The sequence below is a fragment of the Paraburkholderia sp. BR14320 genome, assembly GCF_040948665.1.
GTDB classification, from domain to species: Bacteria; Pseudomonadota; Gammaproteobacteria; order Burkholderiales; family Burkholderiaceae; genus Paraburkholderia; species Paraburkholderia youngii.
On the sequence record NZ_JBFPKG010000021.1, the window covers coordinates 1 to 57,285 of the forward strand.

At 60.5% G+C, this 57,285-nt stretch carries 51 protein-coding genes and 2 pseudogenes (1 of these 53 only partly in view); 25 read left to right on the plus strand and 28 right to left on the minus strand.

The features are described 5' to 3' along the window. Positions 1 to 295 precede the first annotated feature (295 nt). The 7 genes and pseudogenes from AB3X89_RS19980 to AB3X89_RS20010 form a co-directional block, all read right to left on the minus strand. Positions 296 to 1,477, minus strand: coding sequence for a hypothetical protein (locus AB3X89_RS19980; protein ID WP_368584886.1), 1,182 nt, complete (start codon positions 1,475 to 1,477; stop codon positions 296 to 298). Between the two features lie 306 nt (positions 1,478 to 1,783). Beyond that, positions 1,784 to 2,152, minus strand: a pseudogene (locus AB3X89_RS19985) (TniQ family protein); the annotation flags it as partial. After that, entirely contained in the window at positions 2,149 to 3,543 is a 1,395-nt protein-coding gene (locus tag AB3X89_RS19990; protein WP_368584800.1) for a TniQ family protein, read from the minus strand. The gene AB3X89_RS19990 and the pseudogene AB3X89_RS19985, both read right to left, overlap by 4 nt. Then, positions 3,540 to 4,505, minus strand: coding sequence for a TniB family NTP-binding protein (locus AB3X89_RS19995; protein WP_368584801.1), 966 nt, complete (start codon positions 4,503 to 4,505; stop codon positions 3,540 to 3,542). The genes AB3X89_RS19990 and AB3X89_RS19995 overlap by 4 nt, the downstream gene beginning before the upstream one ends. Positions 4,506 to 4,514: 9 nt before the next feature. After that, entirely contained in the window at positions 4,515 to 6,488 is a 1,974-nt protein-coding gene (locus AB3X89_RS20000; protein ID WP_368584802.1) for a Mu transposase C-terminal domain-containing protein, read from the minus strand. After that, complete coding sequence (locus tag AB3X89_RS20005; protein WP_368584803.1) at positions 6,451 to 7,170, minus strand: TnsA endonuclease N-terminal domain-containing protein; 720 nt, start codon at positions 7,168 to 7,170, stop codon at positions 6,451 to 6,453. The genes AB3X89_RS20000 and AB3X89_RS20005 overlap by 38 nt, the downstream gene beginning before the upstream one ends. Positions 7,171 to 7,415: 245 nt before the next feature. Further along, complete coding sequence (locus AB3X89_RS20010) at positions 7,416 to 7,838, minus strand: helix-turn-helix domain-containing protein (protein ID WP_368584804.1); 423 nt, start codon at positions 7,836 to 7,838, stop codon at positions 7,416 to 7,418. A gap of 744 nt (positions 7,839 to 8,582) precedes the next feature. Between AB3X89_RS20010 and AB3X89_RS20015 the strand changes: the two genes are divergently transcribed. The 6 genes from AB3X89_RS20015 to AB3X89_RS20040 are packed head-to-tail and all read left to right on the plus strand — an operon-like array spanning position 8,583 to position 14,136. Further along, complete coding sequence (locus tag AB3X89_RS20015; RefSeq protein WP_368584805.1) at positions 8,583 to 9,506, plus strand: hypothetical protein; 924 nt, start codon at positions 8,583 to 8,585, stop codon at positions 9,504 to 9,506. Further along, a complete protein-coding gene (dbpB, locus tag AB3X89_RS20020) occupies positions 9,436 to 10,635 on the plus strand; it encodes a DGQHR domain-containing protein DpdB (protein ID WP_368584806.1) in 1,200 nt (399 codons plus the stop codon). The genes AB3X89_RS20015 and dbpB (AB3X89_RS20020) overlap by 71 nt, the downstream gene beginning before the upstream one ends. Then, a complete protein-coding gene (dpdA, locus tag AB3X89_RS20025; protein ID WP_368584807.1) occupies positions 10,632 to 11,927 on the plus strand; it encodes a tRNA-guanine transglycosylase DpdA in 1,296 nt (431 codons plus the stop codon). Before dbpB (AB3X89_RS20020) ends, dpdA begins: the two co-directional genes overlap by 4 nt. After that, positions 11,924 to 13,000 (plus strand): DGQHR domain-containing protein DpdB, encoded by a 1,077-nt coding sequence (dbpB, locus tag AB3X89_RS20030; RefSeq protein ID WP_368584808.1) that lies wholly within the window; start codon positions 11,924 to 11,926, stop codon positions 12,998 to 13,000. Before dpdA ends, dbpB (AB3X89_RS20030) begins: the two co-directional genes overlap by 4 nt. A 13-nt stretch (positions 13,001 to 13,013) precedes the next feature. Then, positions 13,014 to 13,718, plus strand: coding sequence for a 7-cyano-7-deazaguanine synthase QueC (queC, locus tag AB3X89_RS20035; RefSeq protein WP_368584809.1), 705 nt, complete (start codon positions 13,014 to 13,016; stop codon positions 13,716 to 13,718). Positions 13,719 to 13,770: 52 nt separating this feature from the next. After that, a complete protein-coding gene (locus AB3X89_RS20040) occupies positions 13,771 to 14,136 on the plus strand; it encodes a 6-carboxytetrahydropterin synthase (protein WP_368584810.1) in 366 nt (121 codons plus the stop codon). Between the two features lie 81 nt (positions 14,137 to 14,217). Here the strand turns inward: AB3X89_RS20040 and AB3X89_RS20045 are convergent, their stop codons facing one another. From AB3X89_RS20045 to dnaA, 7 genes are all read right to left on the minus strand, one after another. Continuing rightward, positions 14,218 to 15,006, minus strand: a complete 789-nt coding sequence (locus AB3X89_RS20045) for an HAD family hydrolase (protein ID WP_368584811.1) — start codon at positions 15,004 to 15,006, stop codon at positions 14,218 to 14,220. Then, positions 14,996 to 15,979: a hypothetical protein gene (locus AB3X89_RS20050; RefSeq protein ID WP_368584812.1), complete on the minus strand. Its 984-nt coding sequence runs from the start codon at positions 15,977 to 15,979 to the stop codon at positions 14,996 to 14,998. The genes AB3X89_RS20045 and AB3X89_RS20050 overlap by 11 nt, the downstream gene beginning before the upstream one ends. A 316-nt stretch (positions 15,980 to 16,295) precedes the next feature. Next, positions 16,296 to 17,159: an HNH endonuclease gene (locus tag AB3X89_RS20055; RefSeq protein ID WP_368584813.1), complete on the minus strand. Its 864-nt coding sequence runs from the start codon at positions 17,157 to 17,159 to the stop codon at positions 16,296 to 16,298. A gap of 27 nt (positions 17,160 to 17,186) precedes the next feature. After that, positions 17,187 to 18,761: a hypothetical protein gene (locus AB3X89_RS20060; RefSeq protein ID WP_368584814.1), complete on the minus strand. Its 1,575-nt coding sequence runs from the start codon at positions 18,759 to 18,761 to the stop codon at positions 17,187 to 17,189. Positions 18,762 to 19,015: 254 nt separating this feature from the next. Further along, the gene (gyrB, locus tag AB3X89_RS20065; protein WP_368584815.1) at positions 19,016 to 21,487 is read right to left on the minus strand and encodes a DNA topoisomerase (ATP-hydrolyzing) subunit B; all 2,472 of its coding nucleotides are present in this window, start codon (positions 21,485 to 21,487) and stop codon (positions 19,016 to 19,018) included. A gap of 114 nt (positions 21,488 to 21,601) precedes the next feature. Continuing rightward, positions 21,602 to 22,705, minus strand: a complete 1,104-nt coding sequence (gene dnaN, locus AB3X89_RS20070; protein ID WP_368584816.1) for a DNA polymerase III subunit beta — start codon at positions 22,703 to 22,705, stop codon at positions 21,602 to 21,604. Between the two features lie 496 nt (positions 22,706 to 23,201). Further along, the gene (gene dnaA, locus AB3X89_RS20075; protein WP_368584817.1) at positions 23,202 to 24,800 is read right to left on the minus strand and encodes a chromosomal replication initiator protein DnaA; all 1,599 of its coding nucleotides are present in this window, start codon (positions 24,798 to 24,800) and stop codon (positions 23,202 to 23,204) included. A 383-nt stretch (positions 24,801 to 25,183) separates the two neighbouring features. Here dnaA and rpmH point away from each other — a divergent pair, with 383 nt between their 5' ends. The 4 genes and pseudogenes from rpmH (at position 25,184) to yidC (ending at position 27,850) form a co-directional block, all read left to right on the plus strand. Then, on the plus strand, positions 25,184 to 25,318 hold the full coding sequence (gene rpmH, locus AB3X89_RS20080) for a 50S ribosomal protein L34 (protein WP_004198824.1): 135 nt from the start codon (positions 25,184 to 25,186) through the stop codon (positions 25,316 to 25,318). A gap of 10 nt (positions 25,319 to 25,328) precedes the next feature. Further along, positions 25,329 to 25,818, plus strand: a pseudogene (locus AB3X89_RS20085) (ribonuclease P protein component). A 112-nt stretch (positions 25,819 to 25,930) separates the two neighbouring features. After that, positions 25,931 to 26,161: a membrane protein insertion efficiency factor YidD gene (gene yidD / locus AB3X89_RS20090; protein ID WP_013091032.1), complete on the plus strand. Its 231-nt coding sequence runs from the start codon at positions 25,931 to 25,933 to the stop codon at positions 26,159 to 26,161. Positions 26,162 to 26,191: 30 nt separating this feature from the next. Further along, positions 26,192 to 27,850 (plus strand): membrane protein insertase YidC, encoded by a 1,659-nt coding sequence (gene yidC / locus AB3X89_RS20095; RefSeq protein ID WP_368584818.1) that lies wholly within the window; start codon positions 26,192 to 26,194, stop codon positions 27,848 to 27,850. A 140-nt stretch (positions 27,851 to 27,990) separates the two neighbouring features. On the opposite strand, the gene AB3X89_RS20100 is transcribed toward yidC, so the two are convergent. Next, complete coding sequence (locus tag AB3X89_RS20100; RefSeq protein WP_368584819.1) at positions 27,991 to 28,398, minus strand: XRE family transcriptional regulator; 408 nt, start codon at positions 28,396 to 28,398, stop codon at positions 27,991 to 27,993. A 346-nt stretch (positions 28,399 to 28,744) separates the two neighbouring features. Between AB3X89_RS20100 and mnmE the strand changes: the two genes are divergently transcribed. From mnmE to AB3X89_RS20115, 3 genes are all read left to right on the plus strand, one after another. Continuing rightward, complete coding sequence (gene mnmE / locus AB3X89_RS20105) at positions 28,745 to 30,139, plus strand: tRNA uridine-5-carboxymethylaminomethyl(34) synthesis GTPase MnmE (protein WP_368584820.1); 1,395 nt, start codon at positions 28,745 to 28,747, stop codon at positions 30,137 to 30,139. A gap of 187 nt (positions 30,140 to 30,326) precedes the next feature. Then, positions 30,327 to 31,517, plus strand: a complete 1,191-nt coding sequence (locus AB3X89_RS20110) for a tyrosine-type recombinase/integrase (RefSeq protein ID WP_368584821.1) — start codon at positions 30,327 to 30,329, stop codon at positions 31,515 to 31,517. Between the two features lie 245 nt (positions 31,518 to 31,762). Next, positions 31,763 to 31,924, plus strand: a complete 162-nt coding sequence (locus AB3X89_RS20115; RefSeq protein ID WP_176109870.1) for a hypothetical protein — start codon at positions 31,763 to 31,765, stop codon at positions 31,922 to 31,924. Positions 31,925 to 32,021: 97 nt separating this feature from the next. On the opposite strand, the gene AB3X89_RS20120 is transcribed toward AB3X89_RS20115, so the two are convergent. Beyond that, positions 32,022 to 32,351, minus strand: coding sequence for a hypothetical protein (locus tag AB3X89_RS20120; protein WP_013091026.1), 330 nt, complete (start codon positions 32,349 to 32,351; stop codon positions 32,022 to 32,024). 273 nt (positions 32,352 to 32,624) lie between these two features. Here AB3X89_RS20120 and AB3X89_RS20125 point away from each other — a divergent pair, with 273 nt between their 5' ends. Next, positions 32,625 to 33,740, plus strand: coding sequence for a diguanylate cyclase (locus AB3X89_RS20125; protein ID WP_368584822.1), 1,116 nt, complete (start codon positions 32,625 to 32,627; stop codon positions 33,738 to 33,740). Between the two features lie 31 nt (positions 33,741 to 33,771). Here AB3X89_RS20125 and AB3X89_RS20130 read toward each other — a convergent pair whose 3' ends face one another. Continuing rightward, positions 33,772 to 34,611 carry an SDR family NAD(P)-dependent oxidoreductase gene (locus tag AB3X89_RS20130; protein WP_368584823.1) on the minus strand — a complete coding sequence of 280 codons (840 nt, stop codon included), beginning with the start codon at positions 34,609 to 34,611 and terminating at the stop codon, positions 33,772 to 33,774. A 176-nt stretch (positions 34,612 to 34,787) separates the two neighbouring features. Here AB3X89_RS20130 and AB3X89_RS20135 point away from each other — a divergent pair, with 176 nt between their 5' ends. Both AB3X89_RS20135 and AB3X89_RS20140 read left to right on the plus strand, forming a co-directional pair. Then, the gene (locus tag AB3X89_RS20135; protein ID WP_368584824.1) at positions 34,788 to 35,723 is read left to right on the plus strand and encodes a GlxA family transcriptional regulator; all 936 of its coding nucleotides are present in this window, start codon (positions 34,788 to 34,790) and stop codon (positions 35,721 to 35,723) included. Positions 35,724 to 35,826: 103 nt separating this feature from the next. Next, positions 35,827 to 36,252, plus strand: a complete 426-nt coding sequence (locus tag AB3X89_RS20140) for an HIT family protein (protein WP_368584825.1) — start codon at positions 35,827 to 35,829, stop codon at positions 36,250 to 36,252. Between the two features lie 200 nt (positions 36,253 to 36,452). On the opposite strand, the gene AB3X89_RS20145 is transcribed toward AB3X89_RS20140, so the two are convergent. Beyond that, positions 36,453 to 36,632, minus strand: a complete 180-nt coding sequence (locus tag AB3X89_RS20145) for a hypothetical protein (protein ID WP_176109876.1) — start codon at positions 36,630 to 36,632, stop codon at positions 36,453 to 36,455. Positions 36,633 to 37,126: 494 nt separating this feature from the next. Here AB3X89_RS20145 and sap1 point away from each other — a divergent pair, with 494 nt between their 5' ends. Continuing rightward, the gene (gene sap1 / locus AB3X89_RS20150) at positions 37,127 to 37,465 is read left to right on the plus strand and encodes a surface attachment protein Sap1 (RefSeq protein WP_013091020.1); all 339 of its coding nucleotides are present in this window, start codon (positions 37,127 to 37,129) and stop codon (positions 37,463 to 37,465) included. A 254-nt stretch (positions 37,466 to 37,719) separates the two neighbouring features. Here sap1 and araH read toward each other — a convergent pair whose 3' ends face one another. The 4 genes from araH to AB3X89_RS20170 form a co-directional block, all read right to left on the minus strand. Continuing rightward, entirely contained in the window at positions 37,720 to 38,724 is a 1,005-nt protein-coding gene (araH, locus tag AB3X89_RS20155) for an L-arabinose ABC transporter permease AraH (protein ID WP_368584826.1), read from the minus strand. A gap of 73 nt (positions 38,725 to 38,797) precedes the next feature. Then, complete coding sequence (gene araG / locus AB3X89_RS20160) at positions 38,798 to 40,357, minus strand: L-arabinose ABC transporter ATP-binding protein AraG (RefSeq protein WP_368584827.1); 1,560 nt, start codon at positions 40,355 to 40,357, stop codon at positions 38,798 to 38,800. A gap of 93 nt (positions 40,358 to 40,450) precedes the next feature. Further along, a complete protein-coding gene (locus AB3X89_RS20165; protein ID WP_368584828.1) occupies positions 40,451 to 41,455 on the minus strand; it encodes an arabinose ABC transporter substrate-binding protein in 1,005 nt (334 codons plus the stop codon). 178 nt (positions 41,456 to 41,633) lie between these two features. After that, a complete protein-coding gene (locus tag AB3X89_RS20170) occupies positions 41,634 to 43,082 on the minus strand; it encodes an aldehyde dehydrogenase family protein (protein ID WP_368584829.1) in 1,449 nt (482 codons plus the stop codon). Between the two features lie 172 nt (positions 43,083 to 43,254). Here AB3X89_RS20170 and AB3X89_RS20175 point away from each other — a divergent pair, with 172 nt between their 5' ends. Together AB3X89_RS20175 and AB3X89_RS20180 are read left to right on the plus strand one after the other, a co-directional pair. Next, complete coding sequence (locus AB3X89_RS20175) at positions 43,255 to 44,232, plus strand: LysR family transcriptional regulator (RefSeq protein ID WP_368584831.1); 978 nt, start codon at positions 43,255 to 43,257, stop codon at positions 44,230 to 44,232. 142 nt (positions 44,233 to 44,374) lie between these two features. Beyond that, positions 44,375 to 44,929, plus strand: coding sequence for a YaeQ family protein (locus AB3X89_RS20180; RefSeq protein ID WP_368584882.1), 555 nt, complete (start codon positions 44,375 to 44,377; stop codon positions 44,927 to 44,929). A 43-nt stretch (positions 44,930 to 44,972) separates the two neighbouring features. Here the strand turns inward: AB3X89_RS20180 and AB3X89_RS20185 are convergent, their stop codons facing one another. Further along, entirely contained in the window at positions 44,973 to 45,398 is a 426-nt protein-coding gene (locus AB3X89_RS20185; protein WP_368584832.1) for a VOC family protein, read from the minus strand. Between the two features lie 435 nt (positions 45,399 to 45,833). Between AB3X89_RS20185 and ada the strand changes: the two genes are divergently transcribed. The 4 genes from ada (at position 45,834) to AB3X89_RS20205 (ending at position 50,484) form a co-directional block, all read left to right on the plus strand. Continuing rightward, positions 45,834 to 46,994, plus strand: coding sequence for a bifunctional DNA-binding transcriptional regulator/O6-methylguanine-DNA methyltransferase Ada (gene ada, locus AB3X89_RS20190; protein WP_368584883.1), 1,161 nt, complete (start codon positions 45,834 to 45,836; stop codon positions 46,992 to 46,994). Next, positions 46,991 to 47,911, plus strand: a complete 921-nt coding sequence (locus AB3X89_RS20195; RefSeq protein ID WP_368584833.1) for a DNA-3-methyladenine glycosylase — start codon at positions 46,991 to 46,993, stop codon at positions 47,909 to 47,911. The genes ada and AB3X89_RS20195 overlap by 4 nt, the downstream gene beginning before the upstream one ends. 218 nt (positions 47,912 to 48,129) lie before the next feature. Beyond that, entirely contained in the window at positions 48,130 to 49,746 is a 1,617-nt protein-coding gene (gshA, locus tag AB3X89_RS20200) for a glutamate--cysteine ligase (RefSeq protein WP_368584834.1), read from the plus strand. A gap of 222 nt (positions 49,747 to 49,968) precedes the next feature. After that, complete coding sequence (locus AB3X89_RS20205; protein ID WP_368584835.1) at positions 49,969 to 50,484, plus strand: hypothetical protein; 516 nt, start codon at positions 49,969 to 49,971, stop codon at positions 50,482 to 50,484. 49 nt (positions 50,485 to 50,533) lie between these two features. Here the strand turns inward: AB3X89_RS20205 and AB3X89_RS20210 are convergent, their stop codons facing one another. Together AB3X89_RS20210 and AB3X89_RS20215 are read right to left on the minus strand one after the other, a co-directional pair. Continuing rightward, entirely contained in the window at positions 50,534 to 52,096 is a 1,563-nt protein-coding gene (locus tag AB3X89_RS20210; RefSeq protein WP_368584836.1) for a DHA2 family efflux MFS transporter permease subunit, read from the minus strand. Between the two features lie 212 nt (positions 52,097 to 52,308). Next, positions 52,309 to 52,815, minus strand: a complete 507-nt coding sequence (locus AB3X89_RS20215; protein ID WP_368584837.1) for a MarR family winged helix-turn-helix transcriptional regulator — start codon at positions 52,813 to 52,815, stop codon at positions 52,309 to 52,311. A 258-nt stretch (positions 52,816 to 53,073) separates the two neighbouring features. Here AB3X89_RS20215 and AB3X89_RS20220 point away from each other — a divergent pair, with 258 nt between their 5' ends. Together AB3X89_RS20220 and AB3X89_RS20225 are read left to right on the plus strand one after the other, a co-directional pair. Beyond that, on the plus strand, positions 53,074 to 53,478 hold the full coding sequence (locus tag AB3X89_RS20220) for a hypothetical protein (protein ID WP_368584838.1): 405 nt from the start codon (positions 53,074 to 53,076) through the stop codon (positions 53,476 to 53,478). 257 nt (positions 53,479 to 53,735) lie between these two features. Continuing rightward, positions 53,736 to 55,331: an efflux transporter outer membrane subunit gene (locus AB3X89_RS20225; RefSeq protein WP_368584839.1), complete on the plus strand. Its 1,596-nt coding sequence runs from the start codon at positions 53,736 to 53,738 to the stop codon at positions 55,329 to 55,331. A gap of 106 nt (positions 55,332 to 55,437) precedes the next feature. On the opposite strand, the gene AB3X89_RS20230 is transcribed toward AB3X89_RS20225, so the two are convergent. The 3 genes in view from AB3X89_RS20230 to gspL are tightly spaced (at most 28 nt apart) and all read right to left on the minus strand, a layout consistent with a single transcriptional unit that may run on beyond the window. Beyond that, a complete protein-coding gene (locus tag AB3X89_RS20230; RefSeq protein ID WP_368584840.1) occupies positions 55,438 to 56,217 on the minus strand; it encodes a type II secretion system protein N in 780 nt (259 codons plus the stop codon). Between the two features lie 28 nt (positions 56,218 to 56,245). Continuing rightward, positions 56,246 to 56,749: a type II secretion system protein M gene (locus tag AB3X89_RS20235; RefSeq protein WP_368584841.1), complete on the minus strand. Its 504-nt coding sequence runs from the start codon at positions 56,747 to 56,749 to the stop codon at positions 56,246 to 56,248. Beyond that, positions 56,746 to 57,285, minus strand: partial view of a type II secretion system protein GspL gene (gene gspL, locus AB3X89_RS20240; protein ID WP_368584842.1) — the end only. It continues 870 nt past the right edge of the window; 540 of the gene's 1,410 nt are visible here — the last part of the coding sequence; its start codon lies beyond the right edge, outside the window — the gene reads right to left on this strand; its stop codon occupies positions 56,746 to 56,748. The genes AB3X89_RS20235 and gspL overlap by 4 nt, the downstream gene beginning before the upstream one ends.

Below are 57,285 nucleotides of genomic sequence, written 5' to 3' on the forward strand. Positions count from 1 at the left end.
CGTGCCGGGAGGGTAGCGGTTGGCGAAGTTCGAGCGCCCGACTCAGACGCCAGTGGCGCCTTTACGGCGAAAATCTACTGGCATCTATACGCCGAAAGACTTGCGGCGCCTAAACGCCGAAAAGTCCTTGGCGCCTTTATGCCGAAAACGGTTTCGGCTCCTTAACGGCGAAAGTTCACAGGCTGATAGCACAACGTCTCCCGTCAGTCGATCTCGACGGACGAATACCTCAGAACATGTGAACTGAAATTCATCGGGCAAAATCACCGCTTGCCCGCGGTCACTGTCTATCACTTTAGCCATCTTCATCGACATCTCCAACAGCGTAACAAAGGTCCTTTACGTCCTCGCGCCGGTAAAAATACTGCCTCGCGCCATCGATCGTTGGGCCACATACAGGCCGAGCGTCGATCATCCCAAGCATCCGCCGTGAACTGGATCGATGCCGACGCGCGATCTCAACTAGCGATACGAAGGCCGCGCGAAAATCGTCTATCGACCGGCGATGCACGTGCCGATACGTCTTCCTGCCATCGTCGACTATCTCACATTGGAGGAGCTTGCGTTCAATCAGTTCATAGACCACCTGTTGCTTCAACTCCAGCAGATTTGCAGCACCATCTACCGACATCGAATCCACGCTTCGTGCACGTTGCTTGTCGATCCAGGCGCGCAAATCCTCCCTCGCGACTACTACGCCGCCAAGTCCGTGCCGCGCAGAAACCCTACCAATCAGGTGAAAGTCCTCTGAGAGCATGGAGCGAACTAGGGTGGGAAACTCTCCTTTTCGTAGCCGCCACGTCCTCAGAACATGTGTCATCTCGACGTCACTGTGTGCGACGGTGCTGACCTCTGGCAAGGATGCGCCGATCTCGGCAATGCGCTCACTATCGGCTCTGGACAGCCACCATGCTGCCGCGCCAGTCACTCCTGGTCGAATCCAGGCTGACACTAATTTTTCGTCTACCAACTCACGAATGCGACGTTTCGCCAAACCTAATAGCTCGGCAACCTGACACAACGACATTTTGTCCGCCGCGTAACTCGTTACTCTATCGACTGCGGTATCAGGAACGATCCAAGTTGTGCGTCCTGACGGGTGTCGCACAACGTTGGCGGAAATGACCCCTGAAACTGCGAGATGACGAATGGCGGCTTCGCCCACGTTCGCCGCTCGGGCAATCTCACCGACCGATTTGCTCGAGTGCTCCGCGACCGTTTCTGGTTTAAGTCGGCGATTGCGCCGCCCGAGTAATCCAAACCAGTTTAGATGTAGATAATCTTCGAATGCTTCACGCAGGAAAGCAAACGCTGGGGCATTCAGTTCGCGATAGAGGACTCTGTACAGCGAACCGAACGCATCGCCGATGTGAGTCGCCGAAGGCACGGCGCTATGCACAGCCGACAGGAAACATTCAAAGTTCGTGGGCCAATCAACAAGCAGATTTGCGGCTCCGGTCGTCAGAGCGATCGACACATGCAGATGATGTGTTCCAGCGACTTGACCGGGACACAGAGTGAGAGGCGCTTGAGCTAGCGATCCAAGGTACTTGACCAAGCGTAGCCAAGACGTGAGGCTTAACGCCGGCTCTGACTCATTAGAGCCACGGCCTCGGATTCCTGCGACACTGAGCATCCGATGCAACTTCAACAAAGATGCAGGCGCAGGCGACAATGCACATTCTGCCAACTTGAAACCGCAGTCGCAAACATGCACCTCCGCACGCACAAAACGCTGTTGACTGTCGCAGTGTGGACATCGATCGTATAGATAGGCGGCATGAGTGACGCATGCACAACATAGTTTGAGTCCCCATTCCCCTCGTAGATGGGGCGACTCGGCAAGGCAGTCCGGACACCACCGCATGAAGTGGTGGTTGAAATCGTCAGGCCGTAATCCTGGCGGAAGAGCATGGCCGCAATCCAAATAATGTGGCAGCGGTCCGAATAACAACCTCCAATCACGCGGACGCAAATTCAGAGCCGCGCTCAGATGTGTAATTGCGCGGCAGTCTCGTCTTTTTAGTGCGCTTGACAACTCGCGCGGACCGTTATAGCCATTCGCTGACGCAACGCGCAATAAATAGCCGATAGCTAACTCGTCTGCGATTGGGCGAGGCCGGACCGGCAACCGAACGCATTCTGAGGTCACGGGTCCGCCTCCAAAGTAATCCGCTCGGCACGTTCAATCAGATCAATCAACAATATTGGCGGAAGCATCATCAGCTTTGTAGCCAATGCCGCAATCAACGTATCCGAATTTCCCTCTGTTGGCCGCATACACATGGCGGTACGCATCATGGAAAACGCTGCCGCGCACCTCTGGACGCCGATGCCAATGTGGGCAATGTCAACGAGCTGATTTACGAGACGCACGACGAGCGCCTCCTTACTCTCTCGGCTGACGGGATGGGTCAACCATATAGAAGCCTGAATCTCGATGTCGCCGCGCGTCCGGAGTAGCGGTTCAAGAGCTCGCCACCATTCCGCAAGTCGTCTCACTCGGGCTGCCCGCTGCTCGTTCGTCAACCGAGGATGGTAGAAAACCAGGATGTTCATTCGGAAGGGCGCTACGAAGTTGGCGATGAGATCGATTGTTGCGCTCTTCAGTGGGTGGATAGCGCCATGGCATAGGCTCATTTTCGCGAGATGATCGAATGCATATTGAATTGGTGAATGTTCGCCAGCTACGACGAAAGTCGACCTATCAGACCTGCAGACGCGCTGGGCTAGCCGTACTAAGGTCCGATGAAAGCCGAAAGGCCATCCGGCGACGAGAGAGCATTCCCACAGATGTGGACGTCGTCGTGCTCGAGAGGCATGCCACGCGCGCAACGAGCTTGAGTGGTGGCCTGGCATGACGACATCGACGACTAGCCGTCGCAAGCCATGGAAGCATTTAAGCAACCTGTAGATGGTGGCCAACTCGAGGGTTGCATTGCTCATGTCACCGCGTGATGGAATGAGATAGCCGACAGGTCTCTGCACGTCGCGCGCTCCACAGATGGCGTTCGCCAGCGCGCGTGCTGCATCTTCGGCCGGCGCAGCCAACATCGTTGCCAGCGGATCGCCGCAACGACATCGCCAATCAAGTTGGAGTTTCGACCACGTAAATCGGCTATGACAGCGCGCACAATAGGTCAACAGCACGCAACTGTGAATTGGGCATGCGGTGACTTGCGGAAGTTCCCACACCCCCAAATGCATGCCATACGCGCCGAGACATGCTGGACAGATCGCGAACTGATCGGCCTTCAATCGTTGCAACAGATGCTCGGCTGGAGTCAATGCGCGAATTTGCGACATAGCGTTGTGCCAAACCTCAGGGTTGAATATATGCTCGTGTCCGACCAGCGCCTTGATCTCTTCGTATACCGATGGATCCACACCCCAAATACTATCGCCATAGATCGAGACGATCCGACGAAAGGTACGCCGCGGCAATAGATGACCGTTTTCGCAGTGAAGCCGGTACACGAAACCAGCCAGACTTTCACCCTGCCGGTAATTCGAACGAACAGGAAAGTTTCCATGTGCGATCATGGCGCGCGCCTCGATCTGGTATTTCCCCCACCGGACAGCGCATGCTCAAATGGCTCGTCGGCCCGATTCAGTCGCCGAAACTGAAAATTCCCGTTAAACGGATTTAACTCACCCACGCCCTCCCACCAGACTTCCGTGGAAAAAGCTTCTTCGAGCACCACCGGCGCAACTTCTGACAGATCTCTCTCCATTGCGATGCGAATCGCACCTGAGAGTAATTTCTTGATGTACGCTACCCGACCGTCGCAAGCGTAGTAGATTCGCTGCGCCATTTCGCTCCAACCGTATGCACCGCTGGATACTGGAATCGGGAAGTTGTCTCCGAGAGATAGGAAGAGTTGCAAGCATTCTGTTTCAACGCTCGTCTCACCATGCTGCCCCATTTGCAGATAACGACGTCGCGAAAATCGACGTCGCACTTGTTCATTCACTTGAAGCAACCGTGCCACACGAGGCAAGCCAAGCAGCACCGTTGGTACATTGATCTCGTCCATCACTGTCTTCAGCCAGTCACCGACCAAATATTGCGTAGGCAGTTTTCCCCTGTCCTGAATGTGTTGTGCCTCATCGAAGAGAAGAAGTTCAACTGACTCCGATCTCGCCAATTTGATCAATCGCGCTGTCTTGGTCGACACGGTGCCAGTCGTAGGAGATGGGTCGCCCAGACGTGCTAGCGTTGCCTCCGTGGCGCTAGCGATCGTAGCCGCGGGAGGAATTGAGACATGCACTACTGGAACAACATCTCGCTCCACCAGCCTGACTCGCGGATATCGAGTCACAAAGTCTCGGCACAGTGTTGTCTTGCCAGTGCCGCTTTCACCAAGCACGAGCAGGTGTTGGGCGATGCCCGTATTGCGATGCAAACGCAAGAGGCTCTCGATCTCATGGAACGCGGCAACGTATGAGGGAAACTGCAGCAGATCCTCGTTGAAGCGCTCCAGAATTGCGTAAACAGTGTCCATGACCCTCGCTCAACGCTTTACTCGAAAGGACACGTAGCGAGCGACCGGCAAATCATCCTTCGTCTTCTCGGGTGCAATCCTTGGCGCCGTGTCGAGTGCTTTCGTGGCGAGCGACGGAATTGAAATCTCCGCACTCGGTTTGGAACTGCTGATGCCACGAATCATCGCTGCCTTGCGTCTGTCACGCTGCTTGCGACTGCTCATCAAGCTCTGCACGGCATTGATTAACTCGTGCTTCGCCCGTTCAAGCGCCGCGCGATCTTCGGTAGTCGCGCCGAATTCGCGCTGACGAGCGCGGATCAGCTCGTTCTGATGCAGGGTAAGGCCTCGCGCATAGCTCTGGTCGATAGCAAGAACAGTGACAGGCATTTGCTCCTGCGGTGCCCAAACATCAATTTCTCCAAGATCTTCAGGGTCGGACAACACACGTACGCGCACGCCCTCGCCGTAGGCGTTGAGGATAGGTTGCAGCCCATCACCGCTGTACCGAATGCCATTCAGCCAGATACCATCCCGCCGCAACGCACGCTCGTCAACTAGGCCAATTCGTCGTCTGAGGTCGCGCAAGTCGGCAGGTAATGTGGGCGTTCGGCGCGATGCACCGTCTTGCCATTTCGCCCAAGGCGTCATTCCGAGCGTTCTGTGAACTTGCTGCGCGTAGACGTCGATCAACCATTTCTCGAAGACTTGCTTGAATTCGGCCAATGTCAGGAGCGCATGCTTCTGCGGATCGTACTCACCACGCAGATGCATCTTGGCGAAACTGGTACCGGGCAACTGATGCGCAAAAAAATAGTTAATCGTCTTCAGGTAGCGCTCGACGACTCCCTTGAAGCGCGGTTGATGCTTCGGACAATACTGAATTCGAATGTCGAGGTCGAAGCAAACGCCCTCCAAGTCCTTGCCGTGGAACTCGAGTCCGTTATCAGCGACAAGCACGTCAGGACGACCATAACACGGCCACCGATGCTCGATTTCTAGGTTCGGCAGCACCTGCGCGACCTGCTCCTTAGGTAGGATCGCATGCCGCAACGCTCCCATAACGGCGACCGTCGACGGAGCGCCGAAACACAAGTGATAGCCGAGCGGCATTCGGCTAAAGTGGTCGAGGATTACGGTTAGAGTGGGCCGCCCCAAGGGCAACCAGGTTTTCTCGTCTATAACGAAGAGGTCCAGCGGTGTGTGGTCAATTTCGGCACGCTCAAGAATGTTCTCAGTCGTAACTCCGGTCCTGACAAGACGCAGACGTTTGTTTGCCGCAGCCGTGCCCGTCCGTAGTTCGATCCGCTCGAATGCATCGACACGAGCGAACAGCCGGTATACCGTTCTTAAGGCCGGGCGTTTAAGCTGCTGGGCCGCGACTCGCTGGCGATTCTCGATCTCGATCTTGACAGCCAGTCGGGCGTAAACGTTCTGCACTGTGGCCAGTGGCGATGAGGCAAATGCTTCTTCTACCGCTTCAGACACGAGTCGGAGAATATCCGCGTCTTGCTTTAGATTGCGACATCCTCGTCGATCCGTGCGTGGGACAAGCGCCCGCGTATCTTGATGTAACCGATATCGGGAGTACCACCGATAAAGTGTCGTGACGCTTGGGGGGTGCGCGTCGCCGATTTTGGCCGCTACTTCAGCGATGAACGGCCGCATGACCGTTGTCGTAAATACAATGCCTTCACTATCCAACAACGCCTGCACGTACAGCCAGCGGCGTGTGGTTTCAGTTTGAACGCGCGCTGGTAACTCGACCAATGGGCGCGAATAAATCGGCGGCGTTCGGGAGCTTGATGCAATCACATGGGGTCGCGTCCGAGACACTCGTCCTTGGACGTACTCCGATAGCAGGTGATCGCACGTCGCCAACACAACGTGACCGTCACGGATACGCTCAAGAACAACGTCTCCGTTAGGTTGCATGCGATCGATACGAAAGCTGACCCCGTCCCAATCAAATGCCATGCCCTTGGTCAATGCAAAACCATGCATCGTCTTCCTCCATCAGATACAGCAGCGTGTTGGCCGTAAGTGGCCGGTCAATGTCGCAACGAAGCAGGCCAGCAATCAAGAGGCTGAACGGGTCGATGCATCGTTCTCCAAGGAGATGAACACCGGATGCAATAGACATCGGAAAATGGTGTCGGAATCGTTCAAGAGCTGCCTGACAGGCACCCGTCGAAGGTGGCACACGCGGCGCTTGATGGTAGATTCGGCGCAAGTTCGATTGGCGTGGCTCCTGTCGTAAGGTGCCGTCATCGAGAACAACAAATTCTTTGACTGAGCGGTGGAGATGCTGAGCGACACAATAAAGCTTGTGCCGGACTTCGTCGTGCTCCAAGCCAAACTTCGACTTCACTTCGACTAGGACATTTTCCCCGGCAGTCAACGTCAGCTCAAAGTCGGGGGTATAGCGGCGCAAACGCGCACCGTCCGGGTAGCAGAAAGTGATTGGCTGTTCCCGGTAGCTCGCGATACGCGATGACATCTCGAATAGGTAGATTGCGTCGAGTTCAAGCAGACCTTCGTGATGAACCATGCGGCCGTTCTTGCGACTCGGGAACTTGCCGCGCACGATTCCGCCGGACGGACGGATGATCTGCCGCGCGCGATCATGAATCTGCCCGTCCGGTAGCTGCCCTCGCCATGTGCCTTGCCATGCTTTTGCAGACATGGGTTATCCCCCCGTCGTATCAACAAACCCTCAGGCTTGGCTAATACGACGTCCGTTCCAGATCCATATGCCCGCGCGTGGACATACGAACATCCGCGCTCGGTGGTTTTGACACCTGCGTTGTCCATACGAGGGGTGGAAGGGCTTGACGCCACTTGAGGCAGTGACGATACTGGAGGTGCGAACTCTGCGGGTATCGTTAGGTGCCTGCAACCAGCGGGGCAAGCCGAAAGGTTTGTCCCGTTTTACATTCTGACCTCCTCACGTCGACGCCTTTTAATACGCCGTACTGGAACGGGCTCAGGATCAACAAACGACCCTTTCAATTCGAGCGCGTCACGAATCATCTTGATTTGCACGGGGTGCAGCTCATTTACCTGTTCGCGCAACTCCTTGAGCATCCAATACACGTCTTGAGGGGAGTCAGCGTTCACAGCCAACTTCCGCTGCGAGGCCTCGGCGACGCAACGAACCTCTGCCCGTTCCGCTTGACTCATGTCAAGCGCGACGACGAGCCTTTCGATGAATTCGGGAGTGGGCGGCCCCTTAGCTCCTATCTCAAGCGCAGAAATGTAACTCTGCTCGTACCCCAGCAACTCCGCCAGTTCAGACTGACGAATCTCGTGCCGCATGCGTAGTTCATGCAGGTAGTGAGAAAAGGGGCTCATCTCGACTCGTGGTAGGCAAATAGATCACCACCAGCGTAGATAGCCACCGCGGGTATGTCAAGCCCGCGATACCATCTAAGTCATTGATCCAAAAGAAGATTTCTGGATTACCAAAACCCGCACCTTGGCGTCCAATTAAGTGGAAAATCGGTTTCGATACAACGGTTAGCACGAAAACAACGAGCCTGAGCGATAGCGCTGAATCTTCGAAGGCGCCGCGAGATTACGAAAAAATTACTTGAAACCACCTCATCAGGGTCCTGTCCTGCGCGCTGTTTTGATGACCCCAGATGCCTCTATCCCCCCGCTTCCCTCTACTAGTAGGCTTACCCGTCTTGCCCAAAACGAACGAATCCTTAAGCCTACATGGGCGCTGTTAGACGAGGGGATTGGGTCAGCCTGCAAATCAGCCATCAATAAATAGTTCTTGACTATTTGAACAATCTGTTGATAGTCAAAAGGCAACGCAACAAGAACGGGGATGCTCTTTTGCGAAGAAGGACCGTGGGCGCGTTTCACCATCGGCCAGCCTGTTCAGAAGGTGCGCAGGGTTGTCTTATCCGCCGAATACCGCGCCCGAAACAGTTCGGTGCGCTGTTGTGCCCGAACTCAAAACCAACTTGAAGTGAGGTAATTGGCCGCGCCACTGGAAGTCTGTCGCGACAAGTGCGAAACTATCGAAATCTTTAGCGTGCAGTTTTTGGGGGTAAAATTACGATCGTGCGCGCAGTTATGACACGTAGAGTGATCATCGTTACCAACTGCACCAACAGAAAGCGTGTCGGTGACGACACCGTTACCCTGACCGCTGCCGACATGAACGGGTCGCTGTCATCGGTCGCAGCACGCTGGGGCAAGGCGATCAGAAAAGTGCGCCCCTCAAAAGAGGCCCAAGATATCTACATGGGCCGCGCTTTTTCCGAGGCAAGGCAGGTCGCCGCCTCGCTGGGCGGAACTCTGTACATCGTCTCTGCGGGACTTGGCGTTGTTGGTGCTACGGAGGCGATCCCGTCGTACAACCTGACCGTTGCCGAAGGTGACAACTCGCTGAAGCCCCTGCTCACTCATCTGGGCAAAAGGCCGAGTGACTGGTGGACGGCGTTGACAACGGAACTGGGGCAGCAACGCTCAGTTCGCGCATTGCTCGAAAGCAATGCGGACGCCCTCGCGCTCTTCGCACTCCCTGGAAGCTACATCGCCCTAATTGCGGAAGACTTGGCGTCCCTGACGCAGCGGCAGCTTAGTAGAGTTCGAATCATCACGTCCGATCACGGACGGACTCTTGTGCCCGAGCATGCTCGCCATGTCGCACTGCCTTACGATGAACGCCTGGAGGGCTCGTCATATGTCGGCACGCGTACTGATTTTCCCCAGCGTGCGCTGCGCCATTTCATTGAGGTGCTGACCGGACACGAACTCTCTGTTGACGACGCAAGGGCATCTGTATCGGCAGCGATGCTCGCACTAAAGAAGCCGGTCATTCCGCTAAGAGAACGCAAAACTGACAGTGAAATTCTGACTCTTCTGCGTAAAAACTGGGATCGGTTTGACGGCGCATCAGCACGATTGCTCAGGTATCTGCGCGACGAGGCATTAGTTGCCTGCGAACAATCGCGGTTCCGCAATCTCTGGTGCCGTCTCCAACAAGATCTGGCAAACGAGGGCTAATGGCGCTATGGCGAGAAAAGAGATCGTGGTACGCGCGCTGCGAACGACTCAAGGCGCAGAACTGGATGTTTTTGCTTTTTTCATTCAGGGCTCAGACATCATCAAGGTCGCGGACATCTCGCGGGTGGAGCGCGATGAGTCTGACGAGCTGAAAGGCTTTCAGCGTCCAGAAATTCGCTCCCATGTGAAAGGAATTGTCGACTATTTAAATCAAGGGAATGTGCTATTCCCGAACGCGATCATCTTAGCCATGTCGCCCGCAGTGCACTTCGCTGCAGCTCGTGGTACGAAGCCAACTGGCGACCAGGGAATTGCGCAAGCGGGAACCCTGACGATCCCTGTCTACGACGAAGGCCAACGGGTTGCCTGGATTGTCGACGGACAGCAGCGATCACTTGCCTTAGCGCAGACGGGAAGCAAGAGCATTCCCGTGCCGGTCGTCGGATTTGTATCCGATAGTCTGGAAATCCAGCGTGAGCAGTTCATTCTGGTCAATAAGGCGAAGCCGCTTCCCACCCGGTTGATCAACGAACTGCTGCCTGAGACTCGCAGTATATTGCTGCCTCGCGAACTGAGTGTGCGCAAGGTTCCGTCGGAGATCTGTAACCTGCTCAATCGTGATCCCGAATCTCCATTTCACAAGCTGATCAAGCGGATTTCGGAGAAGGGCAGCAGTACCAGCGTGATCACCGATACGGCGGTTATCGCCATGATTCGGAATAGCATGAACAACCCACTGGGCGCGCTCGCTCCCTATAAGTCAAGTGGTCGGGATGGCGTAGACGTTGAAGGTATGTATCACGTCCTCTTAACTTACTGGTCAGCAGTGCGTGACGTATTCCCGGAGGCGTGGGGTGTGGATCCGCGAAGCAGTCGCTTGATGCACTCAGCAGGTATCGAAGCAATGGGCGTGCTTATGGACCGGATCTACGCCCGTCTGTCAGGACTTGGCGAGGACTACAAGACGGTACGCAAGGAGCTTGAAAAGATGGCGCCTGCCTGCCGCTGGACCAACGGCACCTGGGAGTCGCTGGGTCTTGCCTGGAACGAAATCCAGAACACACATCGCGATATCAGAAAGTTGCAGGACGCACTGGTCCGAGCTTATACGAGCACCATGAAACAATGAAATTTCTCTATTCCGATACCCAGGACTATGTTGATCCGGGGTACGACTTCATAAACGATGTAAATGCACCCGGTCGGCGTCGCTACTGGGATGACATGTATGCGCACGAACTCATGACGCCATCGCCGTACGACGGACTGCTCGTATCCATGAGTGCCGTCCGGCAGGCGGCTGGTGTTGCCAACTCGAAAGTGCGATATACGACGGCCGAAGAGCAGCGAATGCTGCGAGATGGTGTTCGTAAGTTTCTGCGTTACGGCGGTCCAAAGTTTAAGAACGCGATGGTCCTCGGCGACTGTGGCGCATTTGCTTATGCCAATAGCAAAACTCCAGCCTATCCGCCACAGGAGGTCGTTGAGTTCTACTCGGATGCGGGTTTCACCCACGGCGTGTCACCTGACCACATCATTTTCGACTGCCTGACGGACAACCCGCCGGCCAGCGCAATGGCACCCGGAGTTGTTGAGCGCTTTGACATCACGCTAGCAAACGCCGAGGAATTTTTGCACCTGACGGATGCAGAGGATTATCCGTTCGAGCCGCTTGGGGCCGTCCAAGGTTGGTCGCCTGCGAGCATGGCCGATGCCGCCGTCCGACTGGAAAAGATGGGGTATCGCTACCTGGCGATCGGAGGTCTCGTTCCGTTGAAGGTTGATGTCATCAAGCAGGTTCTTCACGCGCTGCGTAATGCGATAAAGCCGGAAACGAATATACATCTGCTTGGGTTTGCCAAAGCCGACACCATCCATCAGTTCACGAATTTCGGCATTACTAGCTTTGATTCCACATCTCCGCTCATCCGGGCGTTCAAGGATGCGAAGGCAAATTACTACATGGAGTCACCCAAAGGGGGGCTGGACTATTACGCGGCCGTCCGCATTCCGCAGGCTATCGAGAACCCACGTCTCATGCAGGGTATCAAGCGCGGTATTTTTAGTGCTGAGGATCTTCAGAAGCGGGAGCAGAGAGCACTGGCCGCGCTGCGCAAGTTTGATGGCGGTGGAGGAAAGGCGACCGCTGCACTTGATGCCGTCATGGACTATCAGCGGTTCCTGACACTTGGCGACGGGCTCACAATTGAAAAACATGAGAAAGAACTCCTGAAGATGCGAGCGCTCGTTGAGCGCACGCTCCACGAGGCACCGTGGAAACGCTGTCGCTGCTCAATCTGCCGCAGTGCGGGAGTCGACGTCATCATTTTTCGTTCAAGCAATCGAAACAAGCGCCGAGGTTTTCATAACCTCGGGGTCTATCACAAACACTTGCAACGTACTCTGGAGAATCATCTGTGAGCATCTACCGATTCAAGGCAATTCGTGCATCACAGGCCCCGGAGCACGATGTCTTTACATTTGCTGCAACCCCTGAGCAGATCTGGGGATTTGCAGAAATTGAACGCGTCGGCCGGGAGGAGAACGGCCAGTTGCGTGGTTTCCAGCGCCACCAGATCGCCACGCATATCAAGGAGATTCGAGATTATCTGCGGCGTGAAGACGCACTCCTGCCGAATGCACTCATTGTCGCCTTCATTGGTGGCGTCAAGGTGAAGGACAAGGGCGATGGCGTTGTAGACATTGAGATTAGAGTTGGCGACGGCAAACCCGGCTTTGTTGTTGACGGCCAGCAGCGACTGAGCGCGTTGTCGGGCATCACGAAGCCGGGCTTCCAGGTGTTCGTCTCCGCTCTTATCTGCAAAGACTACAACGAACTGCGGCAACAATTTGTCCTGGTCAACAATACCCGTCCGCTGCCCAAGACGCTGATTTATGAGTTGCTGCCAAACGTCGAGGGGTTGCCGGAGCGCTTTACGGCACGCAAATTTGCTGCACGCATTGTTGACCGCCTGAACTTTACGCGTGGTTCTGCGCTATATGGTGAGATTCGTCAGCATACGAACCCGAAGGGAGTTCTGAGCGATACCGCCATGCAGAAGCTCGTGATGAACTCCGCCTCCGACGGCGCTATTCGCGAGTTCATCAAGGACGGCGATTTTGAGGATCGTGCATACGAATTCGTAAACGCCTTCTTCGAGGCAGTTGTCACGGTCTTTGGAAGCGAATGGGTCGGCATGAGTCCCAAGACATCACGTCTGCGTCACGGTGCCGGTGTCGTGGCCATGGGATTCGTGATGGAGTTTCTCTATTCCAGTGAGGGTGCGACGACTCGAGCGGAGTTTGAGCATGGTCTCAACCTGCTGAAGGAATACACCGCATGGACGAGCGGTCAATGGAAACTTGCACCGTACGACGAGCGTCCGTGGAATGGCATTCAGAACACGCCGAGCGATATCGACCTACTGACGAATTATCTCGTTCGCTCCATGAAGCGTGCGCTGCGCAAACCGCGGCAGGTTGCTAACTCGTAAGCAAGGTGCACTAATGAAAACTCACGCATTGGTTCTTTTCTCTGGCGGCCAAGACTCGACCACCTGTCTCGCATGGGCGCTTGACCGCTACCAGCACGTCGAAACCATCGGATTCGACTATGGACAGCGGCATGCTGTCGAACTCGAATGTCGGCAAACAGTATTGACGAGTTTGCGCGAACAGTTTCCTGCGTGGGCACGCAAACTCGGCGACGACCATATGCTTGATCTCTCTATTCTTGGGCAGATCAGCGACACGGCACTCACCGCTGGCAAAGCCATTGAGATGCAGAACAATGGATTGCCAAATACATTCGTTCCGGGTAGAAACCTGCTGTTTTTTACGCTGGCCGCCGCCGTGGCGTATCGACGGGGTCTGCAAGTGCTGGTCGGTGGCATGTGTGAAACCGACTATTCAGGTTATCCAGATTGCCGGGACAGCACACTCAAGGCGCTTCAAGTAGCCATCGCACTGGGTATGGACCAGCCACTTGTCATCGAGACCCCTTTGATGTGGATCGACAAAGCGCGGACTTGGCTAATGGCATCACAACTGGGTGGAACGCGATTGGTCGACTTGATTCTGGATGAAACCCACACCTGCTATGTTGGTGACCACACGACTCGACATCAGTGGGGGTATGGATGCGGTACATGTCCTGCGTGTGAACTGAGACAGAGAGGGTATGAAACCTTCGTGTCGGCGACCTCAGTGTAATCGCATGCGCCACTAAGACTTCCGACGAACTTGCCTGCAGTTGGATATTGCAATGAACTATGAACTGAGCCAGAGGTTCTACTTTGAAGCCGCTCATACTCTACATCGCGAGGTCGATGCTGAGGGAAGCCGTCGCATTCACGGGCATACCTATCATGCGCAGGTATTTGTTCGGGGTACGCCCGATCCGACGACCAAGATGGTCATTGATCTTGGATTCTTGCGTAGAGAAATTGAGCGTGTTCGAGAGCTTCTCGATCATCGATTTTTGGATGAAATCACGACGCTCGGCCCAGCAACGTTGGAGAGCTTATGCGCTTTTATCCTTGAAGAGCTCTCCAAATCCATACCCACGATTTCGAAAGTCCGTGTCGAGAGGACCGCAAGTGGAGACGCATGCGATCTATCCCCAGCTTAAAAGACCTATTCTAGAACGCCTCGCAATATTCCGAACACCCGCCGCATGTGAGTCAACAGCGGGGCGGAACGCAATAGGCTTTCAGCCAATCGGCGAATGGCCTTCAGTCTTCCGAAAATCAATCGCGATTTTCACTGCGCTAAGGTAATTGTCGACTGAGAAATACGCCTTGGCGCCAACTTTTTCGCCACTTTGCCAAGCGGGCATGAATCCGCCTGGAAAGTGAATCGCTTGGAAGCCGGCAGCCAACGCTGGCAAAACATCGCGATCAATCTGATCTCCAATTGCCCAACGCCACGTACCGGCCCTCGCTCGACCAAGTCTGGCATAGAGACTGTTATTTTTCTCTGCGGCCAGAATTGTTTCCACGAAGCCTTCTAAAGCGTGCGCCCTTAGAGTCGTCTCAATTCGCCCCCGGGTTCCCTCGGTCACTACAAACACTTTCGCACCTGCAGCAGCCAAAATTTCTAAACCCTCGCGCACGCCATCCCGTAACGGTGGAAGTTCTTTCAACATCCCATCGAAAGCAGAGACTAGGGATTCCGTGATATGCGCCGGCAAGACATCCGTACCAAGTACAGCCTGCCGAATCGCAGTATTAGGTGGCTGGCTTTGAAGACGACCTGCAATCGCCGAAACCAGCATACCAAACGGATATTTCAGACCGCGATGGTCAATTTGAGCTATACCCTGATCGATTTCCCTCACGAAGGCTAGCCGATCGACCGGGCCCACCGAGAACCCCGTCGCATCCTCTATTAGCTGAAGCAAGCCCAATTGCGCATTACGAAAGATTAGATCAGTATCCCACAACGTATTGTCTGCGTCGGTGATCCACAGGATCGAATTTTTACTAATCTCACCGTTCATATACAGATAAGATATTAATGTCGGCACCCTTTTTCAGGGTACCAACCATCCTAAGCCCATGGCTTTCACCTCGACGAACAAACTGATAGGCGAACGTTCCCGTCGAATATTCGCCTCTGGGTGAAACATGTAAATGAAGTGGAATCGGATTCTTATCTGGTTCGAAGCCGACCAATCGATAATCAATCCACTCGAATCTTCCACCGGCTCGCGTCGACTCCTCAATGACCCGCATGGCCTTTTGAGAATTAAAGACTGCCCAAAAAGCGGACCAATATTCTTTCGATGTGAGAGCGTAGTTCGCGGCATTCTTTGACGGATATGTCGGAACCGTTCGAGACTCGTCATGCGGGATAGCATCGAGAAAACGATGGTAAAGATCGATATCCTGTCCCGAAACCAACTCGCCAAACATCGGCATCAATTTGGTTCCTTTCCCAAGTTCAAGCACGATCAATGGCCGGATGCCTGGAATATCCAATTTCGCTTCAATTTCCTGCCAAGAATACGTCTTTCCCTCCAAATCCCTCAGCTGAATCAACTCATTATCGACAAAAAATATGCGATCTGGATAGGAATACACGTATAGATTTATCAGTGCCTCTTGCATTCGCTCGGCAGAGCGAACCGCAACTTCCGTGACAGATTTACTGGTGTTTGAACCCGCCGACAGTGTCGTGCCAGTCTTCGCGGTCGCCGACATTTTCACGAATGTCGGGATTGAAGCCTCTCCAGCACCCGATATCTCAGCGGAAAGTTGAGTGGCTTTGGTACCCCCGACGCCCTGCGTACGGGACGCAATTTCAAACTCAGGTTGAAAAATTGTGTCATAAAGGCGGCCAACGGCTTTCGCGTCAATAAAAAGCGGCGAATCCGCAATGAACCAAAGATTGTTGAGATTATTGATGCGATTCCTCAACTCATTGCTGTGCTGGTCGCTCTCCGAAAGAAGCGAATTTCCGGTGTTTGCCAAGATGATCCCCAATCTTTTCTTTAAACCGTTGGCCACATACCCACCCTAGATTCGTCCGAAAAAAGTATGCTCGAGGTCGTGCGCGAGTGCCAGAGGCTGTACTTCTCCCGCGCGGCCGCACGCATGGGTACGGGTTTTTAGCATATCGTCCGAGGCAGGAAAGTTCAACGTTATCGTTGAGCAAGCGTATACGCAGGTCCGACCCTCCACCATGCTTGCGCCTACTCGGGGGCAACCCAGGTAAGTGCGACGCCGCTCGAAGAATGGGTGTAAGAAGACCTTTGATGCCGCGAAAAAATCGCGCCCAGAATGCGAGCTAGCAAAGTTCGCAGCACAGATTTTCGATATTCAGAAATCCAGACCGATTTCTGCGAAATACTCGCAAAAATTGATCTGCAGTCGGCACCGGAAGGTTTTCCGAGCTACTTCTGTAATCCGCAACCACTGCAAACCGTTTACTCGCGCCGAATTCCGAAAAATCACCTGTTCTTACCGAGCTATGCGAAAAATGCCTCGATAGACCGCTAATCGCATCGCTTTTACCCGAGTTGCACGACCGACAGAGTATTTGCCAGTTCTCAGGATCATCGCCGCCAAGCAAATGGGGAATGATATGGTCGAGCTCCGGTCTGCGATACATTTCCTTCAGTCGAATTTCGTTCTCGACTGCCGGGTGTCTATCAACGACAACCGACTCTTCTTCTGCCGCATATAAATCTAAGTCGTCTTCAAAAGGGAACAGGCAAAGCGCGCAGCGCCATCCTTGAGCGTGCAGAATCGAAAGCTGAGCCGAGCTTGAAGGATCGAACGACGTCGTATTCCGTCCGTGTCGGTAGAAAAATCTTATTCGTTTGAATACCAAAGCGAGGTCGCGAATCAGTTGCTCGTTTCCTGCACCAAGACTCAAACGTTCTTCGATCGTCCGCCTAGCCAGATATTTAAAATTCGGCGACGGTTGGGTAAACAATTCAACTGGTGCGAGGTTCCATAGTATCCGGACGATCGCCATCAGTGACGCGTGGGCACGTATTGATGACGAGGACCCGTAGGCCAGCTTAGTTACAGCATCAAACGATGCGTCAAACAGACGCTGCGCATCGCTCGATAACAACGCGAGCGCACGGCGATCTTCTCGTTTCCCCCGGGAGACTATGTCGAGGAACCGCAAAAGCGGTTCCATGTATAGCGTCGCGTGCAACAATTTCGGCTACCTGAAAAGGGGAGACTCTTTTTTGACGGTCGAAAGTTTCTGCCCCTTACGAAACGATCTGATTGCGTCCTTTATGTCGGCCCAACCAGTACCGCTCTGCAGACCCGTCGCCGACCAGTTTTGAAAGAATGCGCCAGGCACGGCATCAAAAAATTCGCGTACCTGTTCTGCAAAATGGGCTAATGACGTAAACCTTGCATCACCTTCCGCCTTGCTTTCTAAGAACACGTCTTGTAGCGCCTGGAGCGTAACAATATAAAGCAGGTGAAAGTGAGGCTCTTTTACCCACACCTGCTCTTTCGAATATTGTTCCTTCAGAGTTGACCAAAACGTGAAGAAGAAGGGCACCCAAGTCTCGTAATTTTTCCACTTTTCACGAGTGAGCGTAAGGTTTGACGCTTGGAGCGCAGGCGAGAACATCGCCATTTCCAAGCTCTTTCCACCTTTGTCGATGGCCCGCCAACGTTTAGCAACGGTCAACATCCCTTGCTGACTAAGCTTTCCAGCTTTCTCAAACCCCGCGGATTCACTCGCCTCGGCGACAGTCCCGAGGAAAGGACTTCTTGGGTCGTGATTGATATATTTGTGGATGATTCGATCCGAATTCTTGATTCCAACTGACTCCAGCTTTTTGTCAATTTCCTCAATTTCAGAGTTTGTTAGGGACGTGTTTAAGAGTTCGGTGAGAAAATCCTTAGATATCGGTCGCGCCATCTTATTCAAGACGACGAATTGGAACACTTGCTCGATCCAGTCCGCATCCTTGATCGCACATACCGTGAAGACGATCTCGTCTTTATCGCTTTCATTTGCTCCATTGACACGGTGCTGCCCGTCAACAATCATCGCCGGTCGAAGTAGCGACTTCAACGTCGCCTTCAATTTCTCTTCCGGCGTAAAGGCTACGAATTCCTTGTCCTCCTGGTTCAACGAGCCTTTTGCTTTAACGGCATCGATTCTCGTTGTTTCTTTACCGAGCCACTCGAGCACTTTCGAATCATCGCTGATGAACTCATAGAAGTCACGGAGCTTGGACTGACCGACGTCTAACTCCTCCTCGCCTTCAGTATCGGCATTTTGCGTGTCGGCGTCGCCGTCCTCTCCTTCGGCGGCCGCCGAAGTTCCTGATTCGACATCGCCGTTCGTACCGGCAGGAACCAGCGAATCCACGCCGACCCGTGGAGCAAGCAGAAGTGCCACTTTCTTCCGAAGTTCGTCCAGCGTCAACGTCTCGTCATCGTCGACCGTGAAGCTTATCTGCACTAAGTCCGGCTTATACGAAAGTTGATCTCCACCCCAAGTGGTAGGGATGGACAAGCTTTCCGAGGTCAGTTGTCCTTCTCGAAATGCGACGACGACAGCGCCCGGCGACGTTTGATTTGAGTTGAAAAAGTCGATGATTTTTCGATAACGCGCGCCGAGTGCGCGTTGAAAGCCGCCGTGAAACCGTTCGTTCTTTGCAGGCACCCCGCCCCATGCGACGATATCGTCTGCGGCAGCGCAGAAGGACACCAACTCGGTGCTCGAATCGCCTTGCGAGTACTTCATACCCAAGTATTTGTAAGTCGGCATCTTAGATCCCTGCTGTTGAAGTGGCATCCGTAGGAGCGGTTATGAACGCGACTGGCCGTTGCCGAATCGGCATTCGAACTCGACGTCGCCAGATAACGCCTAATGTCCCCGCAGTAACGCATGCCCGCATTGCGGCAGATTCGAGCGAGGACCAAAGTCTTAGACTCAGGAATTCTCGCTCGATTTTTCACTATCTATGTCAGCAATTTTTCATTTTGCTGGCACTAATTCCACTTTCCGTGTCATCCGACACCTCAAACATCAATATTCCCCGCCCTAAGCGCATTAGACTCAATGAAAGCCCGACGCGGCTCCACATCATCCCCCATCAGCGTAGTAAAGATGCCATCAGCAGCAATAGCATCCTCAATCTGCACCCTCAGAAGACGCCGCACTTGCGGATCCATAGTCGTCTCCCAAAGTTGCTCAGGATTCATCTCACCGAGGCCTTTATAGCGCTGCTTGGACATATTCCGCTCAGCATCAGCAAGCAACCACTTCATCGCACTCTTGAAGTCGGTGACAGCCATGCTCCGCTCCCCACGCTTGATCACAGCTCCAGCCCCAATCAATCCCTTGAACGTATTGGCGGTATTAACAAGCTGCTGATAATCCGCGGTCAACTGAAACTCTTCATCGATCACGGAAATCTTCTGATTCCCATGATGCGTCCGCGCGACGCGCAGCGAGCGCAGTTCCCGCACAGGGTCATACATCGTGGTCACTGTCACATCAGGCTTCAGCGCGTCATCCCGCAGCTTCGCTTCGAGCGCGCGAGCCGAAGCCTCGGCCGCCTGCTCGCTGGAGAGATCGACAGCGACGCCATCCATCACCGCCTCGAGCGCGCCAGCGTCGTACAGACGGCTCAAACGATCGACCACCGCCTGCGCCAACAGATAAGACCGAGCCAACTCACCGAGCGCATCCCCGGTAATCGGAGTCGCACCATCGGAAGCGACCAACTCCGACCCCTGCAACGCAAGGCGAAGAATATGCGCATTAACTTCCGACTCATCCTTCAGATACCGCTCGTCCTTCCCCGCCTTGATCTTGTACAGCGGCGGCTGTGCGATATAGATATACCCGCGCTCGATCATCTCCGGCATCTGCCGATAGAAGAACGTCAGCAACAGCGTCCGGATGTGCGCACCGTCCACGTCAGCATCGGTCATGATGATGATGCGGTGATAACGCAGCTTGTCGAGGTTGTAGTCTTCCTTGCCGATCCCGCACCCAAGCGCGGTAATCAGCGTAACGATCTGCTCGGAAGACAGCAGCTTGTCGTAACGCGCCTTCTCGACGTTCAGCACCTTACCGCGCAGCGGCAAGATAGCCTGAAACTTCCGATCCCGGCCCTGCTTCGCCGACCCACCTGCCGAGTCACCCTCGACGATATAAATCTCCGACTTCGCCGGATCCTTCTCCTGACAATCCGCGAGCTTCCCAGGCAAACCAACGCCATCGAGCACGCCCTTACGACGCGTCATCTCACGCGCCTTGCGCGCGGCATCGCGCGCACGCGCCGCATCGACGATCTTGCCGCAGATGATCTTCGCGTCGCCCGGCGTCTCGAGCAGGAATTCCTCGAGCGCCTTCGCGACCACTTCTTCCACCGGCGCGCGCACTTCCGAAGACACCAGCTTGTCCTTCGTCTGCGAGCTGAACTTCGGCTCCGGCACCTTCACCGACAGCACGCACGACAGCCCTTCACGCATGTCGTCGCCCGACGTTTCGACCTTCGCCTTCTTCGCGACTTCATGATCGGCGATGTACTTGTTCAGCACACGCGTCATCGCCGCACGCAAACCGGTAAGGTGCGTGCCGCCGTCGCGCTGCGGAATGTTGTTCGTGAAGCACAGCACGTTTTCGTTGTAGCTGTCGTTCCACTGCATCGCCACTTCGACGCCCACACCATCCTTCTCGCCCATGATGTGGAAGATATTCGGGTGCAGCACGGACTTGTTCTTGTTGATGTACTCGACAAAGCCCTTCACGCCGCCGACGAACGCAAAATCTTCTTCCTTGCCCGAGCGCTGATCCAGCAAGCGAATCCGCACGCCGTTATTGAGGAACGACAGTTCGCGAATCCGCTTAGCGAGAATGTCGTAGTGATATTCGACGTTGCCGAAAATCGTCTCATCGGCCATGAAATGCACTTCGGTGCCGCGGTTTTCGGTCTCGCCGATCACCTGCATCGGCGACGTGACCACACCGTCGGTTTCTTCGAGCACGCGATTCTGCGGCACGCCACGGTGGAACTCCATGAAGTGCTTCTTGCCGTCACGGCGCACCGTGAGGCGCAGCCACGCCGACAGCGCGTTCACGCACGACACGCCCACGCCGTGCAGGCCGCCCGACACCTTGTAGCTGTTCTGGTCGAACTTGCCGCCGGCGTGCAGCTCGGTCATCACGATTTCAGCGGCGCTGCGCTTCGGATCGTGCTTGTCGTCCATCTTCAGGCCGGTCGGCACGCCGCGGCCGTTGTCGGTGATCGAAATCGAGTTGTCCGCGTGGATGATCACCTGGATGTCGTTGCAATGCCCGGCGAGCGCTTCGTCGATGGAGTTGTCGAGCACTTCGAACACGAGGTGGTGCAGACCGGTGCCATCCGATGTATCCCCGATGTACATTCCAGGCCGCTTGCGCACGGCTTCCAGACCTTCGAGGATCTGGATGGACGAGGCGCCGTAGCTGTTATCGGGCTGCGTATTGTTCATGTCAGTCATGGATTTTTTCCGGTTCTGCGTTACTGCGAGGTTGCTGCTCTGGACTTTTCAAAACGCCATAAAAACACCAAAGGGGCGCTGCGCCCCTTGGTGTTCTTCTTGATGTTGGACGCGTCAGATGCGCATCGGCATCACCACGTACTTGAATTCGTCGTTCTCGGGAATCGTGATCAACGCGCTGGAGCTGGCATCACCCAGGCTCACCTGCAACATGTCGACCTTCAGGTTCGCGAGCACGTCGAGCAGATACGTGACGTTGAACCCGATATCGACGCTGTCGCCGTCGTATGCGATTTCCAGTTCTTCCTGCGCCTCTTCCTGATCGGCGTTGGTCGACATGATCTTCAACTGGCCCGGCTCGACGATGCAGCGCACGCCCTTGAACTTATCCGACGTCAGAATCGCCGCGCGTTGCAGCGAGCGCTGCAGTTCTTCACGACCGATCAGGAATTTGTTCTTGTGCGACTTCGGAATCACGCGCTGGAAGTCGGGGAACTTGCCTTCCACGAGCTTCGACACGAGTTCGACCTGGCCGAACGTGAACTTGACCTGCGTCTGCGCGATGTCGATGTTCAGCGTGTCGTCGATGTCTTCGAGCAGGCGCTGCAGTTCGAGAATTGTCTTGCGCGGAATGATCACTTCCTGGCGCGCGAACGAGCCCTCGATTTTCATCGACGAGAACGCGAGACGGTGGCCGTCGGTCGCGACCGCCATCAGCTGATCGCCGTCCACCACCAGCAGCATGCCGTTCAGGTAGTAACGGATGTCCTGCTGGGCCATCGAGAAATGGACCATGCCGAGCAGCTGGCGGAACGTCTTTTGCGGAACCACGAGGCTCGCGCCGTAGTCTTTAGCCTGAGCGACGGTCGGGAATTCGTCCGCGGCGAGCGTTTGCAGCGCAAAACGGCTCTTGCCGGATTGCACTGTCAGGCGCTTGTCATTCAGCGTCAGCGTGACCTGGCCGTCGGGCATCGCGCGCAGAATGTCGAGGAGCTTGCGCGCCGCCACCGTGGTCGCGACCGATTCGCCGCTCACACCGAAATCGGCGCGCGTGGTGATCTGCAACTCGAGGTCGGTCGACAGGAACGACACGTCAGGACCGTTCTTCGTGATCAGCAAATTGGCGAGGATCGGCAACGTATGGCGGCGTTCGACGATGCCGCTCACGGTTTGCAGCGGCCTGAGGAGGTTGTCGCGTTCGGTCTTGACCAGTTGCATAGGGTTCCTTCGTTGATATAACGGCCTGCACGCCTTACGGGACAAGCTTTTCAGCGTGCAGCCACGGCTCCCCGCCGGCGCCCTGAAAAGCGCCCGACACGGCGTGAAATCCGCCCGTCGCCGCCGGGCGGTTAAACCTGTATTGTGCCTGAAAACGGGACCGCCTCACTAAAATGGGGGCGAGTTCGGGAATAAACAGGTCGATTTTGCAAGGCGTGATCCGGATCGCCGACGGTTTTTCATGCCGCTGCCCGGTGCTTCTGGTTTGCGGGCGCGTTTTTCCGCCACTTCGGGCCGGTTGCACCGCAAACTCATCGGGGGTTCGCCACGTTTTTGCGCCGCTTCTGCTCGCTTGCTGTCGCGTCCCTTGCCATTTCGCGTCAGGACCCGGCTGCGCCGCCGGGTTGTTGGTCCCCTGCCCATTTCTCTATCTCACAGCGCACACAGCGCTTCCCGCCGCCCACGCCCTTTTCACTGTCGCGTGCGGCCGGCCCGTTTAGCCCTTCAGCGTCTGTTCCAGCACGTGCAGTTCGTGGTTCAACTGCGCGTCCTTGCTGCGCTCGTCGGCGATCTTGCGCACAGCGTGCAGCACCGTCGTGTGGTCGCGCCCGCCGAACAGCTCGCCAATTTCGGGCAGGCTCTTCTGCGTCAGTTCCTTGGCCAGGTACATCGCGATCTGACGCGGCCGCGCGATGTTCGCCGGACGCTTCTTCGAATACATGTCCGCGACCTTGATGCTGTAAAAGTCGGCGACCGTCTTCTGGATGTTTTCCACCGAAATCTGCCGGTTCTGCACCGTCAGCAGGTCTTTCAGAGCTTCCTTGGTCAGTTCGATCGTGATTTCGCGGCCGTGGAACTTCGAATACGCGAGGATCTTGCGCAGCGCGCCCTCGAGCTCACGCACGTTCGAGCGCAGATGCTTCGCGACGAAGAACGCCACGTCCTCGTTCAGGCTCACGAACTCCGATTGCGCCTTGCGCATCAGAATCGCGACGCGCATTTCGAGTTCGGGCGGCTCGATCGCCACCGTCAGACCGGAGTCGAAGCGCGAGATCAGGCGATCGTCGATACCCGAGATTTCCTTCGGATACGTATCGCTCGTGATGATCACCTGCGCCTTGTTTGCGACCAGCGCCTCGAACGCGTAGAAGAATTCCTCTTGTGTGCGCGATTTACCCGAAAAGAACTGAATATCGTCGATCAGCAGCAGGTCGAGCGAGTGGTAGTAGCGCTTGAAGTCGTCGAACGCCTTGCGCTGGTACGCCTTCACGACATCGGACACGTACTGTTCCGCGTGGATATAGCGAATTCGCGCGCCGGGTTTGTCCATCAGCAACTGGTTGCCGATCGCGTGGATCAGGTGGGTCTTGCCGAGGCCCACGCCACCGTACAGGAACAGCGGGTTATACGAGATACCGGGGTTGTCGGCGACCTGAATCGCCGCGGCGCGGGCGAGCTGATTCGCCTTACCGGTCACGAAGTTGTCGAAGGTCAGGACGGGGTTCAGCTTCGAGCGCTCGTACATCGAGTCGCTTTCGCTGGTTGCCGCCGCACCCGCGCCTTGGCCCGGACGCCACGTGCGGCGCCCAGCGGCGGCCTCGTTCGCGTCAAGGCTCGGCAGATCGAGGTCGGCGGCATCTTCGGCGGCGCTGCGCGGATTCGCGTTTTGCGCGGCGAGCGCCGCTGCCGCGGCTGCGGGATTCGCGCGCGCGCCATGCGCTGCCTGCACCGCGCCCACAGCGGCATCCATGGCTGCGACGCCGCCGGCATTACCGCCTTGCGGCGCGGTCGAAGCCGGGCGCGCAGACGACGGAGCCGGCGCTGCGGCCGCCGGGCCGCGCATACCAGCCTTCGGATCCAGTACGAATTGCACGTCCACCGGCGCGTGCCAGAAATCGCGGGCCATATCCGCGATGCGGCCGGAGAACTGGCTCTTGACCCAGTCGAGCTTGAAGCGGTTCGGCGCGGCAATGCTCAACGTGTTCGCATCGGCGTCGAAGGCGACCGGGGCCAAGGGTTTGATCCACGTCACGTACTGCTGGGGCGTAAGCTCACGCTCCAGCAATGCGGAACAGTGTTGCCAGAATTCGTTCATCAAGTTGCTATCGTTATGGTGTGCACGGCGGTCGCCGCTGCCCCTGTCGCGCGCCCGCAACAAGGCCCTAAGCAGCCAGGCGTAACGGCCCCAGGCGCCTGTGCCACAAGGGTCTGCGGGACGAGCGTGCCGGAGCGACGTGCAACATTTTTGGGAAGTAAGGCGAGATTCTAACGCCAAAACGGACCCGGAAGTGAGTTATCCACAGGGACCGATCAGCTCGCCCGGCAAACCCCGGCTGCGTCAGATGCGGGCTAAACTATTGACGGCCAACGGAAAACCAGTTTAAATAGCGGGTTCTGCGAAAACCAATTCCAGTAAACCACCGGCCATTGCGCTTTCAGCGATGATCGCGCGGTTTTTTTCGATCAAGTGAGAGCAACATGAAACGTACTTACCAACCTTCCGTTACCCGTCGCAAGCGCACCCACGGCTTTCGCGTTCGCATGAAGACCGCTGGCGGCCGCAAGGTCATCAACGCACGTCGCGCGAAGGGCCGCAAGCGCCTCGCGATCTAAGGCAAGCGGATTGCGCGCTGTGACCGAAGCCCGCGGCGAAGCGGGAGCGGCCGGGGCGCAGCAACCGGGTTCGGTTCCGTTGCGAGCGCAAGCCGCCTTCCCCAAAGCCGCAAGGCTGCTAAAAACGGATGAATTTTCATCCGTTTTTAGTTTGCGGCCGTGGCGCCGTACCGCGCACTTCGTCGTGTACGGGCGGCCCACCGGCAACGAGGCGCGTCTTGGCCTCGTCATCGGCAAGAAGTACGCGCCGCGCGCGGCTACGCGGAATCTGGTGCGTCGGATCGCGCGTGAAGCCTTCCGGCTGCGTCGCGCGGAATTCGGCGGTTGGGATGTGCTGCTGCGTCTACACACGCGTTTCGACAAAAAAGCTTTGCCGAGCGCGTCATCGCCGCCGTTGAAGGCGCTGTGCCGCAGCGAAATCGAGGCGTTGCTCGACAAGGCAGCGCGCGAAATTACCCGTCGTCAGGTGCCGCCCGCGGGAGGCGCCCAGGACGGAATGACGCAGTGACCGCCCGCACAGCGGTCGCCGCAACGGGCATTGCGCCGGCAGCTTCAGGGCGCGGGCGTCGCCCGGTACTTCACGTTGCGCGGCGCCGTACGGCCGCACCTGCCATGCAAACGGTACTTCTCGCTTTATTGCGTTTTTACAAGCTTGCCGTCAGCCCCATGCTCGGCAACCGGTGCCGTTTTTACCCTTCCTGCTCTGATTACGCGCGCGAGGCAATCCAGTATCATGGCGCCGCGCGCGGGACTTATCTCGCCGTGAGGCGTGTTTGCCGCTGCCATCCGTTTTCCGCGGGCGGCATCGATCTCGTCCCGCCACCCACTTCTGAAAAGCGCTGACGCGCCGTTCCATCGACACTGAGACAACGCATGGATATCAAACGCACCGTCCTATGGGTCATCTTTTTTATGTCAGCTGTCATGCTGTTCGACAACTGGCAACGCGACCACGGACGCCCGTCGATGTTCTTCCCGAGCACGACGCCGACCCAGACCGCCGGCACTGCCGCGCCGGGCACAACGACGCCGGGCACCCAGCCGGCCGATCTGCCGGCCACTAACGCGGCCGCCCCCGGCAACGCGCCGGCGGCCGAGCAATCGCAACTCGTGAAGTTCGGCACAGACGTCTACACCGGCGAAATCGACACCCGCGGCGGCACATTGTCGCGCCTGTCGCTCATCAAGCAGGGCGACGGCAAGCAGCCGGATCTCGTGATCACACTGTTCGACAAGACGAACAGCCACACGTATCTGGCGCGCACCGGCCTGCTCGGCGGTGACTTCCCGAATCACAACGACGTCTTCACGCTGATGCCGAATCAGCCTACCCACCTGGCTGAAGGTCAGAACTCGTTCCAGATGAGCTTCGAGTCGCCGGAAAAGGGCGGCCTTCGGGTCATCAAGACGTATACGTTCACGCGCGGCAGCTACGTGATCGGCGTCGAGACGAAGGTTCAGAACGTCGGCACCACGCCGGTGACGCCGCAGGTCTATATGGAGCTCGTTCGCGACGATCAGCCAGTCGAAACGCCGCGCTTCTCGCACACGTTCATCGGACCGGCTGTCTACACGGACGAGCATCATTTCCAGAAGATGACGTTCAGCGATCTCGACAAGAACAAGCAGAACTTCGCGGCGTCGGCCAACGACGGCTGGGTCGCGATGGTCCAGCACTACTTCGCGTCGGCCTGGATTCCGCAAGAAGGCGTGAAGCGTGACTTCTACGCCGAGAAAATCGATCCGTCGCTGTATCGCGTCGGCATGAAGCAGGCGATGCCGACCATCCAGCCGGGCCAGACCGTCAGCGTGTCCGCGCGTCTGTTCGCCGGTCCGGAAGAAGAGCAGATGCTCGCGGGCATCGCGCCGGGCCTCGATCTGGTGAAGGACTATGGCTGGGTCACGATCATCGCGAAGCCACTGTTCTGGCTGCTGTCGAAGATTCACAGCTATGTCGGCAACTGGGGCTGGTCGATCGTGCTGCTCACGCTGCTGATCAAGGCGGTGTTCTTCCCACTGTCGGCCGCAAGCTACAAGTCGATGGCGCGCATGAAGGCGATCACGCCGCGCATGCAGGCGCTGCGCGAGCGCTTCAAGGGCGATCCGCAGAAGATGAACGCGGCGCTGATGGAGCTGTACAAGACCGAGAAGGTCAATCCGTTCGGCGGCTGTCTGCCGGTCGTGATCCAGATTCCGGTGTTCATCTCGCTGTACTGGGTGCTGCTGTCGTCGGTGGAAATGCGCGGCGCGCCGTGGATCTGGTGGATTCAGGATCTGTCGCAGCAGGACCCGTATTTCATCCTGCCGGTGCTGATGGCCGTATCGATGTTCCTGCAGACCAAGTTGAACCCGACGCCGCCGGACCCGGTTCAGGCCAAGATGATGATGTTCATGCCGATCGCGTTCTCGGTGATGTTTTTCTTCTTCCCCGCGGGTCTCGTGCTGTACTACGTCGTGAACAACGTGCTGTCGATCGCGCAGCAGTACTACATCACGCGGATGATGGGCACCTCGAAGGCGAAGCCGGCCTGATATTCCGTCCCACGGCGCTCCGCATGGCCGCCGTGACGCAAAGCGAAAACGAAAAGCCGCCCGGTGCGAACCGGGCGGCTTTTTTCATGGTGCGGTCGAAGAAAATGCGACGGGCGGCGGCTGCGCCTACGTTTCGACGTTCACTCCTCGTCGGAATCTTCGCCGTAAAAACGCACGATCATTTCCTCGACCAGATTCCGATCCTTCGGGGTCAACGATGCGATCTTCGAAGCGAGTTCGATCGTTTCCGGTGTCGGCGGATATTTTTCGCCACGTGCCATCGGTCGTGCGCTGGCGCCGGGCGGCGGTCCGTAATGGAGCCAGTGCTCGTTGACGTTCAACCATTCGGCGAGCGTGCGCAACTTGTCCGGCTTCGGAATCGTCGTACCCGTCAGCCATTTGTGCGCGGTCTGAGGTGTCACGGGACGCTCGCCGTGATAGCGAAGATTGAACTGCTCGGCGAGTTTGGTCCCGCCGCGAATTTTCAGCGGCTCGAGCAGATCCTTCAGCCTCTTGGCGAAGGCGGCTTTTTCTTTGTCGGTCGGCATGGGCCAGATTGTGCAATTCAGCGTTCAACCAGTTGACAACCGACCAAGCTTTGTTTTCTCTTATTTGAGATAGTTTTAGCTTGCAGCGTGCGCCCGATAAAGCGTTGCGCGAATTCGATTTTTTTCATCTCTTTATTGCCTGGCTTGGCTTTGCCTGAACTGCAGGTGCTGCCAAGTCTCAATTATTCTTAAGTAGCGCGATAATAATCCTAGCTTACTTGGGATAAATCCGAGATGTTTACACGATAGGAATGCACCCTTTCGTCCGTAGCGCGCGCGTTACAATGCCTCGCGCCGACTCGACCAACGCGGCCCTGCCCTTCCCCTCCCGTTTCGCCGACTTCACATGCTCACGACCGACTCCGATCCCATCGTTGCCATTGCTACCGCGCCCGGCCGGGGAGGTATCGGCGTCGTGCGGATTTCGTTCGGCCGCGCCGGCGCGGCGGCGGCCCAGCCATTGATGCAGGCGCTCACCGGCCAGATGCTCGAGGCGCGTCACGCGAGCTACGTGCCGTTTCTCGACGCGAGCGGCAATCCGCTCGATCGCGGCATCGCGCTGTACTTTCCGGCGCCGCATTCGTACACCGGCGAGCACGTGCTCGAACTGCAGGGCCATGGCGGCCCGGTCGTGCTGCAATTGGTCCTGCAGCGCTGCATCGACGCCGGCCGCGCGTTCGGTCTGCGGCTCGCCGAGCCCGGCGAATTCACGCGCCGCGCGTTTCTGAACGACAAGCTCGACCTCGCGCAGGCCGAAGCCGTCGCCGATCTGATCGAGGCGAGCACCGAGGCCGCCGCGCGTTCGGCCGGCCGCTCGCTCGACGGCGCGTTCTCGCGCGATATCCACGCGCTGGTCGAAGAAGTGATCACGCTGCGGATGCTGGTCGAAGCAACGCTCGACTTCCCGGAAGAGGAAATCGACTTCCTCGAAGCCGCAGACGCGCGCGGCAAGCTCGCGCGCATTCGCGAACGTCTCGCGCATGTGCTGAGTGAGGCGCGCCAAGGGGCGTTGTTGCGCGAGGGTCTGTCGGTCGTGCTGGCTGGGCAGCCGAACGTCGGCAAATCGTCGCTGCTGAATGCGCTCGCTGGTGCCGAACTCGCGATCGTCACGCCGATCGCCGGCACGACCCGCGACAAGGTCGCGCAGACGATCCAGATCGAAGGCATCCCGCTCCACGTGATCGATACGGCCGGCCTGCGCGACACCGAGGACGAGGTCGAGAAGATCGGCATCGAGCGCACGTGGGGCGAGATCGAGCGCGCGGACGTGGTGCTGCATCTGCTCGACGCGCGCGCCGGCATGACGACCGACGACGAAACGATCGCCGCACGCTTTCCGCGCGGCGTGCCGGTCGTGCGCGTGCTGAACAAGACCGATCTGACCGGGCTCGCGCCCGCGACGCAGGCGCTCGACGCCGATCTCGAACTCAGCGAGGTGCGGCTGTCGGCGAAGAAGGGGGACGGTGTCTCATTTTTGCGCGACGAACTGCTGCGGATTGCCGGCTGGCAGGCGGGCGCGGAGAGCGTCTATCTCGCGCGCGAGCGGCATCTGATTGCATTGCGTGCGGCCGACGAACATCTGGCGACCGCCGCCGCGCATGCGGAGCAGAACGCGCAGGCGCTCGATCTGTTCGCCGAGGAGTTGCGGCTCGCGCAAGATCAGTTGAATTCGATCACGGGTGAGTTCAGTTCGGACGATCTTCTCGGAGTGATTTTCAGCCGATTCTGTATCGGCAAGTAACGCCTAACACGCTCGCCAGCGCTGTTCCGTTCTGATATAACGTCCGCGGTCGAAAAGCCGCTGCTGTCACGCAATCGAAAACGCACTCTGTCGACCAAAAACCCGGCAAATTTTTGGTACACAGCCGGGGCAAAAGTTTTAAAATCTCGGCTGTCCGAACCTAAACGACGTACAGCGTTCCGAAAGCATGCCCCGCCTCGCCACTCCGCTCACCGAATCCGAGATCCGCTCGCTCGAACCGCGCGCGACCCGCTACTGCGTCGCCGACGGCAACGGTCTCGTGATCGAAGTCATGACGACCGGCACCAAGGTCTGGCGCTTCCGCTATACGTTGAACGGCAAGCGTCAGCCGCTCGCGACGATCGGCGACTACCGGATGATTTCGCTGCGCGTCGCGCGCGCGAAGGCCCAGAGGTACGCGGCACTCGTCGCGCAGGGCATCTCGCCGGTGGCGACCGCGCGGCGCGATCGAGGTGCCGAGAGCAAGGCCGACGTGCTGCGCGAAGCGGCGGAGCTTTATGTCTCGACGGCGCTGGCCGGCAAGTCCGACGAATATCGCCGTACCACGCGGCGCGCGCTCGACAAGGACGTGCTTCCCGCGCTCGGCAACAAGCCGATCGGCGCGGTCACCGCCGACGACATCGTCGCGATCTGCGAGCGCATCAAAAGCCGCGGCGCGCCGAAAATGGCGCTGCACACGCGCAACGTCGTTAAGCGCCTGTATGCATACCTGATCGCGCGTCAGCTCGCGACCCGCAACCCCGCCGAAGTGGTGCCGGCGCGCTCGATCGCGACCTTCGACAGCCGCACCCGCGTGCTGTCCGGCGCCGAGATCGGTGTGATGCTGCACACCATCGACACGTCGAATATCCGCCGCCCGCTGAAGCTAGCGCTGCACCTGCTGGTGCTGACGATGGCGCGCAAATCGGACCTCGTCGAATCGACATGGGCCGAGTTCGATCTCGACAACGCGCTATGGACGATCCCCGCTGCCCGCCTGAACGCGCGCGAGGACCGCATCCTACGTCTGCCGCGTCAGGCGGTTGCGCTTTTGCGCGAGCTGCAGCGCGCGCGCACCAGCGAGACGTTCGTGTTCCCGAGCGTCCGGGGCGACGATCGGCCGATCGCGAAAAGCACGCTGAACCAGGCGGTCAAGGCATTGGGGCTCGATGTGGAGCATTTCGTGCTGCACGACTTTCGTCGCACAGCGTCGACGCATCTGCGTGACATGGAGCAGCAATCGGCCGCGGCACGCGACATCACGAATCGTGAAGCAACCGATGAAGCAGCGCGGGACAGTCGCATGCTTCAGAGTTGGGCGGACTTTGTCGATAGCCAGATGGAAATCGCACGGCAGACTGCGAACGGCACGGCTTGACGGCATCGTCATGGGTTTTGGCGTGATCTGACGCTTGCTGCCATGGCGGAATCGGGATGGTACACAGGCCGATTCGACCTTGTCCCAAAGCTAGTCAAACAAGGGAAAATCATTAAAAAATAAGGTTTCTGAAGCGCGCGAAAATGCGCCTTTATCCGCTCCTCGTGACCGTCTCACATCATCGTTCTTTCCCCGCTTCCTTCGCCTACACTGAGAGATGGATGCAAGCAGATACGGAGGTTTCGATGCCTGAATCAATGCTCGCCTATCTGATGGGGCCTGCCGTCATGCTGGTGGTCGGCTTTGCCATCTGGATGATGTCGCGTCACCGCGACCCGTCCAAACCGCCCAAGCTCGAGCGCTGGCTCGACACGCATTACGCGGAGTGGCTGCATCACAAGCACTAAGGCGTGCCTCAATGGAAAAGGCCGTCGCATCGAGCGACGGCCTTTTTGTCTGCGCGTTGCCAGGCTGGATCATCCGCGCATCAGAGCCACGCCGCGTTCACCACTGCGGCTCGGGTTGCGGCTGTGCGTAGCCGTACTGTCCGGGCGGCGGTGCGCCGCACGCAACATAGGCGCGCTGATACTGGTCATAGCAATACCCGGGCGGCGGTGCCACGTAGGCCGGCGCGGGCTGATACGCGGGCTCGGCATAAACCGGCTGCGGATACGCGACCACCGGCGCCGGCGTCAACACCGAACTGACCACCGCACCCAGCACCGCGCCGCCGATCAGCGCACCCACCACGTCGCCGCCGTGTCCGTGCGCGGACGCCTGGCCCGCGACCGTCAAACTACCCGCCATTACCAACGCCACTGCGATCTTTTTCATATTGAGCTCCCGCCGTTCAGGCATGGACGAATTGTCGCTGGCGCGGGCGGAAATAGATGCTGCAGTTGGTAACGGGACATTAACTCTGTAACAGGCGCATAACGTCGGATGCTTCCGCCTGCGCATGGGATCGCGCGGCGACAGCGCGGACGATTGCCACGCTGGTCTTGTCGCGGGCGCCGACTATTATCTGACCAATGGCACTGCTCAAGGAGCGCCCCGCCTCTGCGCAACCTGACCGGCCTTTCCTGACCTTCATTCGGGCTGAACTACATGGACACCTCTAAACTGCCCCAGAACGTCGCAACGCTGCATCCCGCAGACGAAGCACAGACGCAGGCACACGCGCTCGTCACGGAGGGTCCGCCCAATCTCGCCATCGACGACTCGTTCGCGCGCATCCTCGCCGACCCGCCGGCGGCCGAGTGCCCGATCATGGTTCTGTTGGTCGATGACCAGGCGGTCATCGCCGACGGGGTGCGCGAGGCGCTCGCCGACGAACCGGGCGTCGACTTTCACTACTGCGCGTCATGGGAAGACGCGGTGCGCTGCGCCGAAGACAAGCGCGCGACGGTGATCCTGCAAGATCTCGCGATGCCGGGCGCCGACGGTCTGACGCTGGTGCGGCAATATCGGTTGAACCCGGCCACGCGCGACATCCCGATCATCGCGCTGTCGACCAGGGAAGAGCCGCTCGTCAAAAGCGCGGCGTTCGCGGCCGGCTCGAATGATTACCTCGTGAAGCTGCCGGATCGCATCGAGCTAATCGCGCGCATCCGCTATCACTCGCGCTCTTATCTGAACCTGCTGCAACGCGACGAGGCGTACCGCGCGCTGCGGCAGTCACAGCAGCAACTGCTGGCGACGAAGCTGGAATTGCAGCGGCGCACGCATTCGGACGGTCTGACCGGCCTGTCGAACCGCCGCTACCTGGACCAGCATCTGGCCGACGAATGGCGCCGCGGCGCGCGCGACAAGACCGGCCTCGGCCTCCTGATCATCGATGTCGATCACTTCAAGGCCTATAACGACACCTACGGGCACGTCGCCGGCGACGAAGCGCTGAAGAGCGTCGCGCGTACGATCGAGGCGTGCCTCGGCCATTCACCGGATCTCGCCGCCCGCTTCGGCGGCGAGGAGTTCGCGGTGGTCGTGCCGGGCACGTCGGCGGGCGGCTTGCGCCTGCTCGCGGAAAAAATTCGCATTGCGGTCGAAGATCTCGCGATCACCCATGCGGGCTCGGCAGAGGGCGTCGTCACGATCAGCATCGGCGCGGCGATGGTGGTGCCGTCGGCGGCCGAGCCGGTCACGTCGCTGATCGAGGCCGCCGGTGTCGGCCTGCATCGCGCGAAACACGACGGCAAGAATCAGGTGGCGGTGAGCGGCTGAGTCGGGCGCCGCCCTTCCCCTACCCTCTATTTCACGCCGTCACGGCGCGCGTATAGCGCTCGGCCGGCGCGCTGTGCGACAGATTCGGCTGCAGATGCAAACGCGCGTTGTTCAGACGCTCCCAGTCGGCGGCATCGGGCAACGACGGGATCGTCACCAGCTCGCCCTGGTCGAGACCGGCGAGCGCCGCGTCGACCATGTCCTCGGCGCTCATCACGATCTGCGCAGGCAGGTTCTCGACCGCGAGACCAGCGCGATCCCAGAACGCGGTGCTCGTCGCGCCCGGCAGCACGGCCTGCAGCCGCACGCCCTTGCCGCCCACCTCGTGATGCAGCGACTGCGTGAGATTCAGCACGTACGCCTTGGTGCCGCTATAGGTGCCGTTCAGCAATTCCGGCGACAGTGCGACGATCGACGAGATATTGATCACCGTGCCCGCGCCACGCGCTATGAAACCCGGCAACACGGCCGCCGTCAGGCGCGTGAGCGAGGTCACGTTCAGGTCGATCATCTTCTCGAGTTCATCGATGTCGGAGTCGAGCAGCGTTGCGGTCGCGCCGACGCCCGCGTTGTTGACCAGCATCGTGATGCCGCGCTCGGCGCGCAACTGATTCTCGATGCGGCGCACGTCGGCCTTGTCGGTCAGATCGGCGCTGACGGTGCTCACGCGCCGGCCGGTCTCCTTCGTCAGCCGCTCGGCGACGCTGCTGAGGCGCGCGCCGTCGCGCGCAATCAGCAGCAGATCGTAGCCGCGTCGTGCGAGCCGGTCCGCATAGACCGCACCGATCCCCGACGATGCGCCAGTGATCACCGCCGTCCCCTTGCCTTCGTTCGAATCGCGTTGTACTCCCTTCTCTGCCTGTGTTGCCATTGAAACTCTCCTTGCGGGCTGCGCACGATGCGACCGCCCTGACTGGTGAATGGGAACATCCGTGAACTCGCCCTCTCGCGGCCTTCGCGCTGATGCGGCGGTGTTGACGAGCTGAGTTTAGGCGCGTACCGTTTTGTCTCAAATGTCGTATTTCCCTCGTTTCAGGACATCGCAAAATGAAGCGCATCGGCGTAGTGGTGTTTCCGGGCTTCCAGATCCTCGACATGATCGCGGTATCGATTTTCGAACTCGCCAATCAGGACACCGACGAGCCCGCGTACGACGTCACGGTGATCTCCGAGCACGGCGGCATGGTGCGCAGTTCGGCGGGGGTCGAGGTCGCGACCCGGCCGTTCGGCGATCCCGCCTACGACACGGTGATCGTCACCGGCGCGATGGAGATCGCGCCGTCGTCGCCGGGGCTGCTCGCGTTTCTGAACGACGCCCTCGCCGCCTCTCGCCGCACCGCGAGCATCTGCACCGGCGCGTTCGTGCTTGCCGAAGCGGGCATCCTGGACGGCCGCCACGCGACCACACACTGGGCGCATGCCCGCGATCTGCAGCGGCGCTTTCCGCGCGCGCGGGTCGACGAGGACCGCATCTTCATCGTCGACGGCTCGGTGTGGACGTCGGCCGGCATGACCGCGTGCATCGATCTGTGCCTCGCGCTGGTCGAGAACGACCTCGGCGTCTCAGTGTCGCGCGCGATCGCGAAAAAGCTCGTCGTCTATCACCGCCGCACCGGCGGGCAATCGCAGTACTCGGCGATGCTGGATCTCGAACCGAAGTCGGATCGGATCCAGAACGCGCTGTCGTATGCGAAGAGTCATTTGCGCGAGCCGCTGAGCGTCGAGCAGCTCGCCGAGGTCGCGCATCTGAGCCCGCGCCAGTTCAGCCGCGCGTTTCGCGACGAGACGCGCCAGTCGCCGGCTCGTGCAATTGAGGCGCTGCGCGTCGAAGCGGCCCGCACGATGCTCGAAACCGGCCGTCATTCGATCGAAACGGTCGCAGCCGACACTGGCTTCATCGACCCCGAGCGCATGCGGCGCGCGTTTTTGCGCGCGTTCGGCCAGCCGCCTCAAGCAATCCGGCGCGCCGCACGCGTGCCGTGAGCATTCGGGTAGAAAATAGGAAGCCCGCGATGCGAAACTGCGCGAAACAGCAGCGTCCCGCTCGACCCATGAATCGAAACCAGACCAAACGAAAGGAAACGCGATGAGCTACAACGACAGCAACCCGTTCGCCAAAATCTTGCGCGGCGAACTACCGTGCATCAAGGTGGCCGAAAACGACCAGGCGCTGGCTTTCATGGACTTGATGCCGCAGGCCGACGGTCATCTGCTCGTCGTGCCGAAGGAAGCGGTCGCGGAGATTTTCGATCTGTCGGATGAGGCGCTCGTCGCGTCGGCGCGCATGGCGCAAAAGCTCGCGATTGCGGTGCGCGCGGCACTGCGTCCTGACGGCGTGTTCATCGGCCAGTTCAACGGTGCGGCGGCGGGACAGACGGTGCCGCATGTGCATTTCCATGTGATTCCGCGCTGGGAAGGCCAGCCGCTGAAGCTGCATGCGCGCGAGGTCGCCGACGCCGACACACTTGAAGCGCTCGCCAAACGGATTCGCGCGCACTGGCGCGCCCATTGAAGCGCGACGCGCGCGCCCGCACACATTGCCGCGCCAGGCGTGACGGTCACGTGCGGTAACAACTGTAAAAACCGTTGAAACCACCGACTGGTGAGTCGCGACTAGACTGCTATTGCCTTGTGTTCAAGGCATTGAGTGTGGATCTCTTTTTTCAGCCTGCCCTTGTGGCAGGCTTTTTTCTTTATGGTCCGCTCGCAATCTCAGAGCCGATCGCGAGAACGGCGCAGCGGATGCCGCCAGTCGATACGCCGGGGACGCGGTGACAACGGCCGCCCGTCGTGCAGGTCGCGATGCTCCTGCCACAGTTCGTCGGAAAAAAGAAACATCACGATCAGCAGCGGAACGACCAGAAAAATCCCGAGTATTACGTGCTCGTTCACGATAGCCTCCAGGCGCGGGAGATTTGTTTCAATTGTAGAGCAGCGCCTATACCCGCAAGCCGTTGCAGGCCCTTCACGAAAGCGCGCGAGAGACGGCTGGCACCATTTGTTTTCTGCACCTGCCGCGTTATTGCACTTAGCGGCTTTCGCCCGCCGAATGAGTTTGTGTGCGACGCACAAACTCCATTCTTTAAATTGTATTAGAGCGCTTAATTGGCGCTACGCGTTTACGCGAATGCGGGCGCAAAGCTTTATCAGCTAAAGCGCTGAGCGAGTTGGATTTTTAGTGATTCGTTTCATTGTCATTTGATCAGGCGTCTGCGCAAGCTCTAATCAGCCATGACAGCGGGTGCGACAATTAGCCACTGTTGCGACCGCACACAAGATGTGCTTGTCGTTCTTATAGGTTCTCCTACAGTACAAGCTGTGGGTCCACCGTTAAAGTTAAATACATAGCTAACCGAGTATTTTTTCGACCCGCCCCGGAGGAATAAATGAAAACTCGAATTGCCGTTGTTTTCGCCATCGCGGGTTTGGCTGCCGCTAGCGTTCAGGCGCAAGACGTCGTGATCAAGCCGCAGCAAACGATCCAGTTCAAGGCCAATGCGTATGGCTGCGTATCGAAGGACAAGCTCGATGCCGTCGATCACCATGCGCAAGCTGGTGAGCAACAGCAGATGCAGGAATTCTTCTCCGGATATCAATGCGTATCGACACCGACGGACTCGAGTTTCCGCGTGGTGCGCGTGGTCGGCCACGACGTCGAGTTCGTGAATGCAGCCAATAGCGACACCGAGGGGCTCTGGGCCAACGACCGATTTATCAAGCAATAAGTACAACACCGGTACTCCGGCAAAAGCCGGAATACGGTCGCATGCGTCTCCACTGCGGCTTTAAAGTCGCAGGCGTGAACGCGTGAGCTAAAAAGAACGGCTTGGGCATTCAGATGCCAAGCCGTTTTTTTTATTGCTTTTCATGCAGGCCGGACTTCACGTGCAATAAAAAAAGCCGATGCGGGTTTTATCGACCCGCATCGGCAGTACGCCTTCTCGCAAAGCGCAGGAAACCGGCCTGGTGCAGCGGCGCGTCAGTGCACGCGCTTGCTGCGGCGGAACTGGTCGAACAGCACCGCGAGCAGCAGGATGCCACCGCGGATCAGGTACTGATAGAACGTCGGCACGTTGAGCAGGCTCATCGCGTCCTGTACCGAACCCATGATCAGCACGCCGACCAGCACGCCGGAGATCGTCGCGACACCGCCCGTCAGCGACACGCCGCCGAGCACGCAAGCCGAAATGACGCCGAGTTCGAGCCCGACCGACGTCTTCGGATCGCCGAGGCTCATGCGCGACGCGAGCATCACGCCCGCGAAGCCGGTCACGAGACCTTGCAGCACGAATACGGTGATCTTGATCCGCGTGACGGGCAGCCCCGCGAGCACGGCCGCTTCGCTATTGCCGCCGACGGCCAGCACGTTCTTGCCGAACACGGTCTTTTTCAGCAGGAAGCCGAACAGCACGAAGCCGATGATGTTGCTCCAGATCGGATAAGAAATGCCGAGGAACGAGCCGCCGCCGAGATCGAAAAAGCGCTCCTCGGAGATCATCACCGCGTCGCCGTTCGACGTAATGTAGGCGAGACCGCGCACGACCTCCATCATCGCGAGCGTGACGATCAGCGAGTTGATCTTGTAGCGCGCGACCAGCGTGCCGTTGACGAGCCCGACCGCGCCGCCCGCAAGCACGCCGGCCGCGACTCCGATGAACACGCTATGCGTGGCGGTGATCAGCACGGAAGCCACCACGCCCGAAAACGCGACGATCGACGCCACCGACAAGTCCACCTCGCCGAGCGCGAGCACGAACATCATCGTGACGGAGATCGAGCCGATCAGCGTGACCGACAGCAGCAGGCCCTGGATATTGCGCGAGCTCAGAAAGCCAGGGACCGTGAACGACAGCACCGCGAACAGGATGATGAACACCATCACGATGCCGGATTTGTTGATCAGGTCCCAGGTGCGTGCGGCCCGCGCGGTCAAACCGGCGGAGGCGACGGCGGGGGTCGAGGAATCGGTGGAAGGTATGCTCATGATGTGTGTTCCATTCAATGCCGTTTCGTTGCGGTATTCGATAAGAGGTCTGGTGGCGAGAGCCGTTGGCGGATCAGCGGGGCAACGCCAGCTTGATCAGCGCATCCGGCGTGGCTTGCGCCTTCGGCAGATCGCCGACGATGCGGCCTTCCTTCATCACGATCACGCGATCGGTCACGCCGATCACTTCGGCGAGATCGCTCGACACGACGATGACCGTGCGGCCCGCCTCGGCGAGTCCATACAACAGCCCGTAAATCTCGCTGCGCGCCCCGACGTCGATGCCGCGCGTCGGCTCGTCCATCAGGAACACGTCGATCTCTTCGGCGAGCCAGCGCGACAGGATCACCTTCTGCTGATTGCCGCCGGACAGCGTGCCGATCGGCGTGTCGCCGTTGCGGGTCTTGATCGCGAGCTTGCCGATGTAGTCGCGCGTGGTCTGCGCTTCCTTGCGGCCGTTGAGCACGTTAAAGCGGCTGAAGTGGCGGCGGCAGCTGATGTTCAGGTTGTCCGACACCGACGCGATCGACACGATGCCTTCCTGCTTGCGATCCTCCGGACACAGCGCGACACCGGCGCGCACCGCGTCGCGCGGCGTGGCGAACTGCACGCGCTTGCCCTTCAGCGCGACCCCGCCGGCGCTGGGCTTGACCGCGCCGTAGATCAGCTTCATCAGTTCGGAGCGGCCCGCACCGACCAGCCCAAAAAAGCCGACGATTTCGCCCTTGCGTGCCGAAAACGACGCCGGTTCGCGCAGGCCCGGCCCCATCAGGCCGTCGACCTGAAGCTGCACGTCGCCGTGCTCGCGCGCGCGATAGCCGTACACATCGGTGATCGAGCGGCCCACCATGCAGCTGATCAGCCGATCGCGATCGAGTCCCGCGCCGGCCTCGAAGGTGTCGATGCGGCGGCCGTCGCGAAACACGGTGACGCGATCGCACAGCTCGTAGACTTCCTCCATCCGGTGCGTGACGTAGATGATCGCGCGGCCTTCGGCCTTCAGCGCGCGGATGATGCGGAACAGTTGCGTAGTTTCGCGCGACGACAGCGAGCTGGTCGGTTCGTCGAACGCGATCACGCGCGCGTCGCGCATCAGCGCCTTGCCGATTTCGATCATCTGCCGCTGACCGATCGACAGATGCTTGACCTGCTGCGACGGATCGAGCTTTTCGCCGAGCCGTTCAAGCTCGCGCATCGCGCGGGCGACCAGGGCCTTTTCGTCCAGAACCCCGAAGCGATTCGGCAGCGCGCCGAGCATCAGGTTCTCGGCGACGGTCAGCTCCGGCACCAGATGCAATTCCTGGTAGATGATCGCAATGCCCGCGGCGATCGCCGCCTTGGTCGTCGCGAACTGCTGCTCGACGCCGTCGAGCGACAGCGTGCCCGACTCAGGATGATTGACGCCGGACAGCACCTTGAGCAGCGTCGACTTGCCGGCGCCGTTTTCGCCCATCAGGCCGTGCACCTCGCCGCGGCGCACTTCGAGCGACACCTGGTCGAGCGCGAGCACGCCCGGAAAACGCACGGTGATGCCGTCGAGCTGGAGATAGGGGGCGTCGGATGCGGGCGTCGTTGCAGGCGAGGGCGCAAGCGCCGCGTCGCCGGCATGAGACCCGGTGAATAAGGACGTCATCGGAAAAACCTCGAACGGATGGAACCAGAGCGGGCCACGCTCACGCTAAACGCAACGCGCGATGCGGCCCGCCGTCTGCTGCGAGAACTTCGCTTAAATACCCAGTTCCTTGCGCACGTCCTGCCAGTTGCTGCGGACCATCAGCTTGCCGGTAGTCTGCGTATCGGCGGGCGGCTGCTTGCCGTCCTTGATCCATTCGACGAGGTTTTCAGTGCTCTCCTTGCCGTGGTTCGTCGAGCTGACCGCGATCGTGCCGTAGAAGCCCGTCGGTTCCTTCTTCTGGAATTCGGCGAACGCCTCGCCCGCGCCGTTGATGCCGACGCCGATCACGTCCGTGCCCGGAATGTGCAGCTGTTCGGTCGCGCGCACGCCGCCGAGCACGCTTTCTTCATTGAGCGCGAAGATCACCCACTTCTTGATGTTCGGATGCTGCGCGAGCACCGGCGACACCGCGTTGAAGCCGCCTTCGTCGTCGGTGGTTTTCTGCGGCGCGTCGAAGATGTTTTCCTTCTTGAAGCCGCCGGCGAGCAGCGACTGGGTCGCACCGTCGGTGCGCAGCTTCGCGGTCGGCAGTTCGTAGTCGGTGATGCGCAGCGCGCCGACTTCCTCTGGCTTCCAGCCGCGGCGCTTCATTTCCTCGGAGATCGCCGTGCCGACCTGATTGCCGATCTTGAACGCCGACATGCCGAGGTGCGGCACGTTCGCAAGCGGCTTGCCGGTCGAATCGACCAGTTGGTCGTCGACGGTCACGAACTTCATGTTGTAGCGCTTCGCGCGTGCCTGAATCGCCGGACCGAGGCGCACGTCGGGCGCGCAGATCACGAAGCCCTTCGCGCCTTGCGCGCCGAGGTTGTCGATCGCGGCCAGCACTTTTTCGCCGTCGGGCGTACCGATGTTGACGACCGAGAATCCGTCCTTCTGGCCGAGAGCGGTCGCGGCTTTCTGTTCGTTGATGAACCACGCCTGTTCCGGCATCTTCACGAGGAAGCCGACTTTGAGCGGCTCATCCGCATGCGCGGACAGTTGCGCGGCAAACGGGGCGGCGAGGGCGGCGGCGGCCATCGCGGTCAGAGTCAAACGGCGAAGCTTGCTGGTCATCTACTGTCTCCTGAGGTTGAAAAGCTGCATTGATGTCGTGGTAGTTGCAGCGGGGTAACGCGGGCGGCGTCAGCCGACGCGCGGATCTGGTTGGATCTGGGCTCGGCAGGCCGGGCGATTCGTAAAGCGGGACGCACGGCCAGGGGCACGGCGAAAAACGTGGTGCGGCTCATCGGTGCTAGCCCGCCACGTAAGCCGTTTTCACGGCGGTCCAGAACGCGGCATCGCTCGCGCCATAGGCCGACGCCTTGCGTCCGCCGCCGGGTCCGTGATGCTCGACGGCCGTGGTCGGCAGGTTGATCGTGACGAGACCGCTCTGCACGTGGCGGCGAAAATGCCGCGCGCGTTCGAGCGAGCGCGTGCAGATGCCTGCGCACAATCCGTAGGTGGTGTCGTTCGCGAGATGCAGCGCGTGTTCATAATCGTCCGCGCGCAGCACGACCGCGAGCGGCCCGAAAATTTCTTCGCGCGCGATGCGATGCTCGGGTTCGCCGATAAACAGCGCCGGCTCGAAAAAATAGCCGCGCGTCGCGCGCTCCAGCTGCCGTCCGCCGCGCAGCAACTGCGCGCCTTCCTGCTCGCCGATGCGCACGTATTCGAGATTGCGTTCGAGCTGCGTGGCGTTCGCCACCGGGCCGACGTCGGTGCCGTGCTTCAGCGCGTGATCGACGCTGAGTTTCGCGAGCTTTGCCTGCAATGCGTCGACGAATTGCGCGAACACCGCGCGTTCGACGATCAGCCGCGCGGCCGCGGTGCTGCGCTGGCCCGTCGCGCTGAAGGCGCCGGTCAGCGCCGCATCGACCGCGCCGTCGAGATTGGCGTCGGCCAGCACGACGAACGGATTCTTGCCGCCCATCTCGAGTTGCACCCGCGCCTGGCGCGTCGCGGCAGCCTGCAGCACACGCGTGCCGGTATCGGACGAACCGGTAAAGCTGATCGCGGCGACGAGCGGATGCGCGACGATTCGCGCACCGACTTTGCGGCCGCTGCCCATCACGAGGTTGAACACACCGGCCGGCAAGCCCGCGCGACTGATGATCGACGCAAGCGCCGCCGCACAGGCCGGCACCGATTCGGCCGGCTTGTAGACGACGCAGTTGCCGTGCGCGAGCGCGGCACCGATCTTCGCCGCGGCGATCGCGAGCGGCGCGCTCCACGGCGTGATGACGCCGACCACGCCGAGCGGCTCGCGCGTCACGTCGATTTCGACGCCGGCACGCGCGGACGCGAGCGGTTCGGCGAACGCGCGCAGCGCTTCGGCCGCGAACAGCTTGAACAGTTGCCCCGCGCGCGTCGCCTCGGCGAGCGCCTCGGGCAGCACCCTGCCGACTTCACGCGCGAGCAGGCGCGCCAGTTCGTCGCGGCGCGCGAGCATTTCGCTGCCGATCGCGTCGAGCGCGTCGGCGCGGCGCTGCGCGGAGGCGAGCGACCAGTCGCGAAACGCCGCGTGCGCGGCCTCGATCGCGCTGTCGGTCTGCCGCACGTCGGCGCGCACGTATTCGCCGACGGGTTCGTCCAGATCCGACGGATTGAGCGACACGCCCGCGGTCGCACCCGTCTCCCATCCGCCATTGATGTAATGGCGAAACGGGCTGGTAACGAGCGGGACGAGCGGATCGCGGTTCATCGGCGGAAAAGGCGCACCGGAAGTTCACAAAAGTCCACGAATGGTATGAGCCGTCCCAATAACTTTCCAATCCCTTTTTTGGCCTCTCCGATATCAGTTTCGATATGGCATCATGGGAACTTCGGACGAAGAACGTACAAACATCGCTCATAAAAACCTGGAGACCCCTGCGATGACGCGTAGCTATTCGAACTGGTTCGTGCGTGCGCGGCTGAAGACGCGCCAGTTGCTGCTGCTTGCCGCGATGGAGGAGGAGGGCAACGTGCGCCGCGCGGCCGACGTGCTCGGCATGACACAGCCGGCCGCGTCGCGCTTGTTGAAAGAGCTCGAGGACATGCTCGGCGTGAGTCTGTTCGACCGCACGCCGCACGGTATGCACGCGACGCTGTATGGCGAGGTGATGATCCGCCACGCGCGCATGGTGCTGTCGAACCTGAGCCAGGCGCACGACGAAATCTCGGCGCTGCGCTCGGGGCTCGCCGGTCAGGTTCGCATCGGCGTGATCGCGGCGGCCGCCGCGACGATGGTGCCGCGCGCGATCGCGAGCGTGAAGGAGCGTTATCCGCAGCTGCAGATCTGGACCGAGGTCGAGACCTCCGACGTGATGCTGCCGCGGCTCGCCGAAGGCGAGCTCGACATCATGATCGGCCGCGTGCTCGAACGGCATAACCAGTTCAAGACCGACGTGCGCTACGAACCGCTCGCCGACGAACCGCTGTGCGTGGTCGCGCGTCCCGGCCATCCGCTCGAAAACGAAACGGGATTGACGCTGCGCGGTATCGTCAACGCGGCGTGGGTGCTGCATCCGCCGGGAAGCGTGCTGCGCCACCGCTTCGATCTGATGTTTTCGCAGATCGGCCTGAATCCGCCGCAGAACGTCGTCAATACGAACAACTTCCTCGCGATTTCTAGCCTGCTGCTGCAAAGCGACATGTTGGCGGTATTGCCCGATGAAGTGGCGCGTCAGTACCAACAGTACGGGGTGTTGAAACGCGTACCGATCGATTTACCGTGCAGGATGGACACTTTCGGTATTATCACGCGCCAGTCGCACCTGTTGTCTCCGGCGGCCGCCGTCGTGCTCGAGGCGCTGCGGGAGGCGGCTCGCGATGTGTACGGCACCGCCATGGAACCGGTGGTGGCCCGCTAAATGCTTCCTTCTGTGTCAGAGGCACCGGCTGACGGCGCGGGAGGAACAGACGATGTACAGCAAACACAAGAAACGGCAACGCGCCGTCGACGATTCATTTTCGCTGCGCTCCGGTGGAGCGAGCGCCTGGTTTAGCAACGGTATGGCTCTCAAATCGACGATATACAAGGCTGAATTGCAGATCGCGGACATGGACCGGCACTATTACGCCGACCATTCGCTGACGATCGCCCGTCACCCCTCGGAAACCGACGAACGGATGATGGTCCGCGTCGCCGCGTTCGCGCTGTTCGCGCAGGAGCGGCTGGAGTTTTGCAAAGGTTTGTCGGATGTCGACGAGCCGGATCTGTGGGCGAAGGACCTGACCGGCGCGATCGACACCTGGATCGAGGTCGGTCAGCCCGATGAGCGCCGCATCGCGAAGGCGAGCGGCCGCGCCAATCACGTGATCGTGATCGCGTATGGCGGGCGAACCTCGGAAATCTGGTGGCAGGGCGTGCGCAACAAGGTCGAACGGCTGCGCAACGTGACGGTCTGGACGCTCGGCGAGGAAGTCGCGGCATCGCTCGGCTCGCTCGCCGAACGCACGATGCGGCTGCAGTGCACGGTGCAGGACGGCGAAGCCTGGCTCGGCAGTGCCGAAGCCGACGCGGTGAAGATCGACTGGACCGTACTGAAAGCGCCCGCCGACGCGTGATGGAACCGGTCTGAACCGGTTTTGAGCAGTTTCGTTTTCGCTTTCAAAGCGACGTGACTCGCGCCGCCTCGGGCGGCCCCTTCAGTTCGACCATGTTGCCCTCCGGGTCGAACAGATACAGCGACGGTCCGAACCCGTCCGCGCCATAACGCACCCCTTGTTCGCCGAGCCGCGCGCCATGCGCGCTCAGATGCGCCTTCAGCGCGTCGGCGTCGAACGACTCGACGCGCAGACATAGGTGATCCATATTGCGCCCGGTGCCCGCCTCACCGTTTTCCGCCCGATCGAGCTTAGCGCCGACCTGCAGCAGATCGATCAGCGATCGGCCCGCGCGCAGTTGCGTGAGGCCGAGTTCGCGCTGCTCCTTTTCAAGGCTGCAACCGAGTACGTCGCAGTAAAAGCGCGCGAGGGTGTCGACGTGCGTCGCCCGGATCACGACGTGGTCGATCTCGCGAATGTGGATTTTCATGTGGAACGCCCTTTCGCTAGTTCGGAGAACCGATTAGGAAGTGTAGGAGAAAGGGCGGGGGCGGATCGGCGGGCAAAAAAAAGCCCGCTCAAATGGAGCGGGCTGAATCCATATCAGGAGGAGACATGGAGGAGACAGGTACTAATATACACACCGGCTTGGTGCGACGCAATAACTTTTTAAGGGAAAACCCGACATCGTGCGAAATTGTCGCACTTTGAGGCAAAACGCCCGGCCGCGGGGCGTTCCGCGGTGCTTCGGACCGCGGTTTGCCCGGTTTGACCCCACTACGCGTAAGGTCAAGCGCGTCCGAATGACAGAGCAAGAACCGGCGCGTACTGTGTAGCGAACGGGCCTAGATTGATGAGCATCGACACTGACTGCCCATCCGGGCCCCAGGACATCATGAACGCCACCACTCGCAATTCCACCCCGATGCGCACCGCCGCTGACGTCGACGCGGCCCAGTGGCGCACCGACGACGAGCGCTGGGACGCCGTCACCCACCGCGACCAGGATGCCGACGGCGCGTTCTTCTACGCGGTCCGAACGACCGGCGTGTTCTGCCGGCCGTCGTGCGCATCGCGCCAGCCGCGCCGCGAAAACGTCGCCTTCTTCACCGATGCCGCCGCCGCGCGCGCCGCGGGCTTTCGCGATTGCAAGCGCTGCCAGCCCGGCGGCCTGCCACGCGAGCTCGACATCGTCGCGAGGGCATGCGCCGCGCTCGACGCCGATCCGCAGCAGCGTCTCACGCTCTCGCAACTGAGCGACGCCGTGCACGTGAGCCCGTTCCATTTGCAGCGCCTGTTCAAGCGCGTGGTCGGCGTGTCGCCGCGTCAGTACCAGGCGGCACAGCGCGGTGCCGCGCTTCGCGATGCGCTGCAGGGCGGCGCCGATGTCACGCGCGCGACACTCGACGCCGGTTTCGGCTCGCCATCGCGCATGTACGACAGCGCGCCGGCCGAGCTCGGCATGGCGCCGTCCGCTTACCGCCGCAAGGGCGCCGGCCTCACGGTGCGCTATGCGAGCGCGCCGACCTCGCTCGGCTTCGTGCTCGTCGCGGCGACCGATAAGGGCATCTGCAAGATCGGTTTCGGCGACGACACCACGCTGCTGATCGACGAATTGCGCGGCGAGTTCTCGAACGCCGAGCTACGCGAAGACGCCGGGCGGCTCGCGCCGTTCATCGCGCAGATCGACGCGTATCTGCGCGGCACGCGCCAGGACTTCGACCTGCCGCTCGATATCGCGTCGACCGCGTTCAAGCAGCGCGTCTGGGATGCTTTGCGACGCATCCCGTACGGCGAAACGCGCAGCTACTCGCAGATCGCCGAGGCGGTCGGCTCGCCGCGCGCGGTGCGCGCCGTCGCGAGCGCATGCGCGACCAATCCGGTCGCGCTCGCGATTCCTTGCCATCGCGTCGTGCAGAAGGGCGGGGCGCTCGCCGGCTATCGCTGGGGGCTGACGCGCAAGGCCGCGTTGCTCGACAATGAGGCGCAGCACGCAGGCGGCACTCCAGCCGACGACGCGCCGCGCGGCCACGCAAGCCGCACCGATGCCGATTCCCGCCACTCCAAACTGGATCACGCCGCTTGAGCACGCTTAACGACATCGCAACTCTCGAATTACCGTTCAACGCACCGTTCGACTGGCCGCGGCTGCTGCGTTTTTTCAGCGGCCGCGCGACGCCCGGCGTAGAAGCCGTCGAGGATGGCGCGTATCGTCGCGCGATCGACTGGGACGGCGACAGCGGCACACTCAGCGTGCGCTTGCATCCGCGCAAGCGCTGCATCGTCGCGAGCATCGAAGGGCCGGCGAGCCGGCATGCCGACGCGCTCGCCGCGCCGATCGCGAAGATGTTCGATCTGCGCGCCGATCCGAAGAAGATCGCCGCCGGACTCGCCGCGGACCCGTGGCTCGCGCCGCTCGTCGCGGCGGTGCCTGGCCTGCGGGTGCCGGGCGCGTGGTCCGGCTTCGAACTGGTGGTGCGTGCGATCGTCGGTCAGCAGGTCAGCGTGAAGGCCGCGACGACCATCATCGGACGGCTCGTGCAGCGCGCGGGCCAACGCATCGACGGCCATCCGCATGAGAACACCGCGTGGCGTTTTCCGACGCCGGCCGCGCTAGCCGAAGTCGATCTCGCGCAAATCGGCATGCCCGGCAAACGCGTCGCCGCGTTGCAGGGTTTCGCGCGCGCGGTCGCGAGCGGCGACGTGCCGCTCGACAGCAGCGACACCGTCGACGCCGCGAGCCTGCGCGCCGCGTTGCTCGCGCTCGCGGGCATCGGCCCATGGACCGTCGAATACGTCGCGATGCGCGCATGGCGCGATCCCGATGCATGGCCCGCGTCAGATCTCGTGCTGATGCAATCGATCTGTGCGCGCGATCCTTCGCTGATACGGCCCGCACAGCAGCGCACCCGCAGCGACGCATGGCGGCCGTATCGCGCGTACGCCGCGATGCATCTGTGGAACGAGGTAGCGGATCGGGCGGGCGCGGCGCGCGGCGGGTGAGTTGAGCTGAGCGTCGTCACGACGTGCTGATGGCGACGGCGTAGTTCAGCATGACCCCGACATGCGCGCTCAAACCCCGCCGAAGCGGCCGCAAGCAGCCGTTCTGGCGAGATGTTAAAGTGCCCGCTACTGAAAATTCCGCCGAACGTTGTCAGCCGCTGTATCGTCTGTGAATCGTCTGGCGATACACGGCGACCGGCAACGCCCGATTTGCATCAATGCCAAACACCACACCATCCGGCACGACCGACGCGCTTTCGCACCGCCTGTCCGTGCTCGACTCGAGCCCGCAGCGCGATGTGCTGATACGCGGCCTGCGCGGCATCGAAAGGGAAAGCCTGCGCGTCACGCGCGACGGCCAGCTCGCGATGACGCCGCACCCGCGCGCGCTCGGCTCCGCGCTCACGCATCCGTCGCTGACGACCGACTACTCCGAGGCGCTGCTCGAGCTGATCACGCCGGCCGAGCAGGACGCCGCTGAAACGCTCGCGCAGCTCGACGTGCTGCATCGTTTCGTCTATGCGGAGCTCGGCGACGAGATCCTGTGGAACAACTCGATGCCGGGGCTGTTGCCCGCCACCGACGACGGCATTCCGATCGCGCACTACGGCACGTCGAACATCGGCAAGCTGAAGTACGTATACCGGGTCGGCCTCGCGCTGCGCTATGGCCGCACTATGCAGTGCATCGCGGGCATCCACTACAACTATTCGCTGAACGAAGAAGTGTGGCGCGTGCTGCACGCCGATCAGCAATCCACCGCGAACGCGGTCGACTTTCAGTCCGACCGCTACCTCGCGCTGATCCGCAATTTCCGCCGCACGAACTGGCTGCTGATGTATCTGTTCGGCGCGTCGCCGGCGCTCGATCGTCGATTCCTCCGCGATCGCAAACACACGCTCGACACGTTCGACGCCGACACGCTGTATCGCCCGTACGCGACGAGCCTGCGCATGAGCGATCTCGGCTATTCGAACACGACCGCGCAAGCCGCGCTGCACGCCGACTACGACACGCTGCCCGGCTATCTCGACGCGCTCGCGAAAGCCGTGAGCCAGCCATATCCCGCCTACGAGCAGATTGGTACGCAACGCGACGGCGAGTGGGTGCAGATCAACACCAACGTGCTGCAGATCGAAAACGAGTTCTATTCGACGATCCGTCCGAAGCGCGTCACGTATCCGGGTGAGCGGCCGCTACATGCGCTCGCCGTGCGCGGCGTGCAATACGTCGAAGTGCGTTGCATGGACATCGATCCGTTCGAGCCGACCGGCATTTCGCTCGAAACATCGCGCTTTCTCGATGCCTACCTGCTCGTATGCGCGCTCGACGACAGCGCGCCGCTGCCTCCGCCCGCGTACACCGAAGCGAATCAGAACTTCGGCCGCGTGACGATGGAAGGCCGCAAGCCGGGCCTCGAACTGGTTCGCGACGGCAAGCCGATCGCGATGACCGACTGGGCCGACGAATTGCTCGCGAAGATCGACGCGGCGGCGGCCGTGCTCGATAGGTTGAAGGGCGGCGACGAACACGCACGCGCGGTCGCCGCGCAACGCGCGAAGCTCGCGGACGTATCGCTGACGCCATCGGCGCGCGTGCTGCAAACGATGCGTGAGCAGCAACAAAGCTTTCTCGCGTTCGGACTCGCGCAAAGCGAAGCGCACGCCGCGTACTTCCGCGCGCGTCCGCTCGATGCCGAGCAATCCAAGGCGTTTGCGGAGCTCGCGGTGCGATCGCTCGACGAACAGGCGAAGCTCGAACGCGAAGAAGTTGGTTCGTTCGACGCGTTCGTCGCTGCGTATCGCGCCTATACGCTCAATCGCTTCAGTGTCTGAGCGCTCGGACCGCAACAACTCGAGATGTGATCAAGCGGCCCCCGTGGCCGCTTTTTCTTTGTCGTTCGAAACCCGCAAGTAAGCTCTACGGATTGCGCTCTTCGAGCGCGCGCAATCGGCAAATTCTCCACGCGTCGTCGCGATTCTCTGATCTGGGTGAAACACCGCTTCGATGGGGTGGTCCAAAATAATATGACAGGCTCCACAGGGGGAGGTATCGACGTGAAGAACAAAGCTCTGTTGGCCGCACTGTGTCTCGCAGCGACTGCGGGATGCTCAACGCAGGGTCAGGTCAATCCGGACGTCATGCAGATCGCGACCAAGCCATTGACGTGTTCGACCAAGGCCGAATGCGACCTCTGGTGGCAACGGGCGCAATCGTGGGTCGCGAGTCATTCGAAGTACAAGATCGAGACCGCTAACGACTCGCTGATCCAGACCACCGGTCCCGACGGTGGCAAGCGCGCTCTCGCGTTTCAGATCACGCGTGCCTCGGAACCCGATGGCACCGTTACGATCGGCTTTTCCGCGCACTGCGACAGCTCGCTCGGCTGCAAGCCGAATCCTTGGGAAGCCGGTGCGGATTTCAAGCAGTATGTGAGAGGCACCACTGGCACAGCCGCCAGCGCGCCGCAAGGTAGTGCGACGCCATCGCAGAACGCGCCCGATACGACGCATCCGGAGACGATTCCCGGAAAGAGCAGCAGGCTGCCGAATGGCGAGGCGATGTCGCAATAGCTGAAGCTGGCGGCAGCGGCGATGCATTCGCCGCTGCGGCGCGCTTGCTTCAGTGTCCTAGCGAGGGTCCGCTGCCCTTGCGTGGCTTGGTGATCCACACGAGCAACGCCAGCACGATAAACGCCGCGCACGAGATGCGGAAAAAGTCGTTGGTGGCCATCATGTACGCCTGGCTCGTCACTACCTGGTTCAACTGCGCGGTGAGACTGTCGCCGGACAGCCCGGCGCCCGCGAGCGCATTGGTATAGGCGTTGGTGTTGGCCGAATACGTGTTGACCGTATCGGCGAGCATCGCGTGGTGATAGATCGTGTCGTTTTCCCAGAACGTCGTGCTGATCGCAGTGCCGATCGCGCCCGACAACGTGCGGAAAAAGTTCGACAGACCCGACGCGCTCGCCAGGCGCTCGTCGGGCACGCTCGACAGCGTGATCGTCGTCATCGGCACGAAGAAGCATGCGACGCCGATACCCTGCACGAGCCGCGGCAGGATCACGTGGCCGAACGGCACGTCGAGTGTGAACGTCGAGTTCCAGAACGACACGATCGCGAACACGATGAACGCGAAGCTCGCGACCATGCGCAGATTCAGCCGATGCATGTTCTTGCCGATCATCGGCGATAGAAACAACGCGAGGAGTCCAACCGGAGCCGTGGCGAGACCCGCGAGGCCCGCCGTGTAGCCCATCACCGTTTGCAGCCATAGCGGAAAGATCACCACCGAGCCGAAAAACGCCATGAAGCCGAACGAAATGATCACGACGCCAAGCGCGAAATTGCGATCCTTGAACAGCGACAGGTCGACGATCGGTTCATCCTCGGTCAACTCCCACACGAGCAGGAACGCGATCGACACGAGCGCGATCACGGCGAGCGCGACGATGAACGTCGAGTTGAACCAGTCGCGGTCCTTGCCGAGGTCGAGCATCATCTGCAGGCAAGACACGCCGGTCACGAGCAGCACGAGGCCCACCACGTCGATGCGCTGGCGCGTCGCCTGGGTCTCGCGGCCACGCAGCAGCAGATATGCGCAGAACGCCGAGAACAGGCCGATCGGAACGTTGATATAGAAGATCCACGGCCACGTGAAGTTATCGGTGATGTAGCCGCCCATCACCGGGCCGAAGATCGGCGCGCAGATCACGGTCATCGCCCATAAGCCGAGCGCGAGACCGCGTTTCGCGGGCGGGTAGGAGCGCATCAGGATCGTCTGCGACAGCGGCACCATCGGCCCGGACACGAGCCCTTGCACGAGCCGGAAGGCGATCAGCGATTCGAAGTTATGCGCAAAACCGCAGGCCGCCGACGCGATCGTGAACAGCAGCACCGACAGCGTGAAGAGCCGTACCTCGCCGACGCGTCGCGCGAGCCAGCCGGTCAGCGGCACGGCGATCGCCGAGGCGACCGAATACGACGAGATCACCCAGGTGCCCTGACTGGCCGCGACACCGAGACTGCCAGAAATGGTCGGCACCGCGACGTTCGCAATCGACGTGTCGAGCACCTCCATGAAGGTGCCGAGCGCAAGGCCGACGGTCAGCAGCGCGAGCGTGCCGCCTTTGAGTGGGGCCGGTTCGGCTGCGGGCAGCGCGGCGTTGGAAGCCGTGGCATCCATAGGTTGGGTTCTCCTCAGGCGGCAAATGCTTGTCGCGGCAGCTTTATCGGGTGTCCTGGACATACTGCTTACATGCCGCATCACCCTCTGCCCAGACAGATATCTGGTGACAATGGCGCCTTGAAAAGGCGCCTTGTGATTGTCTTGCTAGTACTTCGTGATGAAGCGCCGCCGCCATCCGACGACGACCGCGCCTCGACGCATGCTTCGGCTCATCGCCGCGGCTCGTCCGACGGTGGGGCCGGACCGCAACCCACTTCGGCTTCCCCCTCGGGACCGTTTGCGATGAAACGGGCGAGCAGGTGAATCAGCGTCGCGTGTTCTTCGGCGGTAAAGCCGCGCAGCTGGTCGTTCAGCACGGTCGCGCCTAGGTTCGGCAACTGCCGTGCGGCCTCATGGCCCTGCGGTGTCAGCTCCAGTTTCACCATGCGTCGGTCGTCGTTGCTGCGCGTGCGCACGACGAAGCCTTTCTTTTCCAGACGATCGAGCAGTCGCGTCATTGAGCCGCTGTCGTACGACATCGCGCGCGACAGCTCGAAAGGCGTGCTCGCGCGTCGCGACGACAGCATCAGAATCACGCCGATCTGCTGCGCGGTGAGTCCGAGGGGCTTGACCGCACGGTCCGTGCGCTCGACCAGCACATTGCGCGCTTTCGTCAGGTAGTAGCCAAGACTGCTCGTGAGCTCGACTTCATCCGCTTTGTAGGGGCCATCAACCATGGGGTATCCGAAACATCCACGCAAGACGAAGTTTAGCTGCCTAAGCAGACAAGTCAAATCACATTTTGCGGTGCGCCACCTGGCCAACCTAAAAACAACAGTCGAATCTTTTGCGCGGGACAGTATCTTGAAATTTGCTTGCATAGTCAATATTATGACAAGCAATGAGTTTCGCGCGTCCTGCGCCATTCGAGACCATGTTCTGACCGATCGACCGCACGCCGCCCGCCTCGCGACGCGCGCCAAAGGATTCCCCCGATGCAGTACCTCAAACACACGCTTGGCGGCCTCAGCCGCTCACTGACCGATTCCGCACTCCATAGCTTCCAGGGCCGGCACCGCTGGTGGAAGCTCGCGCTGTTCGCGGGATTGTTCGTGCTGCCGGGCGGGTCGGTGGGCGTCGCGCTGCTCGCCTGGGCCGAGCATCGACGGGAGTCGAAGCGGGCGAAGAAAGGCAAGGCCGCGCTCGGCCAGTGCAGCGAAATCGTGTTGCCGAAGAAAAGCCTGCCGATTGAGACGGAAGACGTCGTCGCCGCGACGGCCAACAGCGGCAACGTTTGCCTCGCATCCGGCGGTGCGTCGTGCCGCGCCTCGGCTGGCAAGCTCGCGAGTCACCGTCAGCGTCAACGCCAGCAGGCCCAGTCCACGGAAACGAGGCTCTGAAGGCGCACCGGTTCGCCGCGCGCTTTTCTCGCTATTTCAAACACACAAACCCGCCGCCCCTCGCTGCGCCAGTAACAACGCGTAACCATCGCGTTGCCGCAAGTAACACACCTGCGCACCGCATCGCATTAACCTTCCAGCTTTCAGTTTCCCGCGCTCGCGCGGGCCCATACGCTAACATTCCGGCAGACCACGATCTCGCCCGGCCGGTGGCGCCGTTCCCGGCCATACCGCGGCGTCCAGAAGGAATTCATTGCATGCAGTCTGTTCGAATCCCGCGCGCGCGGGCATTTGCGCCGCGCGTCCTGTCCCTTGCCGTCAGCGCGGCCTGCGCGGCACTCGTCACCGCCTGCGCGGTCGGCCCGAACTATCAGCGGCCGGCCACCGAGATCCCCGCGTCGTTCAAGGAGGCCGCGCCCGGCTGGAAGGTTGCGGAACCCGCCGATCAACACGACCGCGGCGACTGGTGGGCGATCTACGAAGACCCGAAGCTCAACGAACTCGAAGACAAGCTCAACGCCGCGAACCAGACCATCGCGCAATTTGCCGCGAACTACCGGCAGGCGCGCGCGCTCGTCGGCGAAGCGCGGGCGGCGTACTTCCCGACCATCGGTGCGTCGGCGGGCGCGACCCGCTCGGGCAATGGCTCGCAAACCGGCGGCAATGCGACGACGGCGACCAGTCGCGAAGGCATCAATAACAGCTTCAACGTCCAGATGACGGCGAGCTGGGAGCCGGACCTGTGGGGCTCGGTCACGCGCTCAGTCAACGCGCAGAAAGCCGGCCAGCAGGGCGCGGCCGCCGACCTCGCGAACGCGCGCCTGTCCGCTCAGGCCACGCTTGCGCAGACCTACTTCCTGCTGCGCGCGCTCGACTCCACGCAGAAGCTGCTCGACGACACCGTTCTCGCCTATCAGCGCTCGCTGCAGCTCACGCAGAATCAGTACGCGGCCGGCGTCGCCGCGCGCTCGGACGTGATCCAGGCGCAAACGCAGCTGCAATCGGCGCAGGCCGCCGCGATCGAGAACGGCATCCAGCGCGCGCAGGACGAGCACGCGATCGCGGTGCTGATCGGCGTGCCCGCGTCGATGTTCTCGCTGCCACCGATGCCGCTCACCGCGACGCCGCCCGCCGTGCCTGCGCAGATGCCGTCCGCGCTGCTCGAACGCAGGCCGGATATCGCATCGGCGGAACGCAAGGCCGCGGCGGCCAACGAGCAGATCGGCGTGGCGATCGCCGCGTTCTTCCCGTCGCTCACGCTATCGGCGACCGGAGGCTTCGAGAACTCGGTGTTCTCGCAATTGCTGTCGTTGCCGTCGCGCTTCTGGACGCTCGGCCCGCAACTGGCCGGGACGATCTTCGACGCCGGCCTGCGCAAGGCGCAAACCGAGGCCGCGCGCGCCACCTATGACGCGGATGTCGCGAGCTATCGGCAGACGGTGCTCGCCGCGTTCCAGGACGTCGAGGACAACCTCGCGTCGCTGCGCATCCTCGAGCAGGAAATCGTCGTCCAGCGGCAGGCGGTCGACTCGGCGCGCCAGGCGCTCGCAATCGTGACGAACGAGTACAAGGCGGGTACGGTCGGCTTCGTCAATGTGCTGACCGCGCAGACCACCGCGTTCACGGCCGAACAGAAGCTCGAGAATATCGCCGGGCAGCGGATGGTGTCGTCGGTGGGGCTCGTGAAGGCGCTCGGCGGCGGCTGGGACGCGTCGCAGATGAATCGCGAGACCGGCGATGTCGCGGCGCCCGCGCCGCTGCCGGCATCGGCTCCGGCGGCTGCGGCTCCGGCAGTCGGCGCGGCGTCCATCGCACAGAGCAACGCGCCGCAAGCGCGGGTACAAAGCAAATAGTTGTCCGCTGCGCCCGCCGCGCAGCATCACCACAAAACAGAAGAGGCATGGCCGCGAGTCGCGGCCATGCCTCTTTTTTCATCGCGCTACGCGTGCGAAGCGCACCTCAGTGCATGAAGGTCAGCGCCACCGTATCCGGCCCGCTCGGCCGGCCAAGCAGATTCAGCAGGCCGGCGAGATTGTCATGCTGTTCCGGCGCGGCGCTCGCCGTGCCACGAAACGATGTCGATGCGGCCGACACCGTGCCGCTGCCGGTCAGCGTCAACGGGCCCTTGATCGTACTCAGATCGAGCGCCGACGACTTGCCTTGCGCCTGAAACCTGACCCGGTACGACCCGAGCGGCTTCACGAGCGACACACGCGAGCTGACGTCGGCGAGCGTCATCGTCAGTTGGCCGAACGCTTCGCCGTTGAAGCTGCGCCAGTCGGTCCACGACAACTGCACATTGCCCTGCAGATCGAGCGTGTTGAATGGCGCGCCCAGCCCCGCGAGCAGCGACGCCGGCACTGCGAGCACGCCCGGCGTGACGGTTGCGCCGCGCGGCGTCACATCGACCGTGATCGGGTCGGGCATCGCGTCGCTATGGCGCATGACCATGCGCACGCGGCCGGTGAAAAGCGGCCAGAACGCGGTGCGCCACTCGATCCGCCCAGGCAGCAGCGTCGCCGCGCTCAAATCGGAGCCGGCGGCCAGCATCAGCGTCGCCGAGCCGTGCCACAGCGAGCCCTCGGCGTCGACGAGATTGACGTGTCCATGCGTTTGCCGCGCGAATTGCGGCGTAATCCAGGCGGCCGGCAGCAACGCGAGCGTCACGGCCGCCGCCGACAAAACGGCGACCACCAGCCACGGCAGCGCCCTACGCAGGCGCCACATCCAGTAATTCATGCGAGATCCTGTACCGAGCGGCGCGTCGTTATTTCGCGGTCGACGGTTGCAGCGCGACCGTCAGATCCACCTGGCCGTCGTCTTTCAGCGCGGTGATGTGCGCCTCGGAGACCTGCACCTTGAACTGCTTGCGAACGTCATCGACCCACGCGGTCCAGGCCGGAAACGCGACGTTTTTCATCTGCACCTGCACCGCGTTGCCGACGAACTGCACCTGCGTCGCGGCGAGGCCGTGTTCGCCGAGCGACGCGGAGAGCGCGTCCTTCAGCGCCGCGCCGGTCGGTGCGACACCTTGCGCGGCCGCCGACAGCGATCGCGCCTCGTTCGCTTGCGCGGTCATCTGCGCGAGCTGCCGCTGCAGGCTGGGCAGCGATTGACGCAGATGCGCGCGGCCTTCCTGCGCGGGCGCCCACAGCACCGACCACGCGATCGCCACCGCGAGCGCGGCACCGCCCCAGGTCAGCAGCGCCTTTTCGCGATCGGTGCGCTGGTCCCAGAAGCCAGCCCATGTTTGAGCGAGTTCAGCTTTCATTGTCCGTTCCTGATGGTCCACTTGCCGGTGCTGCTGTCGATCGCGCCGGTCAGGCCGTTGCGCGCGAGGCGCTTGGCGAAGTCGGGGTCGACCTTGATCGCGGGTTTGAAGGTCACGTCGAGGCGGTGCTCGTGGTAGTCCAGCGCGGCGATGCCGTTGACCGGCAGCGGCGCCAACGAGCGCGCGAGGCCGTCGGCGAGCGACAGGAAATCCTCCGGCGAGAGCTCGCCCGCCGCGACGCGCAGCTGTTGCAACTGACGCGCCATCTGATCGGGCGCATCGAGCACGACGGTCGTCTTCGGGAACGTGTTGAGCAGCAGCTCCGTCATCTGCTGGTTGATCGCGTCACGCTGACGCGCGAGCAGCAGCCACTGCACGTTCGCGCCGATGATCGCGACGACCAGCGCGGCGACCGCGAGCAGGATCGGCAGACGTAGACGCCGCAGCGTCGCGCGATCGAGGCGCCACGGCTGCGACGCGAATTCGAACTGGCACAGGTCGAAGCGGCATTCGAGCGCGCGCCGCGCGAGCTGCTC

Excerpts from the sequence above, each read along its gene's own strand:
- AB3X89_RS19990 (WP_368584800.1), bottom strand. The coding sequence starts at position 3,543 with ATGATCGCACATGGAAACTTTCCTGTTCGTTCGAATTACCGGCAGGGT.
- AB3X89_RS19995 (WP_368584801.1), bottom strand. The coding sequence starts at position 4,505 with ATGGACACTGTTTACGCAATTCTGGAGCGCTTCAACGAGGATCTGCTG.
- AB3X89_RS20000 (WP_368584802.1), bottom strand. The coding sequence starts at position 6,488 with ATGCATGGTTTTGCATTGACCAAGGGCATGGCATTTGATTGGGACGGG.
- AB3X89_RS20005 (WP_368584803.1), bottom strand. The coding sequence starts at position 7,170 with ATGTCTGCAAAAGCATGGCAAGGCACATGGCGAGGGCAGCTACCGGAC.
- AB3X89_RS20010 (WP_368584804.1), bottom strand. The coding sequence starts at position 7,838 with ATGAGCCCCTTTTCTCACTACCTGCATGAACTACGCATGCGGCACGAG.
- dpdA (WP_368584807.1), top strand. The coding sequence starts at position 10,632 with ATGAAATTTCTCTATTCCGATACCCAGGACTATGTTGATCCGGGGTAC.
- queC (WP_368584809.1), top strand. The coding sequence starts at position 13,014 with ATGAAAACTCACGCATTGGTTCTTTTCTCTGGCGGCCAAGACTCGACC.
- AB3X89_RS20040 (WP_368584810.1), top strand. The coding sequence starts at position 13,771 with ATGAACTATGAACTGAGCCAGAGGTTCTACTTTGAAGCCGCTCATACT.
- AB3X89_RS20045 (WP_368584811.1), bottom strand. The coding sequence starts at position 15,006 with ATGAACGGTGAGATTAGTAAAAATTCGATCCTGTGGATCACCGACGCA.
- AB3X89_RS20055 (WP_368584813.1), bottom strand. The coding sequence starts at position 17,159 with ATGGAACCGCTTTTGCGGTTCCTCGACATAGTCTCCCGGGGGAAACGA.
- AB3X89_RS20060 (WP_368584814.1), bottom strand. The coding sequence starts at position 18,761 with ATGCCGACTTACAAATACTTGGGTATGAAGTACTCGCAAGGCGATTCG.
- gyrB (WP_368584815.1), bottom strand. The coding sequence starts at position 21,487 with ATGACTGACATGAACAATACGCAGCCCGATAACAGCTACGGCGCCTCG.
- dnaN (WP_368584816.1), bottom strand. The coding sequence starts at position 22,705 with ATGCAACTGGTCAAGACCGAACGCGACAACCTCCTCAGGCCGCTGCAA.
- dnaA (WP_368584817.1), bottom strand. The coding sequence starts at position 24,800 with ATGAACGAATTCTGGCAACACTGTTCCGCATTGCTGGAGCGTGAGCTT.
- rpmH (WP_004198824.1), top strand. The coding sequence starts at position 25,184 with ATGAAACGTACTTACCAACCTTCCGTTACCCGTCGCAAGCGCACCCAC.
- yidD (WP_013091032.1), top strand. The coding sequence starts at position 25,931 with ATGCAAACGGTACTTCTCGCTTTATTGCGTTTTTACAAGCTTGCCGTC.
- yidC (WP_368584818.1), top strand. The coding sequence starts at position 26,192 with ATGGATATCAAACGCACCGTCCTATGGGTCATCTTTTTTATGTCAGCT.
- AB3X89_RS20100 (WP_368584819.1), bottom strand. The coding sequence starts at position 28,398 with ATGCCGACCGACAAAGAAAAAGCCGCCTTCGCCAAGAGGCTGAAGGAT.
- mnmE (WP_368584820.1), top strand. The coding sequence starts at position 28,745 with ATGCTCACGACCGACTCCGATCCCATCGTTGCCATTGCTACCGCGCCC.
- AB3X89_RS20110 (WP_368584821.1), top strand. The coding sequence starts at position 30,327 with ATGCCCCGCCTCGCCACTCCGCTCACCGAATCCGAGATCCGCTCGCTC.
- AB3X89_RS20115 (WP_176109870.1), top strand. The coding sequence starts at position 31,763 with ATGCCTGAATCAATGCTCGCCTATCTGATGGGGCCTGCCGTCATGCTG.
- AB3X89_RS20120 (WP_013091026.1), bottom strand. The coding sequence starts at position 32,351 with ATGAAAAAGATCGCAGTGGCGTTGGTAATGGCGGGTAGTTTGACGGTC.
- AB3X89_RS20125 (WP_368584822.1), top strand. The coding sequence starts at position 32,625 with ATGGACACCTCTAAACTGCCCCAGAACGTCGCAACGCTGCATCCCGCA.
- AB3X89_RS20130 (WP_368584823.1), bottom strand. The coding sequence starts at position 34,611 with ATGGCAACACAGGCAGAGAAGGGAGTACAACGCGATTCGAACGAAGGC.
- AB3X89_RS20135 (WP_368584824.1), top strand. The coding sequence starts at position 34,788 with ATGAAGCGCATCGGCGTAGTGGTGTTTCCGGGCTTCCAGATCCTCGAC.
- AB3X89_RS20140 (WP_368584825.1), top strand. The coding sequence starts at position 35,827 with ATGAGCTACAACGACAGCAACCCGTTCGCCAAAATCTTGCGCGGCGAA.
- sap1 (WP_013091020.1), top strand. The coding sequence starts at position 37,127 with ATGAAAACTCGAATTGCCGTTGTTTTCGCCATCGCGGGTTTGGCTGCC.
- araH (WP_368584826.1), bottom strand. The coding sequence starts at position 38,724 with ATGAGCATACCTTCCACCGATTCCTCGACCCCCGCCGTCGCCTCCGCC.
- araG (WP_368584827.1), bottom strand. The coding sequence starts at position 40,357 with ATGACGTCCTTATTCACCGGGTCTCATGCCGGCGACGCGGCGCTTGCG.
- AB3X89_RS20165 (WP_368584828.1), bottom strand. The coding sequence starts at position 41,455 with ATGACCAGCAAGCTTCGCCGTTTGACTCTGACCGCGATGGCCGCCGCC.
- AB3X89_RS20170 (WP_368584829.1), bottom strand. The coding sequence starts at position 43,082 with ATGAACCGCGATCCGCTCGTCCCGCTCGTTACCAGCCCGTTTCGCCAT.
- AB3X89_RS20175 (WP_368584831.1), top strand. The coding sequence starts at position 43,255 with ATGACGCGTAGCTATTCGAACTGGTTCGTGCGTGCGCGGCTGAAGACG.
- AB3X89_RS20180 (WP_368584882.1), top strand. The coding sequence starts at position 44,375 with ATGGCTCTCAAATCGACGATATACAAGGCTGAATTGCAGATCGCGGAC.
- AB3X89_RS20185 (WP_368584832.1), bottom strand. The coding sequence starts at position 45,398 with ATGAAAATCCACATTCGCGAGATCGACCACGTCGTGATCCGGGCGACG.
- ada (WP_368584883.1), top strand. The coding sequence starts at position 45,834 with ATGCGCACCGCCGCTGACGTCGACGCGGCCCAGTGGCGCACCGACGAC.
- gshA (WP_368584834.1), top strand. The coding sequence starts at position 48,130 with ATGCCAAACACCACACCATCCGGCACGACCGACGCGCTTTCGCACCGC.
- AB3X89_RS20210 (WP_368584836.1), bottom strand. The coding sequence starts at position 52,096 with ATGGATGCCACGGCTTCCAACGCCGCGCTGCCCGCAGCCGAACCGGCC.
- AB3X89_RS20215 (WP_368584837.1), bottom strand. The coding sequence starts at position 52,815 with ATGGTTGATGGCCCCTACAAAGCGGATGAAGTCGAGCTCACGAGCAGT.
- AB3X89_RS20220 (WP_368584838.1), top strand. The coding sequence starts at position 53,074 with ATGCAGTACCTCAAACACACGCTTGGCGGCCTCAGCCGCTCACTGACC.
- AB3X89_RS20225 (WP_368584839.1), top strand. The coding sequence starts at position 53,736 with ATGCAGTCTGTTCGAATCCCGCGCGCGCGGGCATTTGCGCCGCGCGTC.
- AB3X89_RS20230 (WP_368584840.1), bottom strand. The coding sequence starts at position 56,217 with ATGAATTACTGGATGTGGCGCCTGCGTAGGGCGCTGCCGTGGCTGGTG.
- AB3X89_RS20235 (WP_368584841.1), bottom strand. The coding sequence starts at position 56,749 with ATGAAAGCTGAACTCGCTCAAACATGGGCTGGCTTCTGGGACCAGCGC.